This is a genomic window from Brenneria sp. hezel4-2-4, assembly GCF_013155275.1.
Taxonomy (GTDB): Bacteria; Pseudomonadota; Gammaproteobacteria; order Enterobacterales; family Enterobacteriaceae; genus Brenneria.
Genome location: NZ_JABJXS010000005.1, coordinates 115096 through 172439 on the forward strand (window position 1 = coordinate 115096; position 57344 = coordinate 172439).

Here is a 57344-nt window from a genome sequence, read left to right on the forward strand (position 1 = left end):
TCAGCTCGAAACCATAACGCGCCAGCTTGATCGCCGGCGCCATCACCTGTTCGCGGCTCAGCTTGCCGTACTTTTGCAGCGCCGTATCCAGCCCCAGCACCGTGCCCGGTACGCCGGCGGCCAGATAACCATACAGGCTGGCCCCTTTCTTCACGTTGCCTTGCGCATCAAGGTACATATCCGCGCTGGCCGCCGCCGGCGCGGTTTCACGGAAATTGATAAACGTGTCTTTGCCGTTTGCCAGATGAATGGTCATAAACCCGCCGCCGCCAATATTGCCGCAGCAGGGATTAACCACCGCCTGCGCATAGCCCACGGCGACAGCGGCATCGATGGCGTTGCCCCCCAGCTTCATGATATCCACCCCGACCTGCGAAGCCAGATGCTGCGAACTGACCACCATGCCGTTTTTCGCTTCTACCGCCGGCGCCGAGGCGGCCCGTACCGCTCCGCCGACCAATAGCGCCGCCACGCCCAGTGACACAAGCCATTTTGCCGATACCATCACGACTCCTATTACTCTGTTGATTGTTGAGCGCCCGCCCTCAGTCTCGTCGACATTCGCCGCGATAATCCATCGCTTTCCCTATACGCTGAATAAGCGAATGGCCGAGGTTATTGTTCCAGTTAAAGCTGTTTTGCAGCACCACGACCGCAATCTTGTGCTGGCGATCCAAGCCGATATAACTGGAGTACCCGCCAATATAGCCTACCTGATAAGTAATACGTTGCCGGCCGATCTCATCGGTAATCCAGGCAATATTTGCCGCCTCTTTGGTGCGATTGTAGTAAGTTTTCAGCGAGTCGCTGATGGCTTCATCCAGCGCGGCGTCGCCTGTCGGGTAGAGATGCGCGTGCGCAAATTTCAGCAAATCATTCGCGCTGGTGTAGAGGCTGGCCGCCCCCATCATGTTGGAAGAGAAATGCCAGTCGGGTATCGGCGTGCCGCGTAAAATAAATTTTGGCTGATCGCCCGCATGACCGATGGCGCGATAGGGGAATTGTTTTAATTTTCCGGGTGTGAAGCTGGTATTTTTCAGTCCGAGCGGCTGGATAATATGATTATTGACTAACTGATCGATCGGCGCGCCGGTTTTCAGCCGCAGGATATAATTCAGGATGGCGTAGCCGAGGTTGGAATAGAGCGGCACGGGATGAGCCGGCGCATTAAAATTAGCCAGGTAGTTCAGAACATTGTCATCATCCAGCGTGGCGTAAAAGTTGTTTCCGGTGAACAGATATTCGGCGAACAATCTCAGCATCCGCACATCCATCATCTGTCGTGGTAAACCGGAGGTATGCGTCGCCAGTTGCAGCAGGGTGATCTTTTTTGCCCGCTCGCTTAAACGAATATTTCGGGGCATCAGCCGCTCAAGCGTATCATCCCATTTCAATACGCCCTGTTTTACCAGGATCGCCGTGGTTTCCGCCGTAAAACCCTTGCTCACCGAACCCACCGCAAAAAGGGTATCGCCGGTGATCAGGTAGCGATGATAAGCGTCTGTTACGCCATAGCCCCAACTGCGCATTTGCCCGTCGGCCGTCAGCACGCCGACCACCAAACCCGGCGTGATATTTTGTTTGAGTAATGGAATAGCGAGACGCTCGACTTCTTCTTGCAAATCATAACGGCAGGCCAATCCACTGCCGTCAAAATTCGACTCGTCCGTCGACATATTCGACAATGTGCCACAGCCGGAAAGCGTCAATACAAAGGCGGTACAGAACGCCAATTTAAGGGCTGCGAGCATAGTTGTCTTTTCTGAGCGCTAACATGGTTGCTTGAGATTAAACGATTTTACAGAGGATGATAATCAGATAGCTACGTTTTGTTCACCCTCCGGCTGCGTAAAACGCCGCCTGCCGCAAAGCCGTCGCATTACCGGGATGCTGATTTAGCACTTTATAAAGATCCCAAAATGGCGCTTTATAAAGAATTTTAGGGCTTAATATCCAATATTATGAACTTTATAGATAAACAAAAATACCAAAATCATAATGTGCTATTATTTTAACCTAAAGCCATATTTCTGCTATTTATGTCCTAAAAAAGGAACATTATGAGCATTGCTAATAAATCGCCGGCGGCGATTGCCGAAGAACTGGGGGAGCGCTTAAAACAGGCCCGGCTAAACAACGACTTAACGCAATCAGACGTCGCGGAGCTGGCCGGTTTATCACGAAAAGCGGTACTCAACGCTGAAAAGGGAAAAGTCCAACTGGAAGCGTTGGCGGCTATCATGGTTGCGCTTAATCTGACGGAACCGTTAGATAAATTTCTGCCCGCTCAGGATATTTCCCCGATCCAACTCGCCAGGCTGCAAGGCAAGCAGCGACAAAGGGCGTCAGGCCAGAGAAAATCGAAAGATAACCAAAGTCGCGGGGACGTACTTGAATGGTAATGGAAGTTATCAACGTCAATTACAGAAATAGTGAAGTGGGCGCCGTCAGTTTTAATACGGAAACCGGTATCGGCGCATTTGAATATACCGCTTCATTTATCAGGCAAGGCGTTGAACTCGCCCCGCTTAAAATGCCGTTGGACAAACGAATATACTCTTTCCCCGAGCTTGATTTTGAAACATTCAAAGGATTACCGGGATTAATTGCGGATTCCCTGCCGGATGACTTCGGCAATGCCGTACTCAACGCCTGGGTGGCAAGCAAAGGTAAACAACCGCGCGACATTACGCCCCTGCAACGCTTGCAGTATACCGGTAAGCGAGGAATGGGCGCGCTCGAATACGCGCCTGCCACCAGGCTGAAAAATCTGAATGCCTCACAGCAGGTTGAAATTGCATCATTGGTCAGTATTGCCCAGGAGATTCTGGATAGCCGGGCAGACTTTTCAGTTGCGTTAAATAAAGCCGGTCAGGAAGATCGCGAAGCCATGATGACGCTGTTATCGGTGGGTATGAGCGCAGGCGGCGCACGCCCCAAAGCGGTTCTGGCATTTAATGATGATTTTACCCAGGTTCGTTCCGGTCAGACCGACGTTCCCAAAGGGTTTACTCATTGCCTGATGAAATTCGATGGCGTAAGCGAACACAATAAAAACCAGGAAACGTTCGGCGACCCGCTCGGTTATGGCGCCATGGAATACGTTTACCACCTGATGGCCAAAGCCTGCGGTATAGATATGATGCCTTGCAAACTGCTGAATGAAGGCCATCGCCGCCACTTCATCACCCAGCGATTCGACCGGATCGGCAATCAGAAAATTCATGTGCAAACCCTCAATGGGCTGGCTCATGTGAATTATAAAAAACCGGGTTCCTTTTCCTATGCGGAACTATTCGGGGTAGCCAGGCAGCTCCGCCTGCCAGCCGCCGCAGCCGAACAATTGTTTAAGCGCATGATATTTAATATCGTCGCCAGAAATCATGACGATCACGCTAAAAACTTTGCGTTTATTTTGAATGACGACGTATGGGCTTTGGCGCCGGCTTATGATATCGCCTACAGCTACAAGCCACACAGCAAGTGGATCAATAGTCATTGGATGAGCCTCAACGGCAAACGCGACGACTTTACCCGCCATGACCTCTATTCCCTTGCCGGACTCAGCCCGCTCTTTACGCCGGAAAAGATCAATAACATGCTTGATGAAACCATCAGCCACGTCGCGCAATGGCGAAAACTGGCTACAGAACAGAGTGTGCCAGAGACGTTGATAGCGGAAATTGAGGCCAACCTCAGGCTGTCGCTATAAACCGGCAACGATAAACATAGTCTGGCCGCAAGCGTTAAAAATCCCCCTTACAAGCAGTTTCCCAAACGCGATTTCATTGGGAAACCGCTTGAGCGCAGAGCGTCAACGCATGGTCACAAACTCTTCCGACGCCGTCGGGTGAATGGCGACGGTATTGTCGAAATCCTTTTTAGTGGCGCCCATTTTTACCGCCACCGCAAAGCCTTGCAGCATTTCGTCCATCCCGACGCCAATCCCGTGGATACCAACGATTTTCTCTTCCTGACCCACACATACCAGCTTCATGCGGCACGGCTGACGATGCTGCGTCACCGCGGTATACATGGCGGTGAAAGAAGAGGTGTAGACCTTCACCCGATCGTCGCCATACTGTTCACGCGCCTGCGGTTCGGTGAGGCCAACGGTGCCGATCGGCGGATGGCTGAACACCACGGTCGGAATATTGCTGTAATCCAGATGTTCGTCCGGTTTATCGTTAAACAAACGCTCGGACAAACGGCGGCCGGCGGCCACGGCGACCGGCGTCAGCTCTACCGCGCCGGTGTTGTCGCCCACCGCGTAAATGCCCGCTACGTTGGTATTCTGGAATTTATCGACGTTGATGTAGCCTTTGTCGTTTAACGCCACGCCCGTTACGTCCAGGTTCAGATTATCCGTCGCCGGCTGGCGGCCAATGGCCCAAATCAGGCAGTCGACGGTGTGTTGTTTACCGTTTTCCAACTGTAGCGTCAGGCTGCCGTCGGCGTTTTTTACCACCGCGTTGGGAATGGATTCGGTATGCAGCGTCGGCCCTTCGCTGTTCATCACTTCAACCAGCGTATCGACAATCAACGGATCGAAGCTGCGCAGCGGCGATTGTTTACGCACAAACAGGTGCGTTTCCGACCCCAGCGCGTTCACCACGCCGGCAATTTCCACCGCGATATAACCGGCCCCGACGATAGCGGTACGTTTCGGCAACGCATCCAGCGCAAAAAAGCCGTCGGAATCGATACCGTATTCGGCGCCGGGAACATCGGGACGCGTCGGACGCCCCCCCGTCGCGATTAAAATATGGTCGGCGGTGATCCTCTCGCCGTTCACTTCCACGGTATGCGCATCAACAAAGCGGGCAAAACCCCGAATGACATCCACGCTGTTTTTACCCAGCACGTTATTGTAGGACTGATGAATACGCTCAATGTAGGCGCCGCGGTTTTTAACCAGCGTACGCCAGTCAAACCGGTTGACCGTGGTATCAAAGCCGTAATCCGGCCCGTACTGATAGATTGCCTCGGCGATCTGCGCCGCATGCCACATCACTTTTTTCGGCACGCAACCGACGTTGACACAAGTACCGCCCAGATATTTTGCTTCAATCAACGCACATTTTTGCCCGTACATCGCCGCGCGGTTGATGGAAGCGATCCCGCCGCTGCCGCCGCCAATAGCCAGGTAGTCATAGTGTTTGGTCATCAGAGTATCCATGCTTGGGTAAGTAAAATTCGCCTAGAGTGTAACGCCGCCGTCCCGCCCGCCGCAAAGGTTGTGCCTATGGTTTCGATAGGGAAAGCAACGCGCCTGACCGCCGCCGGATGAGCCGCTTACTCCGGTACAATCTGCTCGACGCGCACATGTCCGGTTCCCGCCGGAACCAGCACGTTATGCAGCCAGGGCAGAACGCTTTCCATTTGCGCTTTCAATTTCCACGGCGGATTGATCACCAACATGCCGGAGGCGGTCATACCGTGCCGATCGCTATCCGGCAACACCGCCAGCTCAATTTGCAGGATGTTGCGGATGCCGGTGGCTTCCAGATCTTTCAATAAGCGCTTGATTTGCTGACGCAGCACCACCGGATACCACAGCGCAAACACCCCGGTGGCGAAACGCCGGTGGCCTTCGTGAATGCCTTTCACCACCGCCTGATAATCCGTTTTCAATTCATAAGGCGGATCGATCAGCACAAAACCGCGCCGCGACAGCGGCGGCAACTGAGATTTCAACTGCTGGTAGCCGTCATCGCGCAAAACTTTGGCGCGGGCATCTTTCTGAAACTCATTACGCAACAGCGGAAAATCGCTGGGATGCAGCTCCGTCAGGTGAATTTTGTCCTGCTCGCGCAACAGCTGGCGGGCGATCAGCGGCGAACCCGGATAATAACGCAGTCGATCATTATGATTATAGGTGCGAACCGCCTGCATGTAAGGTTCAAGTTCAACGGGAATATCGTCGCGCTGCCAGATTTTGGCAATGCCGTCCAGATACTCTCCGGTGCGTTCCGCATGTTCGCCGCTCAACTGATAGCGTCCGGCCCCCGCATGGGTGTCCAGATACAGGAAAGGTTTCTCTTTTTCTTTCAGCGCGGTAATGATCAGGCTCTGAACTGTGTGTTTCACCACATCGGCATGATTGCCGGCGTGGAAGCTATGGCGGTAACTTAGCATAGTGGTTCTTGCTTTCCGATGGCTTGATATTTTCAGGTTAAATCAATCAATTACCTTGATTCAGCCTGTATGTTTCCCTGCTGAACAGTTGCTGCGGCGTTGAAAATAACGGCAATCGCAGAAAGCAGGCAAAAGGATGATGTCTCCGCAGTATAAACCGTCTGACACAGAAAATGACTACACAATGCCACAGCAATATTTTTCGTCGGCGAGGGAGGGATGCCGCCGCGGTTGATTTTCATCATCCTTGCCCTCATCTTAGTGATTAATCCGCTGAAATTTACCTCGGCTTTCATAATCAGGACTGCGCTATGACGAATCCATTACTGACCCCATTCATCCTGCCTCCTTTCTCTAAAATCAAAACAGAAGACATTGTCCCGGCGGTAAAATCCGCGCTGGACGATTGTCGTCAGGCCGTAGAGCGCGTTGTCGCACAGTCCGGCCCGTTTACCTGGGATAACCTTTGTCAGCCGCTGGCCGACAGCAGCGATCGCCTCAGCCGCATCTTTTCGCCGATTAGCCATCTGAATTCGGTAAAAAACAGCCCGGAACTGCGCAGCGCCTACGAACAATGTCTGCCGCTGCTTTCCGAGTACAGCACCTGGGTCGGCCAGCACGCCGGACTGTATCAGGCCTATCGCAGCCTGCGCGACGGCGAGCATTACGCCGCCCTGAGCGTGGCGCGGAAGAAAGCCGTCGACAACGCGCTGCGCGACTTTGAATTGTCCGGCATCGGTCTGCCGCCGGAAAAACAAAAGCGTTATGGCGAAATCGCCGCCCGTCTGTCCGAGTTAGGCTCGCAGTACAGCAATAACGTACTCGACGCCACCATGGGCTGGAGCAAGCTTATCACCGACGTCGCCGAACTGGACGGCCTGCCGGAAAGCGCGCTGGCCGCCGCCAAAGCGCTGGCTGAAGCCAAAGAGCAGGATGGCTGGCTGCTGACGCTGGATATCCCCAGCTATCTGCCGGTGATGACCTACTGCGCCAATCAGGCGCTGCGTGAAGAAATGTACCGCGCCTATGCGACCCGCGCCTCCGATCAGGGGCCGAATGCCGGCAAATGGGATAACAGCGAGGTGATGGCGGAAGAGCTGGCGCTGCGCCATGAACTGGCGCAATTGCTGGGGTTCGACAGCTACGCGCATAAATCGCTGGCGACCAAAATGGCGGAAAATCCACAGCAGGTGATCGCCTTTCTGACCGATCTGGCCAAACGGGCGCGCCCTCAGGCCGAAGAAGAGTTGGCCCAGCTGCGCGCTTTCGCCAAACAGCATTACGCTGTCGATGATTTACAGCCGTGGGATATCACCTACTACAGCGAGCAGCAAAAACAACATCTCTACGCCATCAGCGACGAACAGCTACGTCCCTACTTCCCGGAACAGCGCGTGGTTGAAGGGCTGTTTGAAGTGGTGAAACGCATCTACGGCATTCGCGCCAAAGAGCGGAAAGACGTGGACGTATGGCACCCCGATGTGCGGTTCTTCGATCTGTTTGATGAAGACGGCGAACTGCGCGGCAGCTTCTATCTCGATCTCTACGCCCGCGAACATAAGCGCGGCGGCGCCTGGATGGATGATTGCTCAGGCCGCCTGCGCAAAGGCGATGGCGAGTTGCAAAAACCGGTCGCCTATCTGACCTGTAACTTCAACCGCCCGGTTAACGGCAAACCGGCGCTATTCACCCATGATGAAGTCACCACGCTGTTCCATGAGTTCGGTCATGGCCTGCACCATATGCTGACCCGCATCGATACCGCCGGCGTCGCGGGCATCAGCGGCGTGCCGTGGGATGCGGTCGAACTGCCGAGCCAGTTTATGGAAAACTGGTGCTGGGAACCGGAAGCGCTGGCCTTTATCTCCGGCCATTATGAAACCGGGGAACCGCTGCCGCAGGCGCTGCTGGATAAAATGCTGGCGGCGAAGAACTATCAGGCGGCGCTGTTTATTCTGCGCCAGTTGGAGTTCGGCCTGTTTGATTTCCGTCTGCATGCCGAGTTTGATCCCGCCCGGGGCGCGCAGATCCTGCCGACGTTGGCCGAAATCAAGGCGCTGGTGGCCGTGGTGCCAAGCCCGAGCTGGGGCCGTTTCCCGCACGCTTTCAGCCATATCTTCGCCGGAGGCTACGCCGCCGGTTATTACAGCTATCTGTGGGCCGACGTGCTGGCGGCCGATGCCTACTCCCGCTTTGAGGAAGAGGGGATTTTCAACCGCGCCACCGGTCAATCGTTCCTGGATAACATTCTGTCGCGCGGCGGTTCCGAAGAGCCAATGGAACTGTTCAAACGCTTCCGCGGCCGGGAACCCAAACTGGATGCGATGCTGGCGCATTACGGCATTAAAGGATGAGCGGCAACATCGTATGAGTATCTGCCTGATCGCAGAACAAGGCGCCGATAGCGGCGCCTTATCGTTGCTGGCCGAACGCTGGGGATTGGTTTGCGATCCCGCCGCCGCGCTGGCGCTGGTGCTGACGCCGCAGCGGCTTGAGTTGCGCAAGCGGGATGAACCCCGGCTGGGGGCGATCTATGTCGATTTTGCCGCCGGCCCGCTGGCGCACCGTCGTCGTTTCGGCGGCGGTCGCGGCGAGGCCGTCGCCAAAGCGGTGGGCATCAAAAAGGATTACCTGCCCGACGTGGTGGACGCCACCGCCGGACTGGGCCGCGATGCCTTTGTTCTGGCGTCGCTGGGATGCCGGGTTCGCATGGTGGAACGCCATCCGGTGGTGGCGGCGCTGCTGGACGACGGTCTGCAACGCGGCTATCGGGATGCGGAAATCGGCCCGTGGCTGCGCGAGCGGCTCACGCTGCTGCACGCCTCCAGCCTGAATGCGCTACGCGATATCACGCCGCCGCCCGATGTGGTGTATCTCGACCCGATGTTTCCCCATCGGCAAAAGCGTGCGCTGGTGAAAAAAGAGATGCGGGTATTTCAATCGCTGGTTGGCGCCGATGATGACGCCGACGCCTTGCTGACGCCGGCGCGGGCGCTGGCAAAGAAACGCGTGGTGGTGAAACGGCCCGATTATGCGCCGCCGCTGGCCGGCGTTGCGGCGCAATCGATGCTTGAAACCAAAAGCCACCGCTTTGATTTCTATCTTCCGCTGTAATAGGACGTTTGTACGAGTGCCGGCAATGAGGCTTCCGCCGGCTGCACCGGCTAAGCGCGTTGCCATTAATGCCCCTCCCTGCCATGCTGACTGCGACATAATTTAGGGCGTCTAATGCCGCACGACTCAATTGTCAGCCCAATGAATGAAGATCCATAAGGATTAATATCATAAATCAACCACCTTCCACTGAATTACCAGATATTAATCTGGTAATTCAGAAAAATTCCAGCAATAAATATCGATTAAAAAAACTAAAGCAAATCATCACGCCATTTATTCAAAATTAGTCAATACATTGTAAATTAAATTCAGAATTTTGTATAACAAGTTGTTTTTAAAACACAAAAATACAACACCCATCAATATAGTCATTCAAATAAATAGAATAAGATCCTCAATAACATCCGTTTTCTAATTCATTAGCATCGGCGTAACATTCTTCATATCGAAAGGGAAACAACCTTTCATCTCGTCAACCAGAACAGGATAAGACATTATGAAAAACGTAAAAACCATCGCCGCTGCCGTTGTACTCGCCACCGTTTCTTTTGGTGCTTCCGCTGCTGATTATGTCTCCGCACAGCAAGCACAACAGTTGGAAAAAATCGGTGTGGTCTCCGCCACGGCACACGACCTCAGCTCACTGAAAGCCCAGTTGGCGGAGAAAGCGGACAAAGCCGGCGCCAAAGCTTATTCGATCACCTCGGCAACCGGTGATAACCAACTGCGCGGTACGGCGGTAATCTATAATTAATCTCTCTTTCATCATTATTACCCTCTTCCGGTTTGTCTCCTCATCAGGACAAACCGGCTTTTTTATGTTCCCCCCGGCAATTGATGGCACTTCACCTTTTTAACTATAAAAACCACAAATTGAGATTTAAAAATCGCTCGCCCTCCCTGTTATGTTTATCTCTCTAATGTTGCACATTATCACTTTATTTTAACTTTTGGTTATAAGGAGTCTCTGTGCGTACGCTGTTTATGAGCAAGGATCCAACCACCAGAAGCCCAGGCCGACACCACATGTTTCTGCACCGTTGGCGAGCGGCAGTGGCTATCGTTATCGGACTGTTTAGCGTTGTCGCCCATGCGCAGGAGTCCCTACCGGAGCAGTTCCGCATCGGCTATCAAAAAGGTTCGGTCAGTCTGGTGCTTGCCAAATCCCATCAATTGCTGGAAAAACGCTTTCCTCAGACCAAAATCAGCTGGATTGAATTTCCGGCCGGCCCACAAATGCTGGAAGCGCTTAACGTCGGCAGTATCGATCTGGGCAGTACCGGCGATATTCCGCCGATTTTCGCCCAGGCCGCCGGGGCCGACTTATTGTACGTCGGCGTTGAACCGCCAAAGCCCAAAGCCGAAGTGATTCTGGTTGCCGAAGATAGCCCGATCAACACCGTCGCCGATCTGAAAGGCCGTAAAGTCGCGTTCCAGAAAGGTTCCAGCTCGCACAATCTGCTGCTGAGATCGCTGCAACAGGCGGGTTTGGCATTCAGCGATATCAAACCGACTTATCTTACGCCGGCAGACGCGCGCGCCGCCTTTCAACAAGGCAATGTAGACGCCTGGACTATCTGGGATCCGTATTACTCGGCCGTCTTATTGCAAGGGGGCGTCAGAGTGCTGGCGGACGGCACCGGCCTTAATCAAACCGGTTCTTTCTACCTGGCCGCCCGCCCGTATACCGAAGCGCACGGCGCGTTTATCGCTCAGGTACTGGAGGTGTTGACCCAGGCCGATGCGCTGACGCAAAGCGATCGGGCGCAAAGCATCACGCTACTGGCGAACGCGGTCGGTCTGCCGGAAAACGTGATCGCCACCGCCCTTGACCATCGTCCGCCAACCACCATCAAACCGCTGGAACAGCCCACGATCCAGGCGCAGCAATATACCGCCGACCTGTTTTATGAAAATCGGCTGCTGCCGGTAAAAGTTGATGTATCCCAACGCGTCTGGCGTCCCCGGCTCCAATAACCCGCCATCGCCCGGGAAAATCTTCCCGGTTCACGCATTCAGGAGATAACGCAATGAGTCTTAACGTATTCTGGTTTTTACCCACCCACGGCGACGGCCGCTATCTTGGCAGCGCGGAAGGCGCGCGCCATGTGGATTACGCCTATCTGCAACAGGTGGCGCAGGCCGCGGAACGGCAGGGATTTGGCGGCGTATTGCTGCCTACCGGCCGTTCCTGCGAAGATTCCTGGCTGGTGGCGGCCTCGCTGATCCCGGTGACCCAGCGGCTGAAATTTCTGGTCGCGCTGCGTCCCGGCGTTATTTCGCCGACCATTGCCGCCCGTCAGGCCGCCACGCTGGATCGGCTGTCAAATGGTCGAGCGCTTTTCAACCTGGTCACCGGCGGCGATCCTGAAGAGCTGGCCGCTGAAGGGCTGTTTCTGAACCATGACGAGCGTTATGAGGCCTCCGCCGAATTTACCCACATCTGGCGCAGGTTACTGGAAGGGGAGACGGTCGACTTCGCCGGAAAACATCTTCAGGTCAAAGGGGCAAAGCTGCTATTCCCGCCGGTACAACAGCCGCGGCCGCCGCTTTATTTCGGCGGATCGTCAGCGGCGGCGCAGGATCTGGCGGCCGATCAGGTCGATCTTTATCTGACCTGGGGCGAACCGCCCGCTCAGGTGAAAGAAAAACTGGACGAGGTGCGGGCCAAAGCCCAGGCCAAAGGCCGTCAGGTACGATTCGGCATCCGTCTGCATGTGATTGTCCGGGAAACCACGCAAGAAGCCTGGCAGGCCGCCGATCGGCTGATCGCCCATCTGGACGATGACACCATCGCCAACGCGCAGGCCGCCCTGGCCCGCTTTGATTCCGTCGGACAACAGCGGATGGCCGCGCTGCACGGCGGCAAAAAAGACCGTCTGGAAATCAGCCCCAACCTGTGGGCCGGAGTCGGGCTGGTGCGCGGCGGAGCCGGTACGGCGCTGGTCGGCGACGGCCCGACGGTCGCGGCGCGTATTCAGGAATATGCCGATCTTGGCATCGATACCTTTATCCTGTCCGGTTATCCGCATCTGGAAGAGGCTTATCGGGTCGGAGAGCTGCTGTTTCCGCATCTCGATCTGGCGCACCCCACGCCGTTACGGGCGGTGGAAGCGTCCGGCGAAGCCGTCGCCAATCGTTATATTCCACAGAAAGTGTCGCAAAGCTGAGGGGACAGGCGATGGCTATCTGGCCATGAACGCCCGTGAATTTCTGCAAACGAATGTGGTGGCGGCGGCTATCGTCCTTTATGCCCTGCTCGGAAAACTGGCCGACATCAGCACGCAATGGCTGGAACGCCTGTGGCTACGCTGGAACCCGGCTTATCAGACATCATCGGGAGAAACGTCATGACCGCCTTTATCTCTTCTCATGCGGCAATACCGTCGCCGATTTCCAAAGGCACGCCGCTAATACTGGATTCCATTACCAAGCGCTACGGCGGCCGCACCGTATTGGATGATGTGCGGCTACGTATCCCCGCCGGACAGTTCGTCGCCGTCGTCGGCCGCAGCGGCTGCGGGAAAAGCACGCTGCTGCGCCTGCTGGCCGGACTGGAATCCGCCAGCGGCGGCGCATTGCTGACCGGCAATATGCCGCTTGGCAGCGCCAGCGACAGCACGCGTCTTATGTTTCAGGATGCGCGGCTGCTGCCGTGGAAAAAAGTCATTGATAATGTCGGGCTGGGTCTGCGCGGCAACTGGCGAGCGCAGGCGCAGCAGGCGCTGGCTTCCGTCGGGCTGGCCGATCGCGCCAATGAATGGCCCGCCGCCCTGTCCGGCGGTCAGAAACAGCGCGTGGCGTTGGCCCGGGCATTGATTCATCATCCACGTCTGCTGCTGCTGGATGAGCCGCTGGGCGCGCTGGATGCGCTGACCCGTATTGAAATGCAGAGTCTGATCGAAAGCCTGTGGCTACAGCACGGATTTACCGTGCTGCTGGTCACCCATGATGTGGGCGAGGCCATTGCGCTGGCCGACCGCGTGGTATTGATTGAAGCGGGCCGGATAGGTCTGGATCTGAAGGTGGATCTGCCTCGGCCGCGTCGGCGCGGGTCGGCGAAACTGGCCGAACTGGAAGCGGAAGTGCTTGAGCGGGTGCTGACCCCCGCCTCTTCCTCGTTACCTCGACAAGCCGCGATATAACGAAACGGGAGCGGGAAAAAACGGATTTTCCCCGCTCACCCATTAAATCAAAAAAACTGAATGATTCACTCAATAAGCTCCGTTTTTCCTTTATCAAGTATCGGCGTAATATCCTCTCTATCGAAAGGCAATGACCTTTCACTTCAAATAACACAGAACAGGATATCCATCATGAAAAACGTAAAATTGTTCGCCGCCGCCGCCGTTCTTGCCACCGTTTCTTTTGGCGCTTCCGCTGCCGATTACATCTCTGCTCAACAGGCGCGGAATCAGGAAAAAGTGGGCGTGGTTACCGCGACCGCCCGCAACCTGGACTCGCTACAGGCGCAGTTGGCGGAGAAGGCTGAAAAAGCCGGCGCCAAATCCTATGCCATTACCTCCGCCACCGGTAATAACCAGTTGCGCGGCACGGCAACCCTGTATAACTAATGGCCTGTAAAGATAATCAAAAAAATTAAACGGACTTTCATCTATAATGATGAAAGTCCGTTTTTTCGTCAGCCGTTCCGGCGATGCTCGCCGTAATTTCAGATTTGCACAAAATGCCCGCGGGAGACTTCCCGATAGCCGCGCGCCGGGCTGATAAAGTCCGGCGGCCTCACCGGACTTTTCAACTCATCGCTAAACAAGGTGCGAACCGGTCTGGCCTCCGGATCGGGGATCGGCACCGCCGAAATCAGGCGACGGGTATAATCATGCTGCGGATTATCGAAGATGGCGGCGCGCGGCCCGATCTCGACAATCTCCCCCAGATACATCACCGCGACGCGATGGCTTATCCGCTCAACGACCGCCATATCATGGGAAATAAACAGGAAAGACAGCCCCAGCTTCTGTTGCAAATCCAGCATCAGATTGATGACCTGCGCCTTAACGGAAACATCAAGCGCCGAAACCGATTCGTCGGCGATGATAATTTTCGGTTCCAGCGCCAGCGCTCTGGCGATACAGACCCGTTGCCGTTGCCCGCCGGAAAACTGATGCGGAAAACGTTCCGCCATCCAGTCCGGTAAACCGACCTGTTCCAGCAACGCGCTGACCCGGGCGCGAACATCCTTCGCGCTTGCCAGCCCATGAACCCGCAGCGGCTCGGCGATGGCCTCCCCCACCCGCATTCTTGGATTCAGACTGTCATAGGGGTCCTGAAACACCATTTGGATCTGTCGACGACTGTCCGACAGGCTGTGCTTATCGGCAGTGAGGATATTCTGCCCTTGAACCAGAATTTCCCCGCTGGTGACCTCGGCCAGACGAATAATCGACCGCCCGGTGGTGGATTTCCCGCAGCCCGACTCGCCCACCAAAGACAGGGTTTCGCCAGGCCACAAATCAAAAGAGACGTTTTCTACCGCATGCACCCGCCCGGCCAGCCGGCGAAAAAAACCGGCGCGGATATCAAAGCGAGTCACCAGCTTTTTCACTTCCAGTATCGGCCTGTCGCCGGACAGGGTATTGACCGTCTCCGGTATCGGTTGCGGGGTTCCCGTCTGGAGATCGATCAACGGAAAACGCTGCGGCCATTCGGTGCCCGACATCGATCCCAACTTGGGTACGGCGGACAACAACATGCGGGTATAAGGGTGTTTGGGATGATGAAAAATCTCTCTGGTGGCGGCGTTTTCAACCATTTCGCCCTGATGCATCACCAACGTGCGATCGGACACTTCCGCCACCACGCCCATATCATGGGTGATAAACAGCACCGACATCCCTTCGTCTTCCTGAAGGGTTTTAATCAACGCCAGTATCTGCGCCTGAATGGTGACGTCCAGCGCCGTGGTCGGTTCATCGGCAATCAACAGTTGCGGGTTACAGGCCAGCGCAATGGCAATCACCACCCGCTGGCGCATACCGCCGGAAAAGCTTTGCGGATACTCGTTTAAACGCGATTTGGCGCCGGGAATTCGCACTTTTTCCAACAGACGAAGGGCTTCGGCCTTGGCTTGCGCTCTGTCCATCCCGCGATGCCGGCGCAACACTTCGGTAATCTGATAGCCAATCGGCAACACCGGGTTGAGGCTGGTCATCGGCTCCTGGAAAATCATCCCGATGCGGTTGCCGCGAATATTCTGCATTTCCCGCGAGGAAAGGGAGAGCAATTCCGTGCCGCCAAAGTGGATTTCCCCGCTCACCTGGCTTTGCCCGGCGGGCAGCAGCCGCATGATGGATTTCGCCATCACGCTTTTGCCCGAACCGGACTCGCCCACCACGGCGACGGTCTCTTTCTCACCGATAGTGAAGGAGAGATCGCGCAGCACATTCATCCACTCGCCGTTCACCTGAAAGGCGGTTGTCAAATGTGATACCGACATAATTGGCGACGTCATGTTGTGCCCCTTAGTTTCTTGGATTGAGGATATCGCGCAGCGCATCCCCAACCAGATTGATCGCCACAATCAGCAGCAGCAGCGTCAACCCGGGGAAGAAACTGATCCAGTAATCACCCGACATCAGGTATTCAAAACCGTTGGCAATCAGTAACCCCAGCGACGGCTCCGTCACCGGCAACCCGATGCCCAGAAAAGAGAGCGTCGCCTCCAGCATGATGGCGTACGCGATGCGCATCGTCGCCACCACAATCAACGGCGCCAGGCAATTTGGCAAGATATGCCGAAATAAAATCCGTCGATTGGATAACGCCATGCTGCGGGCGGCATCCACATAGCTTCGGCGGCGTTCGACCAACGCCGAACCGCGAATAGTGCGGGCATAATAAGCCCACTGGGTCACCACCAGCGCCAGGATAATCTTATCGACGCCCTGTCCCAGCACCGCCAGCAGGATCAGGGCAATCAGGATCGGCGGAAAGCTGAGCTGAATGTCGACGATACGCATAATCACCGCGTCCGTCCTGCCGCCCACATAGGCGCTGATTAACCCCAGCGAAGCGCCAATCAGCAGGGCGAACACCGCGCTGGAAAAACCGACCATCAGACTGATGCGGGTGCCGTAAAGAATGGCGCTGAACAAGTCGCGCCCCTGATCGTCGGTGCCCAGCCAATAACTCATGCCGCCGGCGCTGCTCGCGCCGGGAGCCAGACGGCCTTCCATAATGTCCAACTGCATCAGGTCATAGGGGTTTTGCGGTGAAATAATCGGGGCGAATACCGCCAGCAGAATAAAAATCCCCAGAATGATCAGGCCGCACAGCGCCAGCCGGTCTTTGGCGAGCGCAATCAGAACCAGCGAGAAAGCCGAATAAACTTTCTCCTGCCCTGCCGCGCGCTGATGTACGCTATTGGTGGACATCAGTTATTCCCTCCCAGCCGCACTCGCGGGTCAACCAACACATACAGCAGGTCGACGAGCAGGTTAATCACGCTGAACATCACCACGGTTATCATCAGATAGGCCAGGATCACCGGCCTGTCCAGCACCGCGATGGAGTCAATAATCAACTTACCCATGCCCGGCCAGGCGTAAATGGTTTCCGTCACCACCGCAAACGCGATCAGCGAACCCAACTCCAGACCGATAACCGTAATCAGCGGGATCAGGGTGTTGCGCAGCACGTGCACCAGTACAATCCGGGTTTCCGACAGCCCTTTCGAGCGGGCGAATTGCACATAATCCTGTTGCAGACACTCCATCACGCCCGCGCGCATCAAACGGATAATCAGTGAGATTTTAAACAAGGCTAAATTGAAGGCCGGTAAAATCAGGTGTTCAAGGCCGTCTTTGGTCAAAAAGCTGAAAGGAACGCCAAACCACTCGCCGGTGTGACCGCGACCGGACGCCGGCAGCCAACCGAGTTTGACGCTGAAAAACATAATCATCACCAGCCCGATCCAGAACGTCGGCAAACTGAAGCCAAAGATGGAAAAGGTCATAATGGATTTGGCAATGGCGCTGTCCGGCCGTAATCCGGCATAAATGCCCAGCGGAATGCCGACCACCAGCGCGATTATAAATGCCGTCATCGCCAGTTCCAGCGTGGCGGGCATACGTTGAAAAATCAACGTCAGGGCGGGCTGGTTGAAAATAAACGATTTTCCCATGTCGCCCTGCAAGGCATTCCATACAAACAAACCGTACTGTTCCCACACCGGCTTATCCAGACCAAATGACTGGATGACCGCCAATCTTTCGGCGGGCGTCGCCGTCGCGCCCAGCAACATATCCACCGGATCGCCTACCAGATAAACCCCGACGAACACCAGCACCGACATGACGATCAGCGTCAGGATAGTCTGTCCGATACGGCTTAGCAGGTAGGCAATCATTAACTTTCCTCGGAACCGTAGCGGCTCAGGTAGTCGGCAAGCAGGGACAGGAAACCCTGTTCATCAATATCCCGCATCACCAGCGCATTCTCCGGCTGGCCGAGCTTGTGATAAAAATCGGCAAAAACATAACCCGCCGTTTGACCGGTAACCTGCACCCCGACGGCGGCGCTGACGCCGGTAAACAAGGCCGGCTTGAGTAGCCACGCCACCACGGTGGCATCATGGATCGGGCCGCCGTCACGGCCGAAACGGGCGACTTCGCTGCGGTCAAAGGTACGTAAAAGCGCGGCCAACGCTTTGCCGGGCGCGCCGCTGCGCCGTTCAATTTCATCAATCTGCACCGGGCGAATCAGCGCCTGAAACGTCATATCCAACGGCATGATCGTCACCGGAACGCCGGCGGAAAAAACGATGGCCGCCGCGTGGGGATCGGCATACACATTGAAATCGGCCCAGGGAACCCGATTACCCAGCGCGCTAAACGCGCCGCTCATGGTCACAATCCGCCGAATGCCGCGCCCGACATCCGGGTGATGGCGTAAAGCCAACGCCAGGTTGGTCATCGGCCCCAGAGCGCAAATCGTAATCGGATTGTTCTCCGCCGCCGCCCGACGCGCCGTACGCACCAGAAAATCAACGGCATGTTCCCGCTGCGGAAGAAAAGACGTATCCGGCACCAGGTCAGGGGAAAATGCCCCGATATGGGCATATTTTCCGTATACCTGACTACGCACCAGCGGCCCGTGGGCGCCGGCATAAACCGGAACATCGTTTCTGCCGGTCAACCCCACCACCTTGCAGGCATTGGCGAGCGCGGACGCCAGGGGAACATTGCCCGCCACGGCGGTGATCCCCAACACCTCCAGTTCTGGCGCCGCCAGCGCCAGCCAGATGGCAATCGCATCATCCACGCCGGGATCGGTATCAATTATAATACGTTGCGGCACCATCTCAGACTTTCTCGGCATAGCGGGTCAACAGGTCGGAAAATAGCGCAAAAACCCGTTCGGCATCGACCTGGGTAACGACATCCACATTGGGCGGCCGGTCGGTCTTGCCGTACCAGTCGGCGACGGTCTGCCCCATGCAAAGCTCACTTTCGTGCTCAATGTAAACTCGCGCCTTTTCGGTGCGAAAACACGTCGGCGCCAGCATCCAGGCGATCACCAGCGGATCGTGGAGCGGCCCGCCGCGCGATCCGTAACGGCGAACATCGTTACGATCCCAAAAGGCCATCATCTCGCCCAACGGGACGGCGATGCGCCCGGCAAGCGCGATAAACCGCGCAACGTGGTCGGGCGTCAGAATCACCTGATGCGTGGCGTCCAGCGGCAAGGCGACGATGGCGATCGAGGAAGAGAACACCACATGCGCGGCGTGCGGATCGGCCAGCATATTGAACTCCGACGTCAGGCTGCGATTACCCGCCTGGCGATAAGCTCCGCCCATCATCACGATGCGTTCGATGCCGCCGGCAATGTCGGGATTCAGACTTAGCGCCATCGCCAGATTGGTTAACGGCCCCAGCGTACATAACGTTATGCGCTTGCCGGAGGCGACCGCCTTTTCACATTGCTCAATAATGAAACTCACCGCATGCTGTGGTTCAGCCTGCTTTTGCGGCGCCGGTAATACCGTATTGCCCAATCCGCTTTCACCATGAAACTGCCCATGAATAGGCTCCCGGAAAAGCGGGCGATGACAGCCCGCATAAACCGGAATGTCCGTTCGTTTCCCCAGTTCGGTAATCTGTAAAGCGTTACGAACGGTACGCTCCAGCGGTTGATTGCCGCAAACCGCGCAAATCCCCAGAATATCCAGCTCAGGCGCGACAAACGCGCTTAACAGCGCGATGGCGTCATCGATACCCGGATCGCAATCAATAATAATCGGTACGGCACTCATCCGGTTATCGTTCCTTTATTCTTATTTTTTATCGAGTTAAAGCACAAACGGACGCCAGACCGCGACAAATGCACGCTTGCCCGGCCCTGTTTCAACCGTTATTGCGCGGAGCGGACAAAATACGGCAGCGTGTAAGCGTCCGAGCGCCCCACATAGGTGTACTGCTTTTTCATCGCCCAGGTGTTGGACAGGAACATCACCGGGATTACCCCCAGATCGTTCATACCGATATTCATTGCCTCGGCCAATAGCGTTTCCCGCCGCGTGCTATCCAGCGTGGAGCGCGCTTCGTTCAGCGTTTTATCAAAGACAGGATTGGAATAACGACCGCGGTTGCCCTGGCCGGCATGGGGGCCGAAGGTTTCCAGCAATGGCCCCAGTACGCCGGAGGCTTCCCCGGTTTCAATCGCGGCGCCGCCCATAATCAAGCTGAATTCAAGACGGGATGCGCGCGAAAAATAGACGCTGCCCGGCATCGTCACCACATCGGTTTTGATACCGACGCGGGTAAACATCTGACCGATGGCCTGAGCAATTTTAGAATCATTGGGATAGCGATCGTTCGAGGCGTGGAATGTCAGCGTAAAACCGTTGGGGTAGCCCGCCGCCGCCAATTCCTGCTTAGCTTTCTCCGGATTGTAAACCGGCGCGGGAATGGAAGCGGAATACCCGAAATACCCCTTCGGCACAAGCTGAGAGGCCTCAACCGCTTGCCCCTCCATAACACGCTCGACGATTGCCTGGCGATTAAGCGCTAAAGACATCGCCTGACGAACTTCTTTTTTTAGTAATGGATTCTTGCCATCGGGACCTTTAGCGAACGGTGATTCGTCTCGCTGTTGGTCCATGTGCAAGTAAATAATACGATTCCCTGGTGTTGAAATCGTTTGTAGCTGATTGTTGTTTTCAATATTACGACTGTCGGCTGTTGGAACGTTTTCAATCATGTCCACATCACCGGATAAAATTGCTGCTACACGCGCACTACTGTTTTTAAACACGCGGATTGTGACTTTGTCCCATTCCGCTTTTTCCCCCCAATAATTGTCATTACGTTCAAGGACAACTCGGTCATCAGGGACCCAGGAAACAAACTTGAAAGGCCCGGTGCCAATTACGTCTTTGCCGGAATTCAGCGTTTCCGTCGGTACGGTCTCAAGCCGGGCGGGTAAAATGGAAACCCGGCTTAAATTATTCAACAGCAAGGGCGAAGGCGCCTTGGTGATAATCTGAAGCGTTAACGGATTTATTTCTTTAACTTCAGCAATATCACTTACATAAGGAGCATATGAGCTCGGGCTGTTTTTTGATGCCAGCGCAATCCGTTTTATACTGGCAATCACATCTTTGGCAGTGAAATCACTACCGTCATGAAACTTTACCCCTGGACGTAAGGTGAATTCCCAGGTTTTATCATCAATAATTTTCCATGATGTCGCTAAAGCAGGAGAAATTTGTTGTTTTTCATCCTGTAAAACCAGAGCGTCGAAAATATTGCGCGCCATTGCGCTATTTGGTCCACCCACATAAAACTGAGGATCCATTGACGTTGTGGATGAAGCCAGCCCAATATTCAGATCGGCGCTATATACCAAAGGCGAAGACGAAAATAAAACGGCAAAACATACGGCAAGCGTTGATTTTTTCATTCAATAAACCCTCTATTCCATGATTGATTTATGAAGTGTATTAAATATTATGATTCTGAGTCTATGCGCTAGATTGAATAATGAAAAATTGCATTTTGTGTTAAATTGATAACTAAATATTATGTTTGGGAGTGGGAAAGATGCGTATCAATCCCCGTCAGGTTGAGGCTTTTCACAAAGTTATCCTTACCGGTGGGATCACAGCAGCAGCCAATATGATGCATATCACTCAGCCTGCGGTGAGCCGTCTGATTCGCGACTTTGAATACGCTCTAAACCTAAAGCTGTTCGATCGGGACGGGCGGGGCCTTATTCCCCGAGCCGAAGCGATGAAGCTCTATCGGGAAGTGGAGCGTCTGTATCTGGGGCTGGATCACATTGCCCTGATTGCCGACGAAATCCGCCATGCCAAGGGCAGCGTGCTGCGCATCGCTTCCGTTCAGGCCTTGTCCTTTCTCTGCTCTGACGACGTGTTGCCTTCCGTAATCAGCAAATATCCTGATATCACTTTATTTTTAGATATAGAAAGCACCAGTCACATCACCAAGGCGATCGCCGGCAACCAGTACGATGTCGGCTTTATTTTTGGTCAGATCGGCACAAAAGGTCTGGAAGCCGAGACGCTGGCCGACGCCAGCGTGGTCGCGGTGCTCTCCATGGATCACCCGCTTGCCAAAGCGGAGACGATCACCATCGCCGACTTAATGCGCTATCGTGCGATTCTGCCGGGCCGCACCACGCCGTTACGGGCGGAAATCGATCTGTCGATCAGAAAAAACCTGGGGTATTTACCTAACCCGATTGAAACGTCAATGGCGAACTGCTGTGTATTGGCCGCAAAAAATATCGGCATTGGCGTAGTGGATTTCGTTACGGCGCTCAATAGCCAATCCCCGATTATCGTTAAACCGTTTAATCCCGATATAAAAATGGCCTATTGTGCGGTTTATCCGCCACAAATTCCCAGAAGTCAGTTAGTTAATCACATCACTCAGTTGATGAAAGAAAAAATAATCGACTGTCTGGCGTTAAAATAATACCAGACGGCAGCGACATATATTTTACCCATGACTTCATTGGCGAAAATACCGGGAATATATTCCCTGAAATAAATAGCAGGATAATAATTATAAATAATCAGCTCTACCGTTGATGAACCCGCCGTAAGAGTGGGACACAAGAAAGCATCCCATCATAACCCCTCGGTAGGAGTAGGCCCGGGTATCCCAGGCCTACCGGCGATTTTGTCAGCCGCAGGGCGGAGGCGGTTATTTGGCGTTAAGCACAAACTTCTCAATCGCGTAAGCCACGCCGTCTTCCATATTGGTTTTGGTGACGAACTGGCTGGCGGCTTTAATCTGATCGGTTGCATTGCCCATCGCCACGCCAAGCCCGGCATAATGAATCATCGCCAGATCGTTTTCCTGATCGCCCAGCGTCATGACGCTTTCACGGGGAATGTTGAGGTGCTCGGCCAACATTTTTACCCCTTCGCCTTTATTGACCCGCTTATCCAGAATTTCCAGATAATATTCGGCGCTCTTCAGGATGGTATAATTCTCGAATGCTTCCGGCGGGATTTGACTGATAGCCCGATCCAGCACCGGCGGCTCATCAATCATCATCACTTTCGGGAACGTCAGGCGGCGATCCATCTCTTCCACCGTCCGATACTTCAACGGCATGCCGGTCAAATGCGCTTCATGAACGGTGTAAGCGCTGATGTCTTTATTCGCCGTATAGACAAAATTGAAGTCCAGGGCGTGAAAGTGGACGTTGAGTTTACGCGACATCGCCTCGAAGTAGAGATAATCATCAAAGCTAAGCGTGGTTTGCGCCACACACTCGCCATTCACGGTACGCTGCACCAGCGCCCCGTTGTTGGTGACGCAATAGCAGCCTTCCTGCTGTAAATCCAGCTCTTTCAGGTAACGTTCCACGCCAATAAACGGGCGGCCGGTGGCTAACACCACCTGTACGCCTTGCTCCCTGGCGGCGGCGATAGCGGCTTTTACGGCGGGTGAGATTTGATTTTGGGGCGTCAGCAGCGTCCCATCCATATCGATTGCAATTAATTTAATAGACATAATTTTCTCAGCATCAAATTATCTGTTTCATGCTAACGCGATTCAGTGATGAAGTCGCCAGCGAAATGCGGCATGATGACGCGCAAACGGCGCATGCAAATAAAAAAGCCGCGCTGGCCGCACGGCTTACCTCGTCAATCCTTCTCGCTACAGATCGGCGCCATTGCTGGCAATCACTTGCTTATACCAGTTAAAGCTCTTTTTGCGGGAGCGCCGTAACGTACCGGTGCCATCATCATGTTTATCGACGTAGATAAAGCCATAACGCTTGCTGTACTGGCCGGTGGTAAACGAAACGCAGTCGATACAACCCCAGGGGGTATAGCCCATTAGGTCGACCCCGTCCTCCAGCACGGCTTTCTTCATCTGTTCAATGTGCGCGCTGAGATAGGCGATACGATAATCGTCGTGGATTTGCCCATCCGCCGCCACTTTATCGACCGCGCCGAAACCGTTCTCCACAATGAACATCGGTTTTTGGTAACGCTCGTAGAAGCTATTCAGCGTGTAACGCAGCCCCACCGGATCAATCTGCCAGCCCCATTCCGAAGCGGAAACGTGCGGATTTTTCACCGCCCCTGGAAAGCCTGCGATGGCATCATCCACTTCCTGGTCTTGCGCCGCTTTCTGTACGGCATTACTCATGTAGTAGCTGAAGCCCAGATAATCGGCGCAGCCGTCACGCAGGGTTTGTTCGTCTTCCGGCTGCATATCGATGTGATAGCCTTTTCTGGCCCACTCTTTCAAGATATACGCCGGGTAATAGCCGCGTAATTGCACGTCGCCAAACAGATGACGCTCACGCATCGCCTCCTGGGCGAACATCACGTCATCCGGATGACAAGACCACGGGTAAAGCGGCACCAGCGCCAGCATACAGCCGATTTTGAAGTCCGGATTGATCTCGTGCCCCAGCTTCACCACTTTGGCGCTGGCCACAAACTGGTGATGCAGCGTCTGGTACATCGCCTGTTCAGGATTGTCGTGCTCGGTGAACACTACGCCGGAACAGCAATAACCGAACAGCGGGTAACGCCAGTTGCGCTGGTTGTTGATTTCATTAAAGGTCATCCAGTATTTCACTTTGGACCGATAGCGCTTCATCACCACGTCACTGTAGCGTACAAAGAAATCCACCACTTTACGGTTCAGCCACCCGCCATACTGTTTGACCAGATGATACGGCATCTCGAAATGAGAGAGGGTAATCACCGGTTCAATATTGTGTTTCAGCAGTTCATCAAACAGATCGTCATAGAATTGCAGCCCGGCTTCATTCGGCTCCTGCTCGTCGCCATTGGGGAAAATGCGCGTCCAGGCGATGGAGGTCCGAAAACATTTAAACCCCATTTCCGCCAACAGCGCGATATCCTGTTTATAGTGGGAATAAAACTCTACCGCCTGATGATTGGGATAGCTGAATCCGGGCTGTACCCCATCGGTTATCACACGATCCACGCCGTGCGCGCCGCCGGACAATACGTCGCAAATACTGACCCCTTTCCCACCTTGATCCCAACCGCCTTCAACCTGATGCGCCGCTACCGCGCCGCCCCACAGAAACTCTTTCGGTAACTGCTGAACAGACATCTCATATCCTTCTTTGCTTATGATGAAATAAACCGGCGTCACGCCGTTGAAATCGTGGCCGCTGCGCTTCGCCGTCTACGTCGCCGGGGGCGTAAGCGCGGCAATCTTCCGATGTAAATAGATAAGCTCTTCAACCAGTTCACGACACAGCATCGCGTTCATCAGGTGATCTTGCGCATGGATCAGAATCAGATTGACCGGTATTTTTCCACTCCCCTCATCCGCGCCAATCAGCGTCGTCTGCATCCGATGAGCTTTACGAGCGGCGCCGGCAGCCTCGGCCAGCAGCGCGTCAGCCTTATCCCAGTCCTGTTTTCTGGCGGCGCTCAGCGCTTCCATCGCGTTGGAGCGCGCTTCTCCGGCATGGATAATCAGTTCCATTATGGTGTTTTCATCCAGTTCCATCAGCGCGCCCCCTCGGTTTGTGCGCCGTCTTTTTCCTGCGCTAAAAGCTGGCGTTCATACAGTTTGAAAAACGGGTAATAAATCACCGACGACACAATAATCAATACCCCCACCAGCACCACCGCCCGCCAATCCCAGCCGGTGGACCAGGCCGCGCCGATCGGCCCCGGCGTCGTCCAGGGCGCCAGCGCTATCACATGGTTGACCAGATCGGTTCTGGTGGCGGTATAGGCAATGACGGCGTTAACCAGCGGCGCGGCGATAAAAGGAATAAACAACAGCGGATTCATCACCACCGGCGAGCCAAAAATAACCGGTTCATTGATGTTGAACATACTGGGCACCACGGCCAGCTTGCCGATCGAACGCAGGTGCGCGGAACGGCTGCGCAGATAGAGGAACACCAGCCCCATAGTCGAACCGGAACCGCCCACCACAATAAAGAACTGCCAGAAGGGTTCGATAAAGATCTGGGTGATGGGCTCGCCCGCATTGAGCGCCTGCTGATTGATGCCCAGGTTGGTCAACCAGAAAGCCTGCAAAATACCCGTCACAATCACCGCGCCGTGGATCCCGGCAAACCACAACAAATGGCACAGCAGCACGGCGATCAAAATAGCCGGCAGCGAATCCGAGGCGGAGATAATCGGCGCGAAGATCGCCATAATCGCCTGCGGCAGCAGCATGTCAAACTGGCTTTGAATAAGCAGACTGAGCGGGAACAGCGTCAGGAAGATGGCGAGGATCGGAATGAGCAGGTCAAAAGACTGGCGGATCTTCGGCGGCACCTGCTCCGGCAGCCGGATACCGATATTACGCTTCTGGAGGAAATGCATTAACTCGGTGGTATAGAGCGAAACCAGGATCGCCGTAAATATCCCTTCGCCCCCCAGCGACCCCACCGGTAAGCTGCCGCCAGCCTGCGGCGCCGCCACCACCAGAAACGACATCAGCGATAAACTGGCCGCCATAAAGCCATTCATCTTATAGCTTTGCGCCAGGTTATAGGCAATTGCGCCGACAATATAGAGCGCCATGATCCCCATGGTCATATTGTAGGGCATCATAATCTGTTCGCTATGGCGTGCCACCACCCCTAACCACCACCGGGCGAACGCCCACTGGCTGTCGGCGCTAAAAGGGGGATGAGCAAATAGCAGCATAAAGGAACCGACAATCAAAAATGGCATGGAGGCGATAAAACCATCTTTAATTGCCACAATATGGCGTTGACTGGAAATTTTTACGGCAACCGGACTGATACGGTTTTCAATTACGCTGAATAATGACTCACTGAATGTACTCATTATTATTTCCCGTAATTTAGCCGATCATCGCCAGCGCATCGTTGAGAACTTTCTCACCATTCATCATTCCATAATCAATGATATTGATAACGGCGATAGGCTTGTTTTGCGCAGCGGCAATCACTTTAAATTCCGCCAGCTTATATTTGATCTGCGGCCCAAGCAGACAGCAGTCATACTCTAAAATCGCCTCATTAAACTCTTCAAAACCAACGGCTTTTATCTCGACGGCGATCCCTTTTTCCCGCGCGACTTTTTCCATGCGCTGAACCAACATGCTGGTGGACATACCTGCTGCGCAACAGAGTAAAATCTTATTCATCCTGCACCTCACCGCTTAATTTTTTTATTATTCAAGCAACATAACAAGCAATGTGCAACCGGTTTCATATTAAATTCTTCGTTTTTTGAACACGATCATGGATAAGGTTTATCAGCAATAAAAAACTTCCCTGTCCGCCGTTTAACGATTATAAAAAACGAGCTGTTTATCCTTATAATAAAAGGGGGAAGCAGAAAGCGGTTCCAGTTTGGCTTGGCGAATTGAGAAAACAGAATGACAACCATGCTCGATGTGGCGAAAAAAGCAGGCGTATCAAAGGCGACGGTATCACGTGTGCTGACAGGTAATAACTACGTCAGCCAAACCACCAAAGACCGGGTTTTCAAGGCTATCGAGGAGATGGGATACCGGCCAAATTTATTGGCGCGTCAGCTTGCCACCAATAAATCCCAGAGCATCGGGCTGGTCGTCACCAACACGCTGTATAACGGCCCTTATTTCAATGAGTTGCTTTTCCAGACCGCCACCATGACCGAGCAACACGGACGCCAGTTGATTCTCGCCGACGGCAAACACAGCGCAGAAGAAGAACAGCAGGCCATCAAGTTTCTGCTCGATTTACGCTGCGATGCGGTCATCATCTACCCGCGTTTTCTGTCCATTGCGGCGCTGGAAAACATCATCGAGCAACACCGGCAACCCATTATGGTGGTGAACCGGAAACTGAACCATCATGAAGAAAACGGCATCTGCGCCGACCATCAGTCGCACTGTTTTGACGCCGTCAATTACCTGATTGATAACGGCCATCGGGATATTGCGTTTATTCTTGGCGCGTCGGGATCGCCCACCGGGGAAAGCCGCTTCTCAGGTTATCGGCAGGCGCTGGCGGGAAAAGGCATTGCCTTCAACGACAAACTGGTGGTCGAGGGCGACTGGACGCCGGAAAGCGGTTACGCCGCCGTGAACACGCTGTACCAGCGAGGCATCGCTTTCAGCGCGCTGGCGGCCAGCAATGACGATATGGCGATTGGCGCGGCAAAAGCCTTTCGCGAAAAGGGAATCGCGATACCGGATGATGTCTCGCTGCTGGGCTTCGATGACCTGCCCCTGGCCTCCTGGGCGCACCCGCCGCTGACCACCGTTCATGTCCCGGTGGCGGAAATGATTAAGCGCACCCTTGAGAAACTGCTCTGTATGCTAGAGGGTAAAACCGCCGCGCCGTCTCCCCCGTTTCAAGGCTCGCTGATCGTTCGCGAATCGGTGGGCAAAGGCCCGGCGGCCCGCTAACCCCGGCGTTTACGCGCCAGGCCGAGCGCCTGGCGCGGCGCCAAAAAGATTGAACGCTAATAATATGCGCAATATGCTACTGTTATTCCTATCGGCTTGCGACCTGCTTGATACAAGCATCGCTCACTAGCCTATATATTCCTATACACTAAATAGTTCGAGTTGCAGGACAAAACGTTATTGTTTTGAACAACGCAAAGCGTTGGCCCTTTATGGGCGAGCCCCAGAGAGGGGCCGAGTAATAAAGCCAACGCACCTGCAACTTGAAGTATGACGGGTATAAACTTATCAGCGCCCTGACGACAAAAATGACATTAATAAAGCTTCCCCTGCTGGCCCAGATTTCATCCGCTCACCTGGTGAGCCATTTTCATATGATGGTGCTGCCCGCGCTGATCCCGCTGCTATCGGAGCAGCGAAATATCAGCTTCGTCGAGTTAGGCTTTGCGCTAAGCGTATTCAACATTGTCTCTGCCTGCGTGCAAACGCCCATTGGCTTTGTGGTTGACCGCATCGGGGCGCGACGCACGTTGATAGCCGGCCTGACGCTGGGCAGCCTGTGTTTTCTTTCTTTGAGCTTTTCAGGCAGCTACTTCTGGCTGGTGACGGCGATGGCGCTGGCGGGCGTTGCCAATGCGGTTTATCACCCCGCCGATTATGCCCTGCTGTCACGCGGTATTGATGAAAAACGCATGGGCCGCGCGTTCTCCATTCACACATTCTCCGGCTTCTTCGGCACCGCCATTGCGCCCGGGATCTTACTGACCGTCGCCGCTTTCACGGGCATTAACAGCGCCTTTATCGTTGCGGGGGGAGTCGGTCTGTTGATAGTTCTGCTGTTATTAGCCGGAGGCGGCCAACCCGTCCGACTTCAGCGCGCGGCTTCGGGCGGCGCGCAACCGAATAAACCCCGGGTGGCGCTTTTTACCCTGCCGATCATGGCGCTGTTGGTGTTATTCCTGCTGTTGAATCTGAGCACCAGTTCGATTCAGAATTTCTCGGTGACGGCATTTGTTACGGGCTATGACCTGCCGTTATCCCAGGCAAACATCGTGCTGACATCCTTTCTGTTCGCCAGCGCTTTTGGCGTACTGGCCGGCGGCGCGCTGGCCGATAAAACCAAACGCCACGGGCTGGTAGCGACGGCAGCGCTGGCAATGACCGCCTGTCTGGTCAGTGTGGTGGCCATCTATCCCCTGCCGGTATCCGTGTTGATTCCGCTACTGGCCGCCGCCGGCTTTCTGTCCGGCATGATCGCCCCATCGCGTGACATGCTGGTACGCGCCGCCTCGCCGGCCGGCGCCGAGGGTCGCGTTTTCGGCATCGTCTCCACCGGCTTTAATATTGGCGGCGCGGCAGGCCCGGTGTTATTCGGCTGGCTGCTGGATCACGGTTATCCACAGGCTATTTTCTGGTCAGCGGTGATTTTTATGCTGATCACCGCGCTCATCACCCTGCGCCAGGAATTACGCAGCGCCAGACAACGGGCGGTGGCGCTATAAAAAAAGCCAGCCCCAAAAGGGGCTGGCCAGACCGTTGACAAATCTATCATCCCTTATCGAACGGTGATAATGGAATGGAAGAGTAAAGCGTCCGCGCCAGGGATGGCGCGGTTCGAGCTTACAGGGATGTACTTGCAGCGTCTTTACGATCCATCCATTATCGCCGCTCACCGGACTTTGTCAGCAAACTCACCAGCCCCAAAAGGGGCGGGCTGAGGTAGCAGATCAGGCAGTTGTCTAATCAGATATCGATATTCAGCGCCTTCAGGGCGTTCTCTTCGATAAACGCACGACGAGGTTCAACCGCATCGCCCATCAGCGTGGTGAACAGCTCATCCGCCGCGATAGCATCTTTGACCGTAACGCGCAGCATACGACGACTGGTCGGATCCATGGTGGTTTCCCACAGCTGATCGGGGTTCATTTCACCCAGTCCTTTATAACGCTGGATGGCCAGACCACGGCGGGATTCTTTCACCAGCCACTCCAGCGCCTGTTCAAAGCTGGCTACCGGCTGACGACGCTCACCGCGTTCAATATAAGCATCCTCTTCAATCAGATCGCGCAACTTCTCACCCAACTGATTGATTTTGCGATACTCACCACCGGTGACGAAGCCGAAATCCAGTGGATAATCGGTGTCTACGCCATGTGTCCGCACCCGCAGAGCCGGTTCAAAGATCTGCTGTTCCTGATTCTCGTGGATCACAAAGCTGTAAGCGCTGCCATGCAGTTCCCGCTCATTCAGGCGAGTGACCAGCGTTTCCATCCACTGCTGAACATGCGTGCGGTCGCTTAAATCCGCTTCAGCCAGGGTTGGCTGGTAGATTAACGCATTCAACAACGCCCGTGGGAAACGACGCTCCATACGACCGATGGTTTTCTGCACCGAGTAATGTTCGGCCACCAGTTTTTCCAGCGGTTCACCGGCCAGCGCAGGCGCCGCGGCATTGGTATGCAGCGTTGCCCCGTCCATCGCCAGCGCAATCTGGTACTGATCCATCGCTTCATCGTCTTTGATGTACTGTTCCTGCTTGCCTTTCTTCACTTTGTACAGCGGCGGCTGCGCGATATAAACGTGTCCGCGCTCAACGATTTCCGGCATCTGACGATAGAAGAAGGTCAGCAGCAGGGTACGGATGTGAGAACCATCGACGTCGGCATCGGTCATGATGATGATGCTGTGATAACGCAGTTTGTCCGGGTTGTACTCATCGCGGCCGATGCCGCAACCCAGGGCGGTGATCAGCGTCGCCACTTCCTGTGAAGAGAGCATCTTGTCGAAACGCGCTTTCTCAACGTTGAGGATTTTACCTTTCAGCGGCAGAATCGCCTGATTCTTGCGGTTACGCCCCTGCTTGGCGGAGCCGCCCGCCGAGTCCCCTTCCACCAGGTACAGTTCGGAAAGCGCCGGATCGCGCTCCTGACAATCCGCCAGCTTGCCCGGCAGACCGGCCAGATCGAGCGCGCCTTTACGGCGGGTCATATCGCGCGCTTTACGCGCCGCTTCACGCGCCCGGGCCGCATCAATAATTTTCCCGACCACGATTTTGGCGTCTGACGGGTTTTCCATCAGGTAATCCACCAGCTTCTCATTCATCAGCGACTCAACGGCGGTTTTCACTTCCGATGAAACCAGCTTGTCTTTGGTCTGCGAGGAGAACTTCGGATCGGGCACTTTAACGGAAACCACGGCAATCAGGCCTTCACGCGCATCGTCGCCGGTGGCGCTGATTTTGGCTTTCTTACTGTAGCCTTCTTTATCCATATAGGTGTTGAGGGTACGGGTCATCGCGGCGCGGAAACCGGCCAGGTGCGTACCGCCGTCACGCTGCGGGATATTGTTGGTAAAGCAGTAAATATTTTCCTGGAAGCCGTCATTCCACTGCAACGCCACTTCCACGCCGATGTCATCTTTCACCGTGGAAAAATAGAATACCGTCGGGTGAATCGGCGTCTTGTTCCTGTTGAGATAATCAACAAACGCCTTGATGCCGCCTTCGTAATGGAAGTGGTCGGATTTATCTTTTTCGCGCTCGTCGAACAAGCGGATAGACACGCCGGAATTCAGGAACGACAGCTCGCGCAGGCGCTTGGCCAGAATGTCATACTGAAATTCGGTCTGGTTGGTAAAGGTTTCGTAGCTGGGCCAAAAACGCACCGTGGTGCCGGTTTTCTCCGCATCGCCCACCACTTTCAGCGGCGCTTGCGCCACGCCGTGGCGATAGGTTTGCTGGTGGACTTTACCTTCACGGCGGATCACCAGCTCCAGTTTTTCCGACAGGGCATTAACGACGGAAACCCCCACGCCGTGCAAACCGCCGGAAACCTTATACGAGTTATCATCAAATTTGCCGCCGGCATGCAGCACCGTCATGATCACTTCCGCCGCGGATACCCCTTCCTCTTCATGAATACCGGTGGGAATACCACGGCCATCATCCTGTACCGAGACTGAGTTATCAGCATGGATAGTGATGACAATGTCTTTACAATAGCCAGCGAGTGCCTCGTCGATAGCGTTGTCCACAACCTCGAATACCATGTGATGCAGACCGGTACCATCATCCGTATCACCGATGTACATACCTGGGCGTTTACGTACCGCATCCAGCCCTTTCAATACCTTGATACTTGAGGAGTCATAAGAATTCGACATCAACGTTTCTCGCTCATTTTAGTCCTGTGATTGAACCGTTATTTTACCCTGTTCTACGCGGAACATCTTGCCATTTTCACCCACCATATCGCCTATCTGCTCAGCGCTGACCGCGCTGACAAAGACTTGCGCATGGGTGGCTTTTAACCGTTCAGCCAACAAACGGCGGCGGGTACTATCCAGTTCGGAAGCAAAATCATCAATCAGATACAGACAGCGCAGTCCGTTCTGACGGGTGAGAAACTCACCCTGGGCCAGCCTTAAAGCACACATCAGCAGCTTTAGCTGACCACGGGACAGCATATCCTCGACCGCCACGCCGCTGGCGCGGATACGGAAGTCGGCTTTATGCGGCCCAAGCGACGTATAACCCAGCATACGGTCGCGTTCAAACTGCCGTTCCAGCAGTTCGGCATAATCACTTTCTTTATCCCAGCCGCGCTGGAAAGAAAAACCGAGGGCAAACTCAGGCAGAAACTGGCTACAGGTGGCGGCAATATCTTCGGCGATCGCCGAGCTGTATTGCGCCCGCCATTCGCTGATACGTTCAGCCAATGGCACCAACTCCTGATCCCAGGCCCGCAGTTGCCCGTACTGACCCACCTGCCGCAACGCCGCATTACGCTGACGCAACAGGCGTTTCATATTGCTCCAGGCGGAGAAAAAACCGGGTTCGTTATGAAAACACCCCCAGTCAAGAAAAGCACGGCGGTACTTCGGCCCGCCGTTCAGCAAGGTAAACCCTTCGGGAGTAATCAACTGAATCGGCAGCAGCTGCGCCAGTTCGGCCACTTTGTGACCGTCGCTGCCGTCAATGCGCACTTTACCGTCGCCCTGACGGTTCTTACTCAATCCGACCGATCGCTCGCCCTCAATACCGTCAATACGACCATGCAGGACAAACTCGGCCCGATCGTGGCGGATCACGCGCGCCGCCTGCACGCTGCGGAACGCCCGCCCGTGCCCCAGCGTGTAAATCGCCTCCAGCACGCTGGTTTTGCCGCTGCCGTTCGGCCCGACCAAAAAGTTGAAACCGGGCGCCAGCGCCAAATCGGCCGCTTCAATATTGCGGAAATCTTTAATCAGAAGACGAGTAAGCGCCATGCGACTATCTTCTTGCGATCAAGACAGAATTGTCGCTGGCGGATTGGAGACAAGCGCGGCGAGTACCCCGAGGCGTACTCAGCGTAAGCGAGCATGGCGAGCGCCGCCCCATCCCAACCCGGCCAGTCAAATAGCTCACCAGCATACTAGAGGCGCATCGGCATAACGACGTAGGCCGCCGCCCGGCTGGCGCCATCTTCGATCTGCACGCTGGAGACGGAATCCGTCAGCAGCAAGCGAACATCCTCACACTTCAGCGCATTCAGAACATCCAATACATAACTGACGTTAAAACCAATTTCCATCTCGGTGCCGTCGTACTGCACATCCAGAATTTCTTCCGCCTCTTCCTGTTCAGGGTTATTGGCGGTGATCTTCAGTTGGTTCTGAATCAGGTGCAGACGCACGCCACGGAATTTTTCATTCGACAGTATGGCCGCACGGGAGAATGCCTGCTTAAGTAAATCGCAGCTGGCTTCCAGCGTTTTATCCGGATTTTTCGGCAATACGCGGCGATAATCGGGGAAACGGCCGTCAACCAGCTTGGAGGTGAAAATAAAATCACCGACGTGGGCACGAATATTATTACTGCCGATTTGCAGCCGCAGCGGCGCATCGCCGCCATCCAGCAAACGCGCCAGCTCCATCACCCCTTTACGCGGCACAATCACCGAATGGGATGGCAAGGGCTGCCCCACCGGCATCGAGCACACGGCCAGACGGTGACCATCGGTGGCGACGGTACGCAATTCCTCTCCCTCGGTTTCAAACAACATTCCGTTGAGGTAATAGCGAACATCCTGATGAGCCATCGAAAACTGCGTGGCTTCGATCAAACGCTTCATCGTCGCCTGCGGCAGCGAGAATTCAACGTCGCTTTGCCAGTCATCCAGATTGGGAAAATCGGCGGCGGGCAGGGTCGACAACGAAAAACGGCTGCGCCCGGATCGCACCAGCATGCGATCGCCATCCAGCATGATGGTGATTTCCGCGCCATCAGGCAGACCACGACAGATATCAAATAATTTACGCGCCGGAACCGTTGTGGCGCCCGGTTCATGGGGTTGCGTGAGCGCCACTTTGGCCACCATCTCCATTTCGAGATCGGTGCCGGTGAGCGACAATGCTCCGTCGGTGACCTGGATCAACAGGTTGCCCAAAATCGGTAACGTAGGCCGGCCGCCCAATGGGCTGCTGACCTGTTGCAGTGGTTTTAGCAGATGTTCGCGTTCAACAATGAATTTCATAATGTTATGAAGATAATGTTCTGATTAAATTGGAAAAATCTTCTTTGATGTCGTGACTTTCTTCACGCAACTGTTCGATTTTACGACAGGCGTGCAACACCGTGGTATGGTCGCGGCCGCCAAACGCATCGCCGATTTCCGGCAGGCTGTGATTGGTCAGCTCTTTGGCCAGCGCCATCGCCATCTGGCGTGGGCGGGCCACCGAGCGGGAACGACGTTTAGACAATAAATCGGCGACTTTGATTTTATAATATTCCGCCACCGTCTTCTGAATATTGTCGATAGTAACCAGTTTTTCCTGCAACGCCAGCAGATCGCGCAGCGCCTCGCGCACAAAATCAATGGTGATGGAGCGGCCGGTAAAGTTGGCGTTGGCAATCACCCGGTTCAATGCGCCTTCCAGCTCGCGCACGTTGGAACGCAAACGCTTGGCGATAAAGAAAGCCACTTCGCCGGGCAGGCGGATATCATTCTCATCCGCTTTCTTCATTAGAATCGCCACCCGCGTTTCCAGCTCCGGCGGTTCGATAGCCACCGTCAGACCCCAGCCAAACCGCGACTTCAGGCGATCTTCCACGCCGTTTATCTCTTTCGGATAGCGATCGGAGGTTAAAATAATTTGCTGATTACCTTCCAGCAACGCATTAAAGGTATGGAAAAACTCTTCCTGCGAACGCTCTTTGTTGGCAAAAAACTGAATATCATCAATCAGTAGCGCGTCCACCGAACGGTAATAACGTTTAAACTCTTCAATGGCGTTATTCTGCAACGCCTTCACCATATCTTGCACGAAACGTTCGGAATGCATGTAAACCACTTTCGCATTGGCTTTACGGGCGATGATGCCGTTGCCCACCGCATGCAACAGGTGCGTTTTACCCAGGCCGGTTCCGCCATACAGAAACAGGGGATTGTAAGCGCCGCCCGGATTATCGGCCACCTGACGAGCGGCGGCGCGCGCCAGCTGGTTCGACTTACCTTCGACAAAGTTATCGAACGTGTGCTTGGGGTTCACGTTGGAGCGATAAGTGTGCTCCGCCTGCGCCGGTGAATTATCCCAGCTTGGGCGCACTGGCGCTAAACGCACCTGTGTCGCTGCCGCGACGCTGACATTATTATGGTGGTTGACCGGCTGACTGACTGTCTGAACCAGGGGTTTGCTACCCACTTCAAAACGCAGCAGCGGAGCATCCATCCCACAGAAATCATTCAACAAACCATTGATATTATTTAAATATTTATCACGAACCCAATCCAGTACGAAACGATTAGGGGCGTAGAGCGCCAGAGTGTTATCACTCAGCTCCGCCTGTAACGGGCGTATCCACATACTGAATTCTGTGGCAGGTAACTCATCCTGCAAACGGGCAAGACACTGCTGCCAAAGCGAAAGTGACACGGCGGACTCCACTCGAACAAGAACGATCAAAAAGAAAAGAATAAGAAACGTTATTTATATGACTCATGATTTTGGCACCTGCCCCCGTCACAACAAGACGACAGATGCACCGCGTAGTATAGTAGATGCGGTTTACCGTGACGATCCCGAAGAAGGATCGCTAACGGGACGGCGGATCATAACCTAAAGCAGCGAATAGATCCTCCCCTTCTGCACAGTTTCGATCCTTTTTATCCACAGGCTATTCTTATAGCAGCCTCAGGCAGTATGCAGAAGATCCGACTAATCTCATTCAATCAGTTATAGCAGAAGGCGCTCTAGAATAAACGATGTGGTAGGCGCGTTACGGTGACATTGATCATGATCCGGCAGGGAGGATCAATGCAGGATCCTTGCGCTTTATCCCAGAGTCCGTATAATCCTCAGCCCGCGCGTCCTCGCCTGTTTTCTGTGCTCAGCCAGACAGAAATCCAAAATAATTGGCATGGCTGGCAGGTAAAGTGTGATGTTAATTGACTCAGGGCTGTACAATTATTACAATCCCGCCTCTTTCAGTTATATGATTGTTATATGCGATTGAGGCGTCGGTCATTTTCACGCCGAGTAGCCAAACGCGTTTACTGTGAAGTCGTGTTTGTTCCCCGCGCCAGCAGGGATGAACCGTTAATTATCCAAGTTTAGGTAGAAATCGCCATGAAACGCACTTTCCAACCGTCCGTATTGAAGCGTAACCGTAGCCACGGTTTCCGTGCTCGTATGGCCACTAAAAATGGTCGTCAGGTTCTGGCCCGCCGTCGTGCGAAAGGCCGTACTCGTCTGTCCGTTTCTAAGTAATAAAAGCTAACCCACCGAGTGGTTAAGCTCGCTTTTCCCAGGGAGTTACGTTTGTTAACTCCCAGCCATTTCACTTTCGTCTTCCAGCAGCCGCAACGGGCCGGCACGCCGCAAATTACTATTCTCGGCCGCCTGAACACGCTGGGGCATCCCCGCATCGGTCTTACCGTTGCCAAAAAGCATGTTAAACGTGCTCATGAACGCAATCGGATTAAACGCCTGACGCGCGAAAGCTTTCGCCTGCATCAACATTCATTGCCCGCAATGGATTTTGTGGTGATTGCGAAAAAAGGGGTGTCCGAACTGGATAACCGAACATTGACGGAAGCGTTGGAAAAATTATGGCGTCGGCACTGTCGTTTGGCTCCCGCCTGCTGATCGGGTTGATACGTGGTTATCAACTTGTAATCAGCCCGTTACTTGGACCACATTGCCGGTTCCGGCCAACGTGTTCACAATACGGTATTGAGGCAATACGCAGGTTCGGCATGATAAAAGGCAGTTGGTTGACGCTGAAACGCGTATTAAAATGCCACCCTTTGAACCCTGGTGGTGATGATCCCGTACCGCCAAAAACCGACAATAACAGAGAACATTAACGATGGATTCGCAACGCAATCTTCTTCTCATCGCTCTGCTATTCGTAACCTTTATGATCTGGCAGGCCTGGGAAACGGACAAAAATCCGCCAGCGACCACGCAGGCCATACAGCAGGCGACGAATGCAGCACCCGGCGATGCCACCAACCAGGGCGTACCCGCTAGCGGCCAGGGTCAACTGATCACGGTTAAAACCGACGTGCTGTCTCTGACCATCAATACCCGTGGCGGCGACATCGAGCAGGCGCATCTGCTGGCTTACCCGGATACGCTGGGTTCTGATAAACCGTTCCTGCTGCTGGAAACCTCGCCCGAATTCGTCTATCAGGCGCAAAGCGGCCTGACCGGTAAAAACGGCCCGGACAACCCGGCCAATGGCCCGCGTCCATTGTTTACCGCCACGCAGGATCACTTTGAACTGGCTGACGGCGAAAACGAACTGCGCATTCCGCTGACCTATACCGCGGCTGACGGCGTCACTTACACCAAAACGTTTGTACTGAAACGCGGCGACTACGCGCTGAACGTTGATTACAGCGTCAATAACACCAGCGCCCAGCCGCTGGAACTGACCTTGTTCGGTCAGTTGAAACAATCCATCGATTTGCCCAAGCACCGCGATACCGGCAGCAGCAACTTTGCGCTGCATACCTACCGCGGCGCGGCGTTCTCCTCCAGCGAAGACAAGTATAAGAAATACAGCTTCAGCGACATGGATGAGAACCTGAATATCACCACCAACGGCGGCTGGATCGCCATGTTGCAGCAGTACTTCGCGACCGCCTGGATCCCGACCACCGCTGGCGCGAACACCTTCTATTCCAGCAATCTCGGCAACGGGCAGGCGGCGATTGGCTTTAAAGCCGCTCCGGTCGTCGTACCGGCCGGCGGCCAGCAAAACCTGAACGCCACGTTGTGGGTCGGCCCGGAAATTCAGGACAAGATGGCCGCTGTGGCGCCGCATCTGGATCTGACCGTCGACTACGGCTGGCTGTGGTTTATCTCTCAGCCGCTGTTCAAGCTACTGAAATTCCTGCACGGCTTTATCGGCAACTGGGGCTTCTCCATTATTGCCATCACCTTTATCGTGCGCGGTATCATGTACCCGCTGACCAAAGCGCAATACACCTCAATGGCCAAAATGCGCATGCTGCAACCGAAGCTGACCGCCATGCGTGAGCGTATCGGTGACGACAAGCAGCGCATGAGTCAGGAAATGATGGCGCTGTATAAGTCGGAGAAGGTTAACCCGCTGGGCGGCTGTTTCCCGCTGTTGATTCAGATGCCAATCTTCCTGGCGCTGTACTACATGCTGATGGGCTCCGTTGAACTGCGCCATGCGCCGTTTGCCTTGTGGATCCATGACCTGTCCGCGCAAGACCCGTACTACATTCTGCCGATCCTGATGGGCGTGACGATGTTCTTCATTCAGAAGATGTCGCCGACCACCGTTACCGACCCGATGCAGCAGAAGATCATGACTTACATGCCGGTGATTTTCACCGTGTTCTTCCTGTGGTTCCCATCCGGTCTGGTGCTGTACTATATCGTCAGCAACCTGGTTACCATCATTCAGCAGCAGCTGATCTACCGTGGTCTGGAAAAACGTGGCTTGCATAGCCGCGAGAAGAAATAACCCCGGTGATGGACAATCATTGAGAATAAGGCGGTCAATGACCGCCTTTTTTTATAACCTGAGAGACAGAGACAACCATGAGTCATACCGACACCATCGTAGCCCAAGCCACGCCACCGGGACGCGGCGGGGTAGGTATTTTGCGTATTTCCGGAGCGGCGGCTTCGGCCGTGGCGCAAGCGGTATTGGGCAAGCTGCCCAAACCACGTCACGCCGACTATCTGCCCTTTCGCGATACGGATGGCAATCCTCTCGATCAGGGCATCGCCCTGTGGTTCCCCGGCCCCAACTCTTTTACCGGCGAGGACGTGCTGGAGCTTCAGGGACACGGCGGCCCGGTCATTCTCGACATCCTGCTGCAACGTATTCTGGCCTTACCCGATGTGCGTATTGCGCGCCCCGGCGAATTCTCTGAACGCGCGTTCCTCAATGACAAGCTCGATCTGGCGCAGGCGGAAGCCATAGCCGACCTGATAGACGCCAGTTCTGAACAGGCCGCGCGTTCGGCTTTGAACTCTCTGCAAGGCGCCTTTTCCGCCCGTATCAACCATCTGGTGGAAGCGTTAACGCATCTGCGGATTTACGTTGAAGCGGCGATCGACTTTCCTGATGAGGAAATTGATTTTCTCTCCGATGGAAAAATTGAAGGCCAGCTCAACCAGGTGATGGCCGATCTGGACGCCGTTCGCGCCGAAGCGCATCAGGGCAGCCTGCTGCGCGAAGGGATGAAAGTCGTCATCGCCGGCCGTCCCAACGCCGGAAAATCCAGCCTGCTCAATGCGCTGGCCGGTCGTGAGGCGGCGATTGTCACCGATATCGCCGGAACCACCCGCGACGTATTGCGCGAACATATTCATATCGATGGAATGCCGCTGCATATTATTGATACCGCGGGGCTGCGAGATGCCAATGACGAAGTGGAACGTATTGGGATTGAGCGCGCCTGGCAGGAAATTGAGCAGGCGGATCGCGTCCTGTTTATGGTCGATGGCACCACGACACAAGCCGGAGAACCGGCGGCAATCTGGCCGGAGTTTATGGCTCGGCTACCGAAAACGCTGCCGATTACCGTTGTGCGTAATAAAGCCGATATTACCGGCGAACCGCTGGGCATTGAAGATGTGAATACTTACTCACTTATTCGACTTTCAGCACGAACCGGCGAAGGAATCGATACGCTGCGCGACCATCTCAAGCAAAGCATGGGGTTCACCAGCAACACCGAAGGGGGTTTTCTGGCGCGCCGCCGGCATTTACAGGCGCTGGAACAGGCGGCCCAGCATCTGACGCAGGGTAAAGATCAGTTAGTGAGCGCTTACGCGGGTGAACTGCTAGCGGAAGAACTGCGGCTGGCGCAGCAGGCCCTCAGCGAAATCACCGGGGAATTTACCTCCGACGATCTACTGGGGCGTATTTTCTCGAGTTTTTGCATCGGCAAGTAACGCTGAGTCTGTTAGCGTCCACTCACTTCCACACATCCCGCATAGCGCCTTGTTATGCGGGATTTTTAGCAAAATACATATGTAATGCCATACTTTAATGATAAATTCTGGAGATAACATGCATATACCAGAATCAATGGTTATTTAAAAAACACATTTCTGGATGCTAAATCACCGGGTTAATCAGCCCTAGCCGGCTGCCTCATAATACGTTCTCTCATCACGACCCAACAATTAGATGAAAAGCATTACAGGATATCCTCTCGCCAAAACATGTTTATATCGGGCGATAGGGTCATACTCCCGCTTTAGCCATTCATTTCCATTTCATCCCAGTTTGTCAGTGGGTTATCGACCGATTCTGGCAAGATAAACGATATAGAACCCTTCAGATATTTGAAATTGATTCCCCTCTGACGGCGACTGATGGAGCTGAATCGACCCTTTTCATCTGACGGGAGTTTTGTGAGCGCAAAGCCCCCCACATCGTGATTGACCTCGGTATCAATGATCACTTTTAGCCGCTGGTTATGCCTTGTTGCACAGAAAGGCATAGCTTATGGCGAAAACGAATTTCACCCGCCCCCTGCTTTTGCTCTACTTTAAGAGGTCTGAATGCCTCAGGCTGGTGCATTTTTGCCCACATCATCAGTCAGACTTTGGTTTTAAAACCCTATCCTTTTGATTTTTAGTAGGTATTTTGTTGGCATAAAAATTGTATATACATGTCTATTCACAACATTAACTCTACGCTGGAGAAAGCAATGCGCACAACAACAATCAGGCATGCTCTGTTATTAATCGCAGGATTAACCGCTGTTACCCCTGCGGTGCAGGCAGCGGATGTGATCGTCGGCAGTAAAAACTTTACTGAGCAATATATTCTGGCGGAGATCTACGCGTCAGCGCTGGAGCAGGCCGGGATCTCTGTTGAACGCAAAATTAACCTCGGCGGCACCCTGATTGCGCAGGCAGCGTTGGTAAAAGGTGATATTGATATGTACCCGGAGTACACCGGCACCGCCCTCAGCGCGGTGGTAAAAGGTGAGCTATCGTCAGATCCGGATAAAGTTTATCAGCAGGTGAAAAGCGTCTACGCGGAAAAATATCAGCTCACCTGGCTGGCCCCGGCTAAGCTAAACAATGGTTATGCCCTGCTGGTCAGCAAAGCGCTGGCGGAAAAGTATCAGTTGAAAACGCTGTCCGATCTGGCGAAAGTCGCCCCGCAACTGACCATCGGCGCAGGCGCTGAGTTTGGCGATCGTCAGGATGGCCTGAAAGGGCTGGAACAGGTTTACGGTATCAAATTCAAATCGTTCCGTCAGTTTGCCAAAGTGGGCCTGCGCTACGATGCGCTGGCCGCCAGGCAGATTGATGTGGCGAACGGCTTTGCCACCGACTGGCAAATTGCCGATGGGCAGTATGTCTCACTGGCCGATGACAAACATCTGTTCCCTCCCTATTTCGTCGCCCCGGTGGTTCGTGACCAGACGCTGAAAGCGCATCCAAACGCGGAAGCGGTGCTGAATAAAGTCAGCGCGCTGCTGGATAACGCCACCATGCAGAAACTCAATGCCGCAGTTGAGAAAGATAAAGAAGAACCCGCTGATGTTGCCGAACAGTTCCTGCGCGAAAAAGGCATTGTGAAATCCTGATCGATCCATATTAAGAGGGGCTATGACCTTTAACCTCGGTGATAAAACCGCGTTAACTCTGGCGATGCTGGTAAAGATCGCCAGAGACGATCTTCCGGTGGCATTCAGCCCGGCGGCGCAACAGCGTATCGAACAGAGTTTCACCTTCCTTTATCAGCGGATTGCCGCTGGCGACAATATCTATGGCGTGACGACCGGCCTTGGCGCTGGCGTCGATACCGCGGTGCTGAACAGCGCCGACGGCCAGCGTGATATTGCGCGACTCCTGGCGATCCAGCAGCGTATTCCGCTGGCGCGCGCCGTTGGCGTCGGGCCGCTGGCGAGCCGCGATCAGGTGCGGGCGATGATGCTGGCGCGGCTTGCCGGACTGGCCAGCGGCCACTCCGGTATCTCTCCGGCCAGCGCCGCGGCGCTGCTCCAGCTGTTAAATCTGGGCGTCCACCCGCAAGTGCCGTTGATCGGTTCGATTGGCGAAGCCGACCTCGCGCCGCTGGCGCATATTGGCAGAGCGCTCACCGGTGAAGGCGAAGCAGAGTATCGCGGTAAAGTCGGCGAGGTCGCCACGTTGGCGAAAACGCTCGGTTTCAGCCTGCCCTTAATGCAGGGTAAGGACGGCCTGGCGCTGGTGTCATCAAATGCCGCCAGCGTCGGCCTCGCCGCGCTGCTACTGAGTGATATCGCCCAACTGGTCAACGTGCAGGCGGGAGCGATTGCCCTGTCGTTTGAAGCGTTTCGCGCCAATATCTCGCCGCTGTCGCCGTGGGCCAGCCATATTCGTCAGTTGCCCGGCGGCGCGCAGTGCGCCAGCCATCTGCTGTCGCTGCTGGCCGGTGGGACGCTGGTGCAGGCCGGTGGCGCGCGCTTATTGCAGGACCCTCTGAGTTTCCGCTGCGCCGCATCGGTGCTGGCCAGCGTCCGGCAGGCGTTTAACCACGCCAGACAGGCGACCGAACTGGAGCTGAACAGCGCCGATGATAATCCGGCGCTGATAGCCGACGCCGATCTGGTATTAGCCAATGCCAATTTCGACGCCACCCATCTGGCGCTGGCCTTTGAAGCGCTGGGGCTGGCGCTGGCGCGTCAGGCCAGCTGCGCCGCTGAACGCATCATAAAGCTGATGTCGGCGAGCGCCAGCGGGCTACCGCGTTTCCTGACGCCACATAGCGGACAGACCGGCTTTGCCACGCTGCAAAAAACCATTTCCGCCCTCACCAGCGAGATTGTCCATCATGCTAATCCGCTGTCGGCGATTACCATTCCGGTCGCCGATCGGGTCGAAGATTACGCCGCACAATCGATGGCGATAGTGAGCAAAACCGCCCGTCTGGTCGACAGTTTCCGCTACCTGGTGGCGATTGAGCTGATGGTCGCCGCGCAGGCACTGGACTTGCGTCAGCTGGCGCAAGGTGAATGTGGCGGCGGCAGCGCCGCAGTCTATGCCCGGGTGCGCGCGCTGGTCGCGCCGCTGGATGAGGATCGTTCCACCGCTGGCGATATCGCCAGCCTTGCCAGCGCGATCGGCGCCGCCGACTGGCTGAGCGCCAGTGAACAACTTCTGGAGACCGGCTGATGCGTTGGGCCCCCAAACACCTTGATGATATTGCGCTGGCCTTATGGCAACACCTGTGTCTGGTTGGCATCTCGCTGGCCTGTGCCTTTGTGATCGCCATGCTGCTCGGCATCTGGAGCGCACGGCGGCCAAAAACCTATGCGCTGGTGCTGACGTTTACCGGCATGTTGTTTTCCATTCCCAGCCTGGCGCTGTTCGCGCTGTTTATTCCCTGGCTGGGGATTGGCCCGCTGCCGGCGATTGTTGGCCTTACCGCTTACGCCTTAATGATTCTGGTGCGCAATATCGCCACCGGCTTTCACGCCATCGCCCCTGAGGTGCTGGATGCGGCGCGCGGTATGGGTTACGGCTACTGGCGGCGGCTGTGGGAGATCGAGTTGCCGCTGGCGCTGCCGTTTATTGTTACCGGTCTGCGCATCGCCGCCACTACGCTGATAGGCATCGCCACCGTCGCCGCCTATATCAACGCTGGTGGACTCGGCACCATTATTTTCGCCGGGCTGGATCAGCGCTACCCGGAAAAAATTCTGATTGGCGGTGGCCTGACTTCGCTGCTGGCCATCGGCGTCGACGCCCTGTTCCTGCTGCTGCAACGGCGTATGGCGCGTCGTCGCCCGGTTGTTAACTTAGAGGCCAACGCATGATTTTTATTGATGCCTGGCGCTGGATCCTCGCCAACCCGCAGCAGTTCGTTGACGCCCTGCTGCAACATCTGTTGATGTGCGGACTGGCGCTGCTGTTTTCGCTGCTGCTGGCGCTGCCGATCGGCGTCAAAGTCGCCGCCTCGCCGCGCGCCACCTTTATTGCCACCAATATTGCCAGCACCCTGCGCACGATCCCCAGCCTGGCGATCCTCGCCGCCGCGCTGCCGTTTCTTGGCATTGGCCTGCTGCCGTCAGTGGTGGCGCTGGTGATCCTGGCGCTGCCGCCGATCCTGCTGAATACCTGCACCAGCATCCAGTCAGTGGATAAAGATACCCTCTCCGCCGCGCAGGGCATGGGCCTGACGCGCGCGCAAATCACCCGTCAGGTGATCCTGCCGCTGGCGGCGCCCGGTATTCTCGCCGGGATCCGTACCGCCGCCGTACAGGTTATCGGCGGCGCGGCGCTAGCCTCCTTTATCGGCGGCGGCGGGCTGGGCGACTTTGTGACTACCGGCATCGCCATTATGGATATGTCACGCCTGCTGGTTGGCGCCATCCCGATTATTTTGCTGGCGATTGGCGCCGAGCTGCTGTTCGCCGCGGTAGAAAAGAGCTGGTTTAAACATGTTCCTAAAGGATAAGCCTGATGATTAGACTGGAAAATATCACCAAAATTTATCCCGGAACCCGTCATAAAGCGCTGGATAACCTGACGCTGGAGATCCCGCAAGGTTCCACCACTGCGCTAATCGGCCCCTCCGGCTGCGGCAAAACCACCACCATGCGTCTGATCAACCGGCTGGAAGATGCCAGCGAAGGGCGGGTGTGGGTTAATGGCGAAGATATCACCGCCGTCGATCCGGTGCAGCTGCGCCGCCATATCGGCTATGTCATTCAGAACGTGGGGCTATTTCCGCATATGAATGTGGCGGACAATATCGCCACCGTACCGCGTCTGCTGGGCTGGGATCGGCGTAAAACCAGTGCGCGCATTGATGAACTGCTGCACCTGGTGGGGCTGGATCCGGCCAGCGATCGTCAGCGCTATCCGGCGGAACTGTCTGGCGGGCAACGCCAGCGTGTCGGCGTCGCCCGCGCGCTGGCCGCCGATCCGCCAGTGATGCTGATGGATGAACCCTTTGGCGCCATCGATCCGCTGGTGCGTGGCCGCCTGCAACTGGAGTTTAAGCAGATCCTGCAACGGGTAAAAAAAACCGTGGTCATCGTGACCCACGATCTCGATGAAGCGATCAAAATGGGCGATCGTATCGCGATTATGCGCAACGGCAGGCTGTGCCAGTATGACACCCCGGCGGCGATCCTCAGTAACCCCGCCGACGATTTCGTCGCCGCCTTTATCGGCAGCGACGCCGCACTGAAGCTGCTGGCGCTGACACCGGTCCGCCAGGCGATGACGCCGGTAGCCCATAGCGGCTTTGCATTGTCGGTTAAAAGCGATGTCAGCCTGAAAGAGGTGCTGTCGCTGATGCTGGCCCACGATGCGCAGGGGGTAAAGATCACCGATGACCAACATCGGTTGCTGGGAGAGTTAAATCGCCAGCAACTTTTCACTTTATCAGCAAACACTGCTTGCGGCCTGAGCGCCGAATTAAGGGAAAGAGATGACTGAACACGTCAATATCAGCTACCTCAATGGGCCAGATATCCAACAGTTGGCGATGAGCGATAGCGAAATTCTCGCCGCGGTCGAAGCCGGACTGCTGGCGCAGGGTAACAATCAGACGGTTATCGAACCACGCGTCCATCTGATCCCCGATCCGGCGTTTAACGGCCACTTTAACGTGCTGCGCGGCTATATCGCCCCGCTGAATCTCGCTGGCGTCAAGGTGGTCGGCGATTACGTTAATAATTACCAGCATGGCCTGCCGTCAGAGATGGCGATGCTTAACTTATTTAATCCGCAAACCGGTATGCCGGTGGCGATCCTCGATGCCTCGGCGATTACCGATATGCGCACCGGCGCCATCACTGCTCTCGGCGCCCGCCATCTGGCGGCGAAAAACAGCAAAGTCCTCGGGCATATTGGCGCGCGCGGCACCGCCTACTGGAATGTGCGCCTACTTGACAGTCTGTATGACTTTGATGAAATCCGTATTCACTCGCGCCGTCCGGAGAGCCGCGAAGCCTTTGCCCGCCGCCTTGAGCAGGATCTGGGGAAAAAGATTATCGTCACCGACGACTGGGAAAGTTGCGTGCGCGATGCGGATATTGTGGTGGAAGCCTCGCGACTGGAAAAACCGACACCAATGCTGAAAACCGCCTGGATTAAACCCGGCGCGCTGGTGGTGCCTTACGGCACGATGAGCGCAGTTGAACTGTCGTTAACCGATATTATGGACAAAATGGTGGTGGATGACTGGGGCCAGTGTAAAGGCGGCATGTTCGGTTCGCTGCGCGCCCACGTTGAGGCCGGTAAGCTGAGCGAGGCGACGCTGCATGGCGAACTGGGCCAGATTGTCGCCGGGATTAAAAGCGGCCGCGAGCGCGATGACGAAACCATCCTGTTCTGGCATCGTGGCCTGTCGCTTAGTGATATCGCCCTCGGCCATGCGATGCTGGAAAAAGCGCAAAAGCTGGGCATCGGCCAGACGTTACGCTACGCATGATCGCCAACGGACGGATGTACTCAGTCACCGCGGCGGCGGCGGCCAGCTGGAAAAATCTGTTGCAGGAGGTTTATCGCCGGGCGGAGGTGGCAGGCGGGGTGATCGACTACCCCGCCCCGGCGCCGCTGGAGGCGCTGTGGCAGCGCGCGGATCTGGCCGCGGTATTTATGTGCGGTCTGCCGTTTTCGCTGCGGCTATTCCCGGTGGTGCCGATAGCCACACCGGCGCCGCTGCATTCGCTGACGGATGGCGCAGGCAGCTATCGCAGCCGCTTAATTGTCGCGCGGGACGCCCCCTATCAGCATTTGCCGGAGACCTTTGGCCAGCGGCTGGCGTTTACCAACCCGGAATCCCACTCCGGTTACAGCGCCCTGCGCTATCATCTGCTGCGCTGGTTGCAGCCCGGTCAGACTCGCCTGTATCGGGAAACCGTCGGACCGCTGATAACCCCGCGTCGGGTGGTGGAAACCATCGCCAATGGCGAGGCGGATATCGGTCCGGTGGATAGCTATGCCTTTGAACTGCTGGCACGGGATGAGCCAGAGCTGATGCAGCAGGTGCGGGTGATCGATCAGACTGCCCCAGCGCCAATGCCACTGCTGGTGGCCTCAGCGACCATTGATGCAGGTTCGCTGGCAAAGTTGCAGCGCGCCTTTATGACGTTACAGCAGGACAGCCAGGGCGCAGCTTGCCTTAGCGCGCTACAACTCCAGGGCTTTACGCTGCCCGCCACACTGGATTATCAGCTGCTGGCGCAGCGCGCCGCGGCGGCGCGACAGGCGGGTTATTCAGTATTGCAGTAAAGCCAACTCAGATTATAAATCCGTGATGACGCTAACCTGATGTTGAAAAACATCAGGATTGGACAGCAATTCGAACTGTTCATCGTCCGGATAGATCACTGCGATAGGGTAATCTTCCCCGGCAAAGGCTTTAACTGGATCGATATCGAACGCCAAGACCAATACTAAGAGGCCCCGTAGGAGCCTAATCCCAGCCGGTTGTCAGGCGCTGCGCTCTTTTCTGCAAGCTTTCTAAGATAGCTTCACGAATACGCGGAGGGAAATCAGCAGATTTTCATATTTTTTCGCGGAGTTGACGGCGTAGCGGTATGGAAAGAGAAATAGCGCCGCTGCCCGTTTTGGTGAATACGCCCACCCGGTAGCCGCTCATGTCGACATCGAGCACGGCCATTACCACATATTCCTTCCAGGATAATGTGCAGTAGAAGCATCTTTACTGCTGCATCCGCATTACGCCCGATTCGCATTGATGAAGGCCAGACTAGGGGAGTCTTTAATAAAAGCCGGGTGGTTTTTATCATAACCCGCCAGATCCAGTTGTTTTTGTAGACGTTTATCAATGTCACGGAATTTTGTTTCATTCAGGGCGTTATATATGATATTGGCTCTGGATTTTCCGTGGCTGGAAACATCGCCGGGTGCGGTTTCAGCATAAGAAAAACCTTTATCCAGCCGATACATTCCTGCCAAATTATGCTCAATCAATGATTCCTGCGGCAGTAACTTCTGTATTTCATTCGTAAGATTCAACGCCTCGCCCACGTGGCCTTTCAGATAAAAGATGACGCTATCCGCATCCTGGCCAAAAAAGGCAGGATGGGCGATTTTTGCCGACGCTAAGTAATCTTTGTCCCTGATGAGGGCATGTAATACATCAGGCAATTGCACCGCGTTCCTGGAGTGGACGCTCAACGTAATCCTGCTCGTCGTCCCCTCTGAATCGCCGGAAGCACGCCTTGCGAACATGATAAAATTGTCGGCCGCAGCGGGATGCTCCCGCAGATAGCCTTTGAAGAGATTTTTGTCTATCGGGCCAAACTGTTGAGGGAATACATCCACCCCTTCTGTTTCGTGCAGCGCAACAAACTTGTGTAATAATATTTTTGCATCTTTTGGATCGATTAGGGGAAGGTTCGGTTTTTCTGACTTGTAAAGCGCATAGATCTCCCGTGCCGAGGGACTGTCGAGCTGTTTAGCCTGTCTGGCCCAATGCTGTATGCTTTTTAAAGAATCGTCCACGGGAATGGACGATGCAGGCCGTTCTCTTCCCTGGGTCGCCGTACTTGAAGAGGCGGTAGCATGTTCACTTTTTTCAAAAACACGCATAGCGTTTGAGCGAATCAAACGAGGTTTGCTTTCCAGTATCTGAGCGATAGCCTTACTTTCTCCCGAGCCGCCCATCATATTACCTACGGCATTAAAAAATCCCGTTGCCTTTTCAGCAAGCGCCACGTGCAATGTGGCGCCTTCCGCCGTGCTGATATGATACTTTTTGCCATTCACTTCCAACGATCCGTGATCCAGCAGACTTTTGACGTCTACCGATGACGATTGCAGTTGCTGAAGACTGGAAAAACGAGGGGTAATCGGTTGCATAAGAAATGTCTCTTTAAGCTTGACTGGCGTTTCGCCAAAATCTGATGTAATCCACCAACTCGGCAATCTTGCGCAACAAAAGCTCGGCGGTGAGTATCGATTGTTCAATAGCATGACAAGCGTAAAACTGTTTTACGCTGGGGTCGGCGGCGATAATAATAAGATTATCGCCGCGAATCAGGTTGAGGTTGGCCTCCAGCAGAACTTGAGGGTTGTGGTTCACAACATCGCCTAAAAGCGCGATCAATAAAAGCCGCTGATTGCGCGCGTCTTGCTGTAACCGGAGGGGGATTTCATTATCAACAACAAGATCGCAAACGCCTTTTTTATCCAACCGTAGGCGAGCCATTTTTAATCTGTCGGCAAACGCGCATAACAACGTATCATAAAAAAGCTGGCTCATTTCTCACCCATAGATTGATTTCTCTAGTTTATGAGTGACGCAACAGGAAAAAGAGTTCCCTGTTTCACGACCACGACCAGCAAGCTGATTACCCCACCGGGATATGTTGGCTTTTTATCACCCGCACCGCTTTTTCAATTTCCGGCGCCAGCCAGCGATCCTCTTCCCAGGCGGCGACGCGCTCGCGCAGCATCGACCACGCGCATCGCGTTCCCTCACCCGCGTTATCCGCACCGCAAAAGTCCAGCGCCTGCGCCGCGAGCAGGTATTCAATCGCCAGAATGTGGTAACAGTTGGCGGCCAGCTTCAGGAGTTTCAACGCCGAACTGGTGCCCAGACTCAGGTGATCCTCTTGCAGGCCGGAGGTGACGAAATTATCCAGTACCGCCGGCTGCGCCAGTTGCCGGTTCTCGCCGCACAGCGAAGCAGCCACATACTGTGCGATCATCATGCCGGAATTTACCCCGGGCCGGGCCACCAGAAAGGCCGGCAGGCCGCTGACCAACGGGTTGATCAGCCGGTCGAGACGGCGCTCGGCCACGCTGCCCAGCTCGGCCAGCGCGATCGCCAGCACGTCCGCCGCCATCGCCACCGATTCGCCATGCGGATTGGCCTGCGACACCACCCGCCATTTTTCCACCGTGCCCAACACCAACGGGTTATCGGTCGCGGCATTGAGTTCGGTTTCGATTTGTATCGCCGCATGCGCAAACTGATCGCGGCAGGCGCCGTGGATCTGCGGCATAGAGCGAATACTTAGGGCATCCTGGGTGCGGATCCCCTGACTTTGCGCCACGATCCGGCTGCCCGCGAGCAGCTGGCGTAAACGCAGCCCCACTCGTTGAATGCCCGGGCTGGCTTTCAGCGCCAGGATCTCCGCATCAAAGGCATCAAGCTGGCCGCGCAGCGCTTCAAAGCTCATCGCGCCGGTGACGTCGGCCCAGTCCAGCAGCCGGCTGGCATCGTCCAACGCCAGGCAGGACAACCCGGTCATACAAGGGGTGCCATTCACCAGACTGAGACCGTCTTTCGCACCCAGCGCACACAGGCTCAGCCCCTCCGACGCCAGCGCTTCCGCCGCCGGAACGATGCTTCCCTGATAGCTGACGTTGCCGATGCCGATCGTCGCCAGCCCGATATGCGCCATATGAGTCAGGTAGCCCACCGACCCCTGCGAAGGCACCTGCGGCGTAATGCCGTGGTTAAGCAACGCCAGCAGCGCGTTCACCACCGCCGGGGAAATGCCGGATTTACCGTGGCTGTAGTTGGCAATCGCCGCGCAGATAATCGCCCGCACCTGTTCATCGCTCAATGGCGCGCCGACGCCGCAGGCATGACTCAGCAGGGTATTACGCGACAAGGTGCTCAGTTCATCATCATCAAGCGTGATGTTGCACAGCGCGCCCAGCCCGGTGTTGATGCCATAGGCCGTCTGGCGCTCCGCCACAATCCGGCTGACGATATCGCGGGCATTATGGATACGCTGCCAGGCGGCAGCGCTAAGCCGGAGCGGCGCACGCTGCGTCGCCACCTTTACCACATCCTGCCAGCGCAGTGGGGCATCCCCCCAGATAACCTGTTGAGTATTCACCCCTTCCTCACCAATCAATGACGTTAAATAATGGGCTGACATTCACTTTCCGTTTAAATGTTATGTCTTGTATATACAACAAAGCAATTGTTATGCCGCTTCAAGTAATCATTATTAATTGATTGAAAATCAAATACTTTATAAACAACCACCGCACAGTACGCCGCTCATCCTCCCTGCCGCTATGCACCTGAATAAAGCGCCGCGCCCTACCATAAAGCGCCCATTCCTGGAACGGAGCCGTTTCGCCGCCGGCCGTTATTGTATAGACATATACAGGCTCCTCATCTGGTGTGTAAACTCCCCTCTATCTCCGGTTCCAGAAAAGGTTAATACGGTGTCAGAATACAAAACGCTGTCAGAAATGATGACTCACCTCAGCGATGAGCCTGCCCCGCTATATCAACAGGTGAAAAAAGGGATCATCCGACTGATCGGTAACGGCGACTGGCAACCGCGTCAGCGTGTGCCGTCGGAGAGTGAACTGGTACTGGAACTGGGGGTCAGCAGAATGACCATCAATCGCGCGCTGCGTGAGCTGACGACCGAAGGGTATCTGCTTCGGCTACAGGGCGTGGGCACCTTTGTCGCCGAAACGAAAGCCTTCACGCCAATGCTGGAAGTGCATAATATTGCAGATGAAATCGCCAGCCGCGGTCATCGCCATGCCAGTCAGGTGCTGTTTCTCCGGGCTGAACGCGCCGACGCAGGCGACGCCCGTATGTTTGGCCTTAACCCCGGCGCCACGTTGTTTCACTCACGCATCGTCCATTTCGATAACAACGTGCCGGTGCAGCTCGAAGATCGCCGCGTCAATCCGCAGGCGGCCCCGGATTACCTGCAACAGGATTTCACCCGCAGCACGCCGTTCGCCTATCTGACGCAGGTCGCGCCGCTGACTGCCGGTGAACATGAGGTCGAAGCCGTCAATGCAAACGAGGATGAACAGCAACTGCTGCAAATCGGCAATAGCGAACCTTGCCTGCAAATCCAGCGCCGTACCTGGCATCATAAGACGCTGGTGACCTGCGCGCGCCTGCTCTACCCCGGCGCGCGCTATAAGATGTTTGGCCGTTTTCAGCAGCAAAGCTGAAGAGAGGAAATCCCGCAGGTTAACGCGTGAATCGCCTTTTTCAACAGCGGTTGCAGACGGGCGGTAAAATCGTAAGGTTTTACCCTATCGCTTTCCCGCGAAAGATAACCTGACAAGGGAGTTGCCCGCCCAGCCAGTAAACCAGTTCCGCCGGGCGCGCCAGCGGCCAGTGGACAAAATCGGCCCGTTTACCGCTTTCCAGCGACCCCTGGGTTTTATCCAGCCCCAACGCCTGCGCGCCATACAAGGTGACCCCGGCCAACGCTTCCTCCGGCGTCATGCCGAACAGCGTGCAGGCCATATTGAGCATTAAACGCAGCGAGAGCGCCGGAGAGGTGCCGGGGTTGGCATCGCTGGCCAGCGCCATCGGCACGCCGTACTGACGGAAAAGCGCCACCGGCGGCACCTGCTTCTCACGCAGCAGATAGAACGCGCCGGGCAGTAACACCGCCACGGTGCCGTGTTTTGCCATCGCCGCCACGTCGCTTTCGACGGCGTATTCAAGATGATCGGCGGAAAGCGCGTTGAAACGGGCGGCCAGCGCGCCGCCGCCGAGCGACGAGAGTTGTTCGGCGTGCAGTTTGACCGGCAAGCCCAGACGCCGCGCCGTCTCAAACACCCGGGCCACCTGCGCCGGGGAAAAGGCCAGATGTTCACAAAAGGCATCGACCGCATCGGCCAGCCGTTCCGCCGCGACTTGCGGCAGCAGCGCCTCGCAAATCACATCAATCCAGCCGTCGGGGTTATCTTTAAACTCTGGCGGCACCGCATGGGCGGCGAGGCAGGTGGACTGAATTTGCGCCGGAACCTGCTGCGCCAGCAGGCGGATAGCCTGCATCATGCGCACTTCGCTGGCCCGATCGAGACCGTAGCCAGATTTGATTTCCAGGGTTGTGACCCCTTCCGCCAGCAGTCTGTCGAGCCGCCGGCGGGCAGACGCAACCAACTGTTCCAGCGATGCGGCCCGCGTGGCGCGCACGGTGGAGATAATGCCGCCCCCTTGCGCGGCGATCTCGCTGTAGCTGACGCCATTCAGACGCTGTTCGAATTCATGGCTGCGATCGCCGCCGAACACCAGATGCGTATGGCAATCCACCAGCCCGGGCGTCACGATGCCGCCGCCAAAATCGGTCTGTTGCGCGGCGCGGATGTGCGCCGCGTCGGCATAAGGGCCGATCCAGACGATTTTGTCGCCGCTGACCGCAATCGCCCCTTGTTGGATGATGCTGTACTTGCCCCCTTGCATGGTGACGATATCAGCGCCATACCACAAACTGTCACAGCCAAGTTCAATGGTCATCTCATCTCCGGGGATTACCCGCTTTATTGTTATTGCATAAGTATGTATATGTATATACAACTACATTGATCGGGAAGCAACCAGGGATCGATATTTTGCGGCACGCGGCGTAATCTCCGTGCCGAGCAAATCTTTCAGCCGTGTCCTTTAAACCGCCCCAGCAGTTTATAACGCGATCCGGGGTACAACAGCCTGGCGTAGGTGACGATTTTGGCATCGCTCCAGGTCTGACGGCGGATCAACAGGCAAGGTTCATGCGGCTCCAGCGCTAAATTGCCGCACTGTTGGGCATCCGGCAATATCGCTTCAACAATGTGCTCGCCGGCGGTCAACGGCGCTACGCGCATCAGATAGGTGTACGGGGTGAGGCTGTGGTAATCCTGTTTGAGATAATCCGGCGCCACCTGCGGATTCACCAAGCGGTCTTCCATCTGCACCGGTAGTTCATTTTCGTAATGCACCATCACCGAATGAAAAATCATATCGCCGGTCGCCAGCCCCAGCACCGCCGACTGTTCGGGATCGGCTTTGATTTCACGCAGAGTGATAATCTTGCAGCTATGTTGATGGCCGCGCTGGGCAATCTCTTCAGCGATATTGTGAACCTCCAGCATGGCCGTATAACCCTTCATTTCGGCCACAAAGGTGCCGACCCCCTGCATGCGAAGCAGATAGCCTTCGCTGGTCAGTTCACGCAGGGCGCGGTTGATGGTCATGCGGCTCACGCCCAGCTCATTGACCAGTTCGCTTTCGGAGGGGACTCGCTGGTTGGGCTTCCAGATGCCCGCGCTGATCTGGCTGATAATCGCCTGCTTCACACGCTGATAGATAGGCGCAGGCTGGTCGCCCATCGCCGCGGAGAGTTGCGAAATGGCAGTCTGAACAACCATAACAGGATCCTTTCGTCGGTTAATTGCGCCAGTTTACTGTTGAACCGCGTGGATGTATATACATCTACAGGGGCTGCACTACCATCGGGCGGCGTGCTTCATCATGGCGCGGATTATGGTAAACGTATGGGCTTGCGCTCAGCCCGATTTTCACCGTTGTTTGCCGTCAGCCCCCGCTCTGCGGGCTGAGGGAAGGAAAAACCGCCAGAGAAAATATTTTTCGATCGATCTGGCACAAGCGTTGCTAATTGTATATACAAGACTATACACATCTGCTTTACTCAGCGGCGCTGATTGCCATTAAAGCGAGTAAACCTGATTTTCCGTTAATTCCACCTTAGTTGGGAATAGCCATGAAACATCTTGTATATACAGGAACATACCATGCCACTTAAGAGGGAACATTGCCAACTAACGCCGGGCAAAGTGGATTTGGCCATGCTCAAAGCCATTTATCATGGCGGCGTAAAATTGACGCTGGATGAAAGTGCCCGGACGAAGATACGCAAAGCCCGTGAAACGGTTGAATCGATAGTCAGTTCCGGCAAGGTCACCTACGGCATCAATACCGGTTTCGGTAAACTGGCTCAGACATCCATTCCCGCACAGCGTCTGGCTGAACTACAGCGTAATCTGGTGCTGTCACACAGCGCTGGCGTCGGCGAGTTACTGCCGGATAACGTAGTGCGACTGGTGATGGCGACCAAAGTCATCAGCCTGTCGCGCGGTCATTCAGGAATTCGCATGGCGCTGATTGACGCCCTGCTGGCGCTATTCAATGCCGGCGTCATGCCCTGTATTCCGGAAAAAGGCTCGGTAGGCGCCTCGGGCGATCTGGCGCCGTTGGCGCATCTGTCGCTGATGCTGCTGGGGGAAGGCGAGGTTCGGGTGAACGGTACGCTGATGCCGGCGGTTGCAGGGCTTTCGCTCGCCGGACTACAGCCGTTCGTGCTCGGCCCCAAAGAGGGGCTGGCGTTGCTTAACGGCACTCAGGTCTCTACCGCTCTGGCCTTACGCGGTCTGTTTGAGGCGGAAAAGGTCTTTGCCGCCGGACTGGTTGCCGGCGCGCTGTCGCTGGAAGCGATTAAAGGCTCGCTGAAACCTTTCGATAAGCGCATTCATGCGGCACGCGGCCAGCATGGGCAAATCGCGGTGGCCGCCGCCGTCTCCGCCCTGCTGGAAGGCAGCGAAATTCTGGACTCGCACGTTCACTGCGGCCGCGTACAGGATCCCTACTCTATCCGCTGCGTACCGCAGGTGATGGGCGCATGCCTTGATAACCTGCTCCACGCCGCACGGGTGCTGCAAATTGAAGCCAATGCCGCCTCAGATAACCCGCTGGTGTTTTCCGACACCGGCGATGTGATTTCCGGCGGTAACTTCCATGCCGAGCCGGTGGCCTTCGCCGCCGATATCATCGCTTTGGCGATTGCCGAGGTCGGGGCGATTTCCGAACGTCGTCTGGCGCTGCTGTTGGATAGTACGCTCTCCGGCCTACCGCCGTTTCTGGTCAATGACGGCGGGGTTAACTCCGGTTTTATGATTGCCCAGGTGACGGCGGCGGCGTTGGCCTCAGAAAACAAATCCCTCGCCCATCCGGGCAGCGTCGACAGCCTGCCTACCTCGGCCAATCAGGAAGACCATGTCTCGATGGCGACCTACTCGGCGCGCCGTCTGGGCGCCATGTGCTTCAACACCGCAGTGGTGGTCGGCGTGGAAGCGATGGCGGCGGCACAGGGCATCGATTTTATTCGTCCGCTGCAAAGCTCGCCTCTGCTTGAAACAGAGCTGGCCGCTTTACGCCGGCGCGTCGCTTTTCTTGATCAAGACCGCCTGATGGCTCCCGATATCGAACAGATGCGTTTATGGGCGAGCAGCGACAACTGGCCCGCGCCGATAGCGGCTCTGTTACCCAGCATAACGTTAAGCAACTAACCGTTTAAGGATAGGATGATGAGTGAAGAAGTAAGCAAAGCCGTAGCTCGCGTGGTGCGCGCGCCTCACGGCAGCGATCTGCATTGCGCGAACTGGCTGATTGAAGCTGCCTTTCGCATGATTCAAAACAACCTCGATCCGGATGTGGCCGAGCGTCCTGAAGATCTGGTGGTCTACGGCGGCATCGGTAAAGCCGCGCGCAACTGGGACTGTTTTGAACAAATCCTCCGCTCGCTGCAAGCGCTGCAACCGGAGGAAACTTTGCTGGTGCAGTCCGGCAAGCCGGTTGGCGTATTCCGTACCCATGCCGATGCGCCGCGCGTGCTGATTGCCAACTCCAATCTGGTGCCGCACTGGGCCAACTGGGATCACTTCCACGCGTTGGATAAAGCCGGTCTGATGATGTACGGCCAGATGACCGCCGGTTCGTGGATTTACATCGGGGCGCAAGGCATCGTGCAGGGCACCTATGAAACCTTCGTCGAGGCGGGTCGCCAGCACTTTAACGACGATCTGAGCGGTAAATGGATCCTCACCGCCGGCCTTGGCGGAATGGGCGGCGCGCAGCCGCTGGCCGGCGTGCTGGCCGGTGCGTCGGTGCTGGCGGTTGAGTGTCAGGAATCGCGCATCGACTTCCGCCTGCGTACCCGCTACCTCGACTACAAGGCCTAC

52 protein-coding genes and 2 pseudogenes (2 of these 54 only partly in view) are annotated in these 57344 nt (G+C 55.4%); 28 read left to right on the forward strand and 26 right to left on the reverse strand.

Annotation, left to right across the window (positions count from 1 at the left end):
- On the reverse strand, nucleotides 1-505 hold the 5' end (the start) of the coding sequence (ggt, locus tag HOY33_RS12415) for a gamma-glutamyltransferase (RefSeq protein ID WP_172290527.1). Its footprint begins 1259 nt before the window's first position; 505 of the gene's 1764 nt are visible here — the first part of the coding sequence; its start codon is at nucleotides 503-505; its stop codon lies beyond the left edge, outside the window.
- Between the two features lie 40 nt (nucleotides 506-545).
- Complete coding sequence (locus HOY33_RS12420) at nucleotides 546-1751, reverse strand: serine hydrolase (RefSeq protein ID WP_172290528.1); 1206 nt, start codon at nucleotides 1749-1751, stop codon at nucleotides 546-548.
- 309 nt (nucleotides 1752-2060) lie between these two features.
- On the opposite strand from HOY33_RS12420, the gene HOY33_RS12425 reads away from it, so the two are divergent.
- Complete coding sequence (locus HOY33_RS12425) at nucleotides 2061-2402, forward strand: helix-turn-helix transcriptional regulator (RefSeq protein ID WP_216660498.1); 342 nt, start codon at nucleotides 2061-2063, stop codon at nucleotides 2400-2402.
- Entirely contained in the window at nucleotides 2396-3712 is a 1317-nt protein-coding gene (locus HOY33_RS12430) for a type II toxin-antitoxin system HipA family toxin (RefSeq protein WP_172290529.1), read from the forward strand. Before HOY33_RS12425 ends, HOY33_RS12430 begins: the two co-directional genes overlap by 7 nt.
- A gap of 102 nt (nucleotides 3713-3814) precedes the next feature.
- Here the strand turns inward: HOY33_RS12430 and gorA are convergent, their stop codons facing one another.
- From gorA to HOY33_RS12445, 3 genes are all read right to left on the reverse strand, one after another.
- Complete coding sequence (gene gorA, locus HOY33_RS12435; RefSeq protein WP_172290530.1) at nucleotides 3815-5167, reverse strand: glutathione-disulfide reductase; 1353 nt, start codon at nucleotides 5165-5167, stop codon at nucleotides 3815-3817.
- A gap of 128 nt (nucleotides 5168-5295) precedes the next feature.
- The gene (locus HOY33_RS12440) at nucleotides 5296-6138 is read right to left on the reverse strand and encodes a 23S rRNA (adenine(2030)-N(6))-methyltransferase RlmJ (RefSeq protein ID WP_172290531.1); all 843 of its coding nucleotides are present in this window, start codon (nucleotides 6136-6138) and stop codon (nucleotides 5296-5298) included.
- Nucleotides 6139-6188: 50 nt separating this feature from the next.
- On the reverse strand, nucleotides 6189-6383 hold the full coding sequence (locus HOY33_RS12445; protein ID WP_172290532.1) for a hypothetical protein: 195 nt from the start codon (nucleotides 6381-6383) through the stop codon (nucleotides 6189-6191).
- Between the two features lie 66 nt (nucleotides 6384-6449).
- Between HOY33_RS12445 and prlC the strand changes: the two genes are divergently transcribed.
- From prlC to HOY33_RS12485, 8 genes and pseudogenes are all read left to right on the forward strand, one after another.
- Entirely contained in the window at nucleotides 6450-8492 is a 2043-nt protein-coding gene (gene prlC, locus HOY33_RS12450) for an oligopeptidase A (protein ID WP_172290533.1), read from the forward strand.
- Between the two features lie 13 nt (nucleotides 8493-8505).
- Nucleotides 8506-9252 (forward strand): 16S rRNA (guanine(1516)-N(2))-methyltransferase RsmJ, encoded by a 747-nt coding sequence (gene rsmJ, locus HOY33_RS12455; protein ID WP_172290534.1) that lies wholly within the window; start codon nucleotides 8506-8508, stop codon nucleotides 9250-9252.
- A 499-nt stretch (nucleotides 9253-9751) separates the two neighbouring features.
- On the forward strand, nucleotides 9752-10009 hold the full coding sequence (locus tag HOY33_RS12460) for a YdgH/BhsA/McbA-like domain containing protein (protein ID WP_172290535.1): 258 nt from the start codon (nucleotides 9752-9754) through the stop codon (nucleotides 10007-10009).
- A gap of 272 nt (nucleotides 10010-10281) precedes the next feature.
- Nucleotides 10282-11232: a sulfonate ABC transporter substrate-binding protein gene (locus tag HOY33_RS12465; protein WP_172290536.1), complete on the forward strand. Its 951-nt coding sequence runs from the start codon at nucleotides 10282-10284 to the stop codon at nucleotides 11230-11232.
- Between the two features lie 53 nt (nucleotides 11233-11285).
- Nucleotides 11286-12425, forward strand: a complete 1140-nt coding sequence (ssuD, locus tag HOY33_RS12470) for an FMNH2-dependent alkanesulfonate monooxygenase (protein ID WP_172290537.1) — start codon at nucleotides 11286-11288, stop codon at nucleotides 12423-12425.
- 4 nt (nucleotides 12426-12429) lie between these two features.
- A pseudogene (gene ssuC, locus HOY33_RS12475) lies at nucleotides 12430-12609 on the forward strand (aliphatic sulfonate ABC transporter permease SsuC); the annotation flags it as partial.
- Nucleotides 12606-13400, forward strand: coding sequence for an aliphatic sulfonates ABC transporter ATP-binding protein (gene ssuB / locus HOY33_RS12480; RefSeq protein ID WP_172290538.1), 795 nt, complete (start codon nucleotides 12606-12608; stop codon nucleotides 13398-13400). The pseudogene ssuC and the gene ssuB, both read left to right, overlap by 4 nt.
- A gap of 171 nt (nucleotides 13401-13571) precedes the next feature.
- Entirely contained in the window at nucleotides 13572-13829 is a 258-nt protein-coding gene (locus HOY33_RS12485; protein ID WP_172290539.1) for a YdgH/BhsA/McbA-like domain containing protein, read from the forward strand.
- A gap of 98 nt (nucleotides 13830-13927) precedes the next feature.
- Here HOY33_RS12485 and HOY33_RS12490 read toward each other — a convergent pair whose 3' ends face one another.
- The 6 genes from HOY33_RS12490 to HOY33_RS12515 all read right to left on the reverse strand — a co-directional run bounded on the left by HOY33_RS12490 (nucleotide 13928) and on the right by HOY33_RS12515 (nucleotide 21180).
- Nucleotides 13928-15727 (reverse strand): ABC transporter ATP-binding protein, encoded by a 1800-nt coding sequence (locus HOY33_RS12490; protein ID WP_172290540.1) that lies wholly within the window; start codon nucleotides 15725-15727, stop codon nucleotides 13928-13930.
- 10 nt (nucleotides 15728-15737) lie between these two features.
- Nucleotides 15738-16649, reverse strand: coding sequence for an ABC transporter permease (locus tag HOY33_RS12495; RefSeq protein ID WP_172290541.1), 912 nt, complete (start codon nucleotides 16647-16649; stop codon nucleotides 15738-15740).
- Nucleotides 16649-17623, reverse strand: coding sequence for an ABC transporter permease (locus tag HOY33_RS12500; RefSeq protein ID WP_172290542.1), 975 nt, complete (start codon nucleotides 17621-17623; stop codon nucleotides 16649-16651). The genes HOY33_RS12495 and HOY33_RS12500 overlap by 1 nt, the downstream gene beginning before the upstream one ends.
- Complete coding sequence (locus HOY33_RS12505) at nucleotides 17623-18576, reverse strand: nucleoside hydrolase (protein ID WP_172290663.1); 954 nt, start codon at nucleotides 18574-18576, stop codon at nucleotides 17623-17625. The genes HOY33_RS12500 and HOY33_RS12505 overlap by 1 nt, the downstream gene beginning before the upstream one ends.
- A 1-nt stretch (nucleotide 18577) precedes the next feature.
- On the reverse strand, nucleotides 18578-19531 hold the full coding sequence (locus HOY33_RS12510) for a nucleoside hydrolase (protein WP_172290543.1): 954 nt from the start codon (nucleotides 19529-19531) through the stop codon (nucleotides 18578-18580).
- Between the two features lie 98 nt (nucleotides 19532-19629).
- The gene (locus HOY33_RS12515; protein ID WP_172290544.1) at nucleotides 19630-21180 is read right to left on the reverse strand and encodes an ABC transporter substrate-binding protein; all 1551 of its coding nucleotides are present in this window, start codon (nucleotides 21178-21180) and stop codon (nucleotides 19630-19632) included.
- 140 nt (nucleotides 21181-21320) lie between these two features.
- Between HOY33_RS12515 and HOY33_RS12520 the strand changes: the two genes are divergently transcribed.
- Entirely contained in the window at nucleotides 21321-22217 is an 897-nt protein-coding gene (locus tag HOY33_RS12520) for a LysR family transcriptional regulator (protein ID WP_172290545.1), read from the forward strand.
- A gap of 231 nt (nucleotides 22218-22448) precedes the next feature.
- Here the strand turns inward: HOY33_RS12520 and yidA are convergent, their stop codons facing one another.
- The 5 genes from yidA to HOY33_RS12545 all read right to left on the reverse strand — a co-directional run bounded on the left by yidA (nucleotide 22449) and on the right by HOY33_RS12545 (nucleotide 26891).
- The gene (yidA, locus tag HOY33_RS12525) at nucleotides 22449-23267 is read right to left on the reverse strand and encodes a sugar-phosphatase (protein ID WP_172290546.1); all 819 of its coding nucleotides are present in this window, start codon (nucleotides 23265-23267) and stop codon (nucleotides 22449-22451) included.
- Nucleotides 23268-23414: 147 nt separating this feature from the next.
- Nucleotides 23415-24857, reverse strand: coding sequence for a 6-phospho-beta-glucosidase (locus HOY33_RS12530; RefSeq protein ID WP_172290547.1), 1443 nt, complete (start codon nucleotides 24855-24857; stop codon nucleotides 23415-23417).
- A 75-nt stretch (nucleotides 24858-24932) separates the two neighbouring features.
- The gene (locus HOY33_RS12535) at nucleotides 24933-25262 is read right to left on the reverse strand and encodes a PTS lactose/cellobiose transporter subunit IIA (RefSeq protein WP_172290548.1); all 330 of its coding nucleotides are present in this window, start codon (nucleotides 25260-25262) and stop codon (nucleotides 24933-24935) included.
- Entirely contained in the window at nucleotides 25262-26569 is a 1308-nt protein-coding gene (locus HOY33_RS12540; RefSeq protein ID WP_172290549.1) for a PTS sugar transporter subunit IIC, read from the reverse strand. Before HOY33_RS12540 ends, HOY33_RS12535 begins: the two co-directional genes overlap by 1 nt.
- Nucleotides 26570-26585: 16 nt before the next feature.
- Nucleotides 26586-26891 (reverse strand): PTS sugar transporter subunit IIB, encoded by a 306-nt coding sequence (locus HOY33_RS12545; protein WP_172290550.1) that lies wholly within the window; start codon nucleotides 26889-26891, stop codon nucleotides 26586-26588.
- 234 nt (nucleotides 26892-27125) lie between these two features.
- Between HOY33_RS12545 and HOY33_RS12550 the strand changes: the two genes are divergently transcribed.
- Nucleotides 27126-28142, forward strand: coding sequence for a LacI family DNA-binding transcriptional regulator (locus HOY33_RS12550; RefSeq protein WP_172290551.1), 1017 nt, complete (start codon nucleotides 27126-27128; stop codon nucleotides 28140-28142).
- A 308-nt stretch (nucleotides 28143-28450) separates the two neighbouring features.
- Nucleotides 28451-29644, forward strand: coding sequence for an MFS transporter (locus HOY33_RS12555; protein WP_172290552.1), 1194 nt, complete (start codon nucleotides 28451-28453; stop codon nucleotides 29642-29644).
- A 241-nt stretch (nucleotides 29645-29885) separates the two neighbouring features.
- On the opposite strand, the gene gyrB is transcribed toward HOY33_RS12555, so the two are convergent.
- The 4 genes from gyrB to dnaA all read right to left on the reverse strand — a co-directional run bounded on the left by gyrB (nucleotide 29886) and on the right by dnaA (nucleotide 36053).
- Nucleotides 29886-32303: a DNA topoisomerase (ATP-hydrolyzing) subunit B gene (gene gyrB, locus HOY33_RS12560; RefSeq protein WP_172290553.1), complete on the reverse strand. Its 2418-nt coding sequence runs from the start codon at nucleotides 32301-32303 to the stop codon at nucleotides 29886-29888.
- A gap of 18 nt (nucleotides 32304-32321) precedes the next feature.
- The gene (recF, locus tag HOY33_RS12565) at nucleotides 32322-33407 is read right to left on the reverse strand and encodes a DNA replication/repair protein RecF (protein WP_172290554.1); all 1086 of its coding nucleotides are present in this window, start codon (nucleotides 33405-33407) and stop codon (nucleotides 32322-32324) included.
- 146 nt (nucleotides 33408-33553) lie between these two features.
- A complete protein-coding gene (gene dnaN, locus HOY33_RS12570; RefSeq protein WP_172290555.1) occupies nucleotides 33554-34654 on the reverse strand; it encodes a DNA polymerase III subunit beta in 1101 nt (366 codons plus the stop codon).
- Nucleotides 34655-34658: 4 nt separating this feature from the next.
- Nucleotides 34659-36053: a chromosomal replication initiator protein DnaA gene (gene dnaA, locus HOY33_RS12575; RefSeq protein ID WP_172290556.1), complete on the reverse strand. Its 1395-nt coding sequence runs from the start codon at nucleotides 36051-36053 to the stop codon at nucleotides 34659-34661.
- A 693-nt stretch (nucleotides 36054-36746) separates the two neighbouring features.
- Between dnaA and rpmH the strand changes: the two genes are divergently transcribed.
- From rpmH to HOY33_RS12635, 12 genes are all read left to right on the forward strand, one after another.
- Complete coding sequence (rpmH, locus tag HOY33_RS12580) at nucleotides 36747-36887, forward strand: 50S ribosomal protein L34 (RefSeq protein ID WP_005976668.1); 141 nt, start codon at nucleotides 36747-36749, stop codon at nucleotides 36885-36887.
- Nucleotides 36888-36905: 18 nt separating this feature from the next.
- Entirely contained in the window at nucleotides 36906-37265 is a 360-nt protein-coding gene (rnpA, locus tag HOY33_RS12585; RefSeq protein ID WP_009115146.1) for a ribonuclease P protein component, read from the forward strand.
- Nucleotides 37229-37486, forward strand: a complete 258-nt coding sequence (yidD, locus tag HOY33_RS12590) for a membrane protein insertion efficiency factor YidD (RefSeq protein WP_009115145.1) — start codon at nucleotides 37229-37231, stop codon at nucleotides 37484-37486. The genes rnpA and yidD overlap by 37 nt, the downstream gene beginning before the upstream one ends.
- A gap of 2 nt (nucleotides 37487-37488) precedes the next feature.
- Nucleotides 37489-39123, forward strand: coding sequence for a membrane protein insertase YidC (gene yidC, locus HOY33_RS12595; RefSeq protein ID WP_172290557.1), 1635 nt, complete (start codon nucleotides 37489-37491; stop codon nucleotides 39121-39123).
- Nucleotides 39124-39200: 77 nt separating this feature from the next.
- Nucleotides 39201-40565, forward strand: a complete 1365-nt coding sequence (mnmE, locus tag HOY33_RS12600; protein ID WP_172290558.1) for a tRNA uridine-5-carboxymethylaminomethyl(34) synthesis GTPase MnmE — start codon at nucleotides 39201-39203, stop codon at nucleotides 40563-40565.
- Between the two features lie 764 nt (nucleotides 40566-41329).
- Nucleotides 41330-42220, forward strand: a complete 891-nt coding sequence (locus HOY33_RS12605) for a glycine betaine ABC transporter substrate-binding protein (protein ID WP_172290559.1) — start codon at nucleotides 41330-41332, stop codon at nucleotides 42218-42220.
- A gap of 22 nt (nucleotides 42221-42242) precedes the next feature.
- Entirely contained in the window at nucleotides 42243-43790 is a 1548-nt protein-coding gene (hutH, locus tag HOY33_RS12610; protein ID WP_172290560.1) for a histidine ammonia-lyase, read from the forward strand.
- Entirely contained in the window at nucleotides 43790-44434 is a 645-nt protein-coding gene (locus HOY33_RS12615) for an ABC transporter permease (RefSeq protein WP_172290561.1), read from the forward strand. Before hutH (HOY33_RS12610) ends, HOY33_RS12615 begins: the two co-directional genes overlap by 1 nt.
- The gene (locus tag HOY33_RS12620; RefSeq protein ID WP_172290562.1) at nucleotides 44431-45075 is read left to right on the forward strand and encodes an ABC transporter permease; all 645 of its coding nucleotides are present in this window, start codon (nucleotides 44431-44433) and stop codon (nucleotides 45073-45075) included. The genes HOY33_RS12615 and HOY33_RS12620 overlap by 4 nt, the downstream gene beginning before the upstream one ends.
- A 5-nt stretch (nucleotides 45076-45080) precedes the next feature.
- Entirely contained in the window at nucleotides 45081-46064 is a 984-nt protein-coding gene (locus HOY33_RS12625; protein ID WP_172290563.1) for an ABC transporter ATP-binding protein, read from the forward strand.
- Nucleotides 46057-47061, forward strand: coding sequence for an ornithine cyclodeaminase family protein (locus tag HOY33_RS12630; RefSeq protein WP_172290564.1), 1005 nt, complete (start codon nucleotides 46057-46059; stop codon nucleotides 47059-47061). The genes HOY33_RS12625 and HOY33_RS12630 overlap by 8 nt, the downstream gene beginning before the upstream one ends.
- Entirely contained in the window at nucleotides 47058-47864 is an 807-nt protein-coding gene (locus HOY33_RS12635; RefSeq protein WP_172290565.1) for a phosphate/phosphite/phosphonate ABC transporter substrate-binding protein, read from the forward strand. Before HOY33_RS12630 ends, HOY33_RS12635 begins: the two co-directional genes overlap by 4 nt.
- A gap of 12 nt (nucleotides 47865-47876) precedes the next feature.
- Here the strand turns inward: HOY33_RS12635 and HOY33_RS20620 are convergent.
- The 4 genes and pseudogenes from HOY33_RS20620 to hutH (HOY33_RS12650) all read right to left on the reverse strand — a co-directional run.
- A pseudogene (locus tag HOY33_RS20620) lies at nucleotides 47877-48011 on the reverse strand (hypothetical protein); the annotation flags it as partial.
- Nucleotides 48012-48314: 303 nt separating this feature from the next.
- A complete protein-coding gene (locus tag HOY33_RS12640; protein ID WP_172290566.1) occupies nucleotides 48315-49460 on the reverse strand; it encodes a T3SS effector HopA1 family protein in 1146 nt (381 codons plus the stop codon).
- A gap of 13 nt (nucleotides 49461-49473) precedes the next feature.
- Nucleotides 49474-49863, reverse strand: a complete 390-nt coding sequence (locus HOY33_RS12645) for a CesT family type III secretion system chaperone (protein WP_172290567.1) — start codon at nucleotides 49861-49863, stop codon at nucleotides 49474-49476.
- 88 nt (nucleotides 49864-49951) lie between these two features.
- Nucleotides 49952-51496, reverse strand: a complete 1545-nt coding sequence (hutH, locus tag HOY33_RS12650) for a histidine ammonia-lyase (protein WP_172290568.1) — start codon at nucleotides 51494-51496, stop codon at nucleotides 49952-49954.
- 295 nt (nucleotides 51497-51791) lie between these two features.
- Between hutH (HOY33_RS12650) and hutC (HOY33_RS12655) the strand changes: the two genes are divergently transcribed.
- Nucleotides 51792-52547: a histidine utilization repressor gene (gene hutC / locus HOY33_RS12655; RefSeq protein ID WP_172290569.1), complete on the forward strand. Its 756-nt coding sequence runs from the start codon at nucleotides 51792-51794 to the stop codon at nucleotides 52545-52547.
- A gap of 79 nt (nucleotides 52548-52626) precedes the next feature.
- Here the strand turns inward: hutC (HOY33_RS12655) and hutI are convergent, their stop codons facing one another.
- Together hutI and hutC (HOY33_RS12665) are read right to left on the reverse strand one after the other, a co-directional pair.
- Nucleotides 52627-53847, reverse strand: a complete 1221-nt coding sequence (hutI, locus tag HOY33_RS12660; RefSeq protein WP_172290570.1) for an imidazolonepropionase — start codon at nucleotides 53845-53847, stop codon at nucleotides 52627-52629.
- 134 nt (nucleotides 53848-53981) lie between these two features.
- On the reverse strand, nucleotides 53982-54737 hold the full coding sequence (gene hutC, locus HOY33_RS12665; RefSeq protein WP_172290571.1) for a histidine utilization repressor: 756 nt from the start codon (nucleotides 54735-54737) through the stop codon (nucleotides 53982-53984).
- Nucleotides 54738-55121: 384 nt separating this feature from the next.
- On the opposite strand from hutC (HOY33_RS12665), the gene hutH (HOY33_RS12670) reads away from it, so the two are divergent.
- Both hutH (HOY33_RS12670) and hutU read left to right on the forward strand, forming a co-directional pair.
- Entirely contained in the window at nucleotides 55122-56672 is a 1551-nt protein-coding gene (gene hutH / locus HOY33_RS12670; protein WP_172290572.1) for a histidine ammonia-lyase, read from the forward strand.
- A gap of 18 nt (nucleotides 56673-56690) precedes the next feature.
- A protein-coding gene (gene hutU, locus HOY33_RS12675) for a urocanate hydratase (RefSeq protein ID WP_172290573.1) crosses the window boundary here: on the forward strand, nucleotides 56691-57344 show its 5' portion. 1032 nt of this gene lie beyond the right edge of the window; only the first 654 of its 1686 coding nucleotides appear in the window; its start codon is at nucleotides 56691-56693; its stop codon lies beyond the right edge, outside the window.

What these genes read in the sequence shown, in the direction of transcription:
- rpmH (WP_005976668.1), top strand. Translation starts at nt 36,747, where the DNA reads ATGAAACGCACTTTCCAACCGTCCGTATTGAAGCGTAACCGTAGCCAC.
- ssuD (WP_172290537.1), top strand. Translation starts at nt 11,286, where the DNA reads ATGAGTCTTAACGTATTCTGGTTTTTACCCACCCACGGCGACGGCCGC.
- HOY33_RS12520 (WP_172290545.1), top strand. Translation starts at nt 21,321, where the DNA reads ATGCGTATCAATCCCCGTCAGGTTGAGGCTTTTCACAAAGTTATCCTT.
- hutH (WP_172290568.1), bottom strand. Translation starts at nt 51,496, where the DNA reads ATGTCAGCCCATTATTTAACGTCATTGATTGGTGAGGAAGGGGTGAAT.
- HOY33_RS12540 (WP_172290549.1), bottom strand. Translation starts at nt 26,569, where the DNA reads ATGAGTACATTCAGTGAGTCATTATTCAGCGTAATTGAAAACCGTATC.
- ssuB (WP_172290538.1), top strand. Translation starts at nt 12,606, where the DNA reads ATGACCGCCTTTATCTCTTCTCATGCGGCAATACCGTCGCCGATTTCC.
- HOY33_RS12550 (WP_172290551.1), top strand. Translation starts at nt 27,126, where the DNA reads ATGACAACCATGCTCGATGTGGCGAAAAAAGCAGGCGTATCAAAGGCG.
- HOY33_RS12645 (WP_172290567.1), bottom strand. Translation starts at nt 49,863, where the DNA reads ATGAGCCAGCTTTTTTATGATACGTTGTTATGCGCGTTTGCCGACAGA.
- HOY33_RS12465 (WP_172290536.1), top strand. Translation starts at nt 10,282, where the DNA reads ATGTTTCTGCACCGTTGGCGAGCGGCAGTGGCTATCGTTATCGGACTG.
- hutI (WP_172290570.1), bottom strand. Translation starts at nt 53,847, where the DNA reads ATGACCATTGAACTTGGCTGTGACAGTTTGTGGTATGGCGCTGATATC.
- HOY33_RS12630 (WP_172290564.1), top strand. Translation starts at nt 46,057, where the DNA reads ATGACTGAACACGTCAATATCAGCTACCTCAATGGGCCAGATATCCAA.
- gorA (WP_172290530.1), bottom strand. Translation starts at nt 5,167, where the DNA reads ATGACCAAACACTATGACTACCTGGCTATTGGCGGCGGCAGCGGCGGG.
- hutC (WP_172290571.1), bottom strand. Translation starts at nt 54,737, where the DNA reads ATGGTTGTTCAGACTGCCATTTCGCAACTCTCCGCGGCGATGGGCGAC.
- HOY33_RS12440 (WP_172290531.1), bottom strand. Translation starts at nt 6,138, where the DNA reads ATGCTAAGTTACCGCCATAGCTTCCACGCCGGCAATCATGCCGATGTG.
- hutH (WP_172290572.1), top strand. Translation starts at nt 55,122, where the DNA reads ATGCCACTTAAGAGGGAACATTGCCAACTAACGCCGGGCAAAGTGGAT.
- HOY33_RS12615 (WP_172290561.1), top strand. Translation starts at nt 43,790, where the DNA reads ATGCGTTGGGCCCCCAAACACCTTGATGATATTGCGCTGGCCTTATGG.
- rsmJ (WP_172290534.1), top strand. Translation starts at nt 8,506, where the DNA reads ATGAGTATCTGCCTGATCGCAGAACAAGGCGCCGATAGCGGCGCCTTA.
- HOY33_RS12635 (WP_172290565.1), top strand. Translation starts at nt 47,058, where the DNA reads ATGATCGCCAACGGACGGATGTACTCAGTCACCGCGGCGGCGGCGGCC.
- mnmE (WP_172290558.1), top strand. Translation starts at nt 39,201, where the DNA reads ATGAGTCATACCGACACCATCGTAGCCCAAGCCACGCCACCGGGACGC.
- HOY33_RS12425 (WP_216660498.1), top strand. Translation starts at nt 2,061, where the DNA reads ATGAGCATTGCTAATAAATCGCCGGCGGCGATTGCCGAAGAACTGGGG.
- HOY33_RS12510 (WP_172290543.1), bottom strand. Translation starts at nt 19,531, where the DNA reads ATGAGTGCCGTACCGATTATTATTGATTGCGATCCGGGTATCGATGAC.
- dnaN (WP_172290555.1), bottom strand. Translation starts at nt 34,654, where the DNA reads ATGAAATTCATTGTTGAACGCGAACATCTGCTAAAACCACTGCAACAG.
- gyrB (WP_172290553.1), bottom strand. Translation starts at nt 32,303, where the DNA reads ATGTCGAATTCTTATGACTCCTCAAGTATCAAGGTATTGAAAGGGCTG.
- HOY33_RS12545 (WP_172290550.1), bottom strand. Translation starts at nt 26,891, where the DNA reads ATGAATAAGATTTTACTCTGTTGCGCAGCAGGTATGTCCACCAGCATG.
- HOY33_RS12430 (WP_172290529.1), top strand. Translation starts at nt 2,396, where the DNA reads ATGGTAATGGAAGTTATCAACGTCAATTACAGAAATAGTGAAGTGGGC.
- HOY33_RS12530 (WP_172290547.1), bottom strand. Translation starts at nt 24,857, where the DNA reads ATGTCTGTTCAGCAGTTACCGAAAGAGTTTCTGTGGGGCGGCGCGGTA.
- HOY33_RS12460 (WP_172290535.1), top strand. Translation starts at nt 9,752, where the DNA reads ATGAAAAACGTAAAAACCATCGCCGCTGCCGTTGTACTCGCCACCGTT.
- yidC (WP_172290557.1), top strand. Translation starts at nt 37,489, where the DNA reads ATGGATTCGCAACGCAATCTTCTTCTCATCGCTCTGCTATTCGTAACC.
- HOY33_RS12505 (WP_172290663.1), bottom strand. Translation starts at nt 18,576, where the DNA reads ATGGTGCCGCAACGTATTATAATTGATACCGATCCCGGCGTGGATGAT.
- HOY33_RS12490 (WP_172290540.1), bottom strand. Translation starts at nt 15,727, where the DNA reads ATGACGTCGCCAATTATGTCGGTATCACATTTGACAACCGCCTTTCAG.
- yidA (WP_172290546.1), bottom strand. Translation starts at nt 23,267, where the DNA reads ATGTCTATTAAATTAATTGCAATCGATATGGATGGGACGCTGCTGACG.
- HOY33_RS12535 (WP_172290548.1), bottom strand. Translation starts at nt 25,262, where the DNA reads ATGGAACTGGATGAAAACACCATAATGGAACTGATTATCCATGCCGGA.
- recF (WP_172290554.1), bottom strand. Translation starts at nt 33,407, where the DNA reads ATGGCGCTTACTCGTCTTCTGATTAAAGATTTCCGCAATATTGAAGCG.
- HOY33_RS12640 (WP_172290566.1), bottom strand. Translation starts at nt 49,460, where the DNA reads ATGCAACCGATTACCCCTCGTTTTTCCAGTCTTCAGCAACTGCAATCG.
- HOY33_RS12555 (WP_172290552.1), top strand. Translation starts at nt 28,451, where the DNA reads ATGACATTAATAAAGCTTCCCCTGCTGGCCCAGATTTCATCCGCTCAC.
- HOY33_RS12500 (WP_172290542.1), bottom strand. Translation starts at nt 17,623, where the DNA reads ATGATTGCCTACCTGCTAAGCCGTATCGGACAGACTATCCTGACGCTG.
- HOY33_RS12515 (WP_172290544.1), bottom strand. Translation starts at nt 21,180, where the DNA reads ATGAAAAAATCAACGCTTGCCGTATGTTTTGCCGTTTTATTTTCGTCT.
- prlC (WP_172290533.1), top strand. Translation starts at nt 6,450, where the DNA reads ATGACGAATCCATTACTGACCCCATTCATCCTGCCTCCTTTCTCTAAA.
- HOY33_RS12620 (WP_172290562.1), top strand. Translation starts at nt 44,431, where the DNA reads ATGATTTTTATTGATGCCTGGCGCTGGATCCTCGCCAACCCGCAGCAG.
- HOY33_RS12485 (WP_172290539.1), top strand. Translation starts at nt 13,572, where the DNA reads ATGAAAAACGTAAAATTGTTCGCCGCCGCCGCCGTTCTTGCCACCGTT.
- hutH (WP_172290560.1), top strand. Translation starts at nt 42,243, where the DNA reads ATGACCTTTAACCTCGGTGATAAAACCGCGTTAACTCTGGCGATGCTG.
- HOY33_RS12495 (WP_172290541.1), bottom strand. Translation starts at nt 16,649, where the DNA reads ATGTCCACCAATAGCGTACATCAGCGCGCGGCAGGGCAGGAGAAAGTT.
- yidD (WP_009115145.1), top strand. Translation starts at nt 37,229, where the DNA reads ATGGCGTCGGCACTGTCGTTTGGCTCCCGCCTGCTGATCGGGTTGATA.
- HOY33_RS12445 (WP_172290532.1), bottom strand. Translation starts at nt 6,383, where the DNA reads ATGATGAAAATCAACCGCGGCGGCATCCCTCCCTCGCCGACGAAAAAT.
- HOY33_RS12625 (WP_172290563.1), top strand. Translation starts at nt 45,081, where the DNA reads ATGATTAGACTGGAAAATATCACCAAAATTTATCCCGGAACCCGTCAT.
- HOY33_RS12605 (WP_172290559.1), top strand. Translation starts at nt 41,330, where the DNA reads ATGCGCACAACAACAATCAGGCATGCTCTGTTATTAATCGCAGGATTA.
- HOY33_RS12420 (WP_172290528.1), bottom strand. Translation starts at nt 1,751, where the DNA reads ATGCTCGCAGCCCTTAAATTGGCGTTCTGTACCGCCTTTGTATTGACG.